This is a genomic window from Paraburkholderia sediminicola, assembly GCF_046026675.1.
GTDB lineage: Bacteria > Pseudomonadota > Gammaproteobacteria > Burkholderiales > Burkholderiaceae > Paraburkholderia > Paraburkholderia sediminicola_F.
This window is the reverse complement of sequence record NZ_JAQQEY010000002.1, coordinates 4,024,100-4,081,770: the sequence shown is the minus strand read 5'-3', so window position 1 is coordinate 4,081,770 and position 57,671 is coordinate 4,024,100. Positions and strand designations below refer to the sequence as shown.

The following is a 57,671-nucleotide window of genomic DNA, read 5'->3' as shown; positions in this document are numbered from 1 at the left end:
AAGTCGAAGAGCGCGGCGGCGCGCTTGCGGTCCCACACCACGGGATCGAACGGCGATAGCACCGTGGTGACGGTTGAAGCGAGCTTGCCGTTCGCTGCGTCGTCGATCATCGGCACGAATTCGTGATGGACGAAGGTGTCCTGCTTCCAGCCTTCCACTTGAACCGGGATCAACTCACCGCGATCGGCGAGCGCATGCAGTTCGTCGCGATAGGGGCGGCGCGGCAGCCGGTAGTAATCGGCAACCCAATCGGCGCGCACGACACCGAGCGCGCGGCAGGTGCGGCGCAACGCTTCCTCGGTGACGGTTTCCCGCGGCGGCAGGTCGCGCGCGTCGTCCCAGTCCGGTAACACGCGTTCGGTCAGATCGTAGACGCGATGAAAATTGCGCCGCTCGGCCACCATCAATTGCCCGATCGCGAACAGCACTTCAAGATGGCGTTTCTCCGGCTTCCAGTCCCACCAGCCGTTGCCCTTGCCCGCCTCGCGTGCGAAGTCCGCAGAACGCACGGGGCCTGTTGTGCGGATATGCGCGAGCAGCTTCTCGATCTCTTTGCGGTACTTCTTGTGCCATTCCGCCGCATATTTCCAGCCCATATCGCTCGGGTCGAGCATGCGATGGCGCAGCAGGCCGTAGTCTTCGGTCGGGACGAAACAGGCTTCATGCGACCAGTATTCGAACAGCTTGCCTTCGGCGAGATGCTCGTCGAGCCATTGCTGCGGATAGGCGCCGAGCCGGCTGAACAGCACGAGATACGGACTGCGCGCAACGACGTGGATCGTATCGATCTGCAGTTGCGCCATGCGGCGAATCGCGTCGAGCACGTCGGCTTTGACGGCCTTGCGGCGCGGCGGCGTCAACAAACCTTGCGCGGCTAGATGCAGGGTACGGGCGGCAGATAGCGGAAGAGTCTTCACGCGGGCGTCGGTCACGGGATTAGGAGCGGACGCGAGGTCCGGCCTGGATCAGCAGCCGCTACTTTAGCGCGAATACGGCAGACGAATCGGCGTGGAATGCAACGGGAGCATGGCAGTGCTGGCGGCGCGGTGGACCCAATGACAACGGCGCCGCAACTTCGCAACTCAGCCGAATGGCCGTTACCAGTCGCGCCTGTGGTGCTTATCCCAGCCGCGGTGGCGGCCATGGTCGTGGTGTCCGCGATACCCGCGGTAGTAATCGCCGCGATACCCATAGCCATACGCCGGTTGCACCGGCGCATAAACGACCGGAGGCGGCGCATAAACCACGGGTGGCTGGGCATAAATGGGGCCGGGGGTGTTGACGAACACGCCGACGTCCACCCGGGCCAAGGCAGAGGTCGATGCGCAGACGGCAGCTAGGCTGAAGGCGGCGAAAACGATCGCGCGTTGGATCATGCTTGTCTCCTGTTTCGACCAGAGTTCGCGCTTCAGCGTGTCGACCAGAGTGCGCGCTTTAGCGCGCTACTCCGGTCCCATGCAGAGCACTTACTCTGGTCCCATGCAAGATTGCGGTCGAAAGAGTCAGCCATTCGCTGTCGAATGGCTGACGACAATCTTACGAGACAGAAAGAAAAGCAGGTGCAACCAGTTGAAGGCGTGTGTAACAGCAGATTACCCCGGGAGGCCGCTCAGGCCCCCAAAGCGACCGCTTCCCCCGCTGAAACGGCCAGCAGCTGGTGGATCTGCGCGACCACCGCCGCACCTTCTCCAACCGCCGCCGCGACGCGTTTCGTCGACCCGGCGCGCGCGTCGCCGATCGCATACACGCCTTCGACAGTTGTAGCGAGATCGCAGACTGAGGCGCCGTCCACGCCGGCGCCGGTCAGCACGAAGCCCTTGTCGTCCAGTTCCACGCCGCAGGTGCGCAGCCAGTCGGTATTCGGATCAGCGCCGGTGAACAGGAACAGATGGCGCGTATCGAGGCTTGCAGTGCCGTCCGGTAGCGGCTTCTTCAACACGACCGATGCCAACCCGATGTCGTCTGCCTCGAGCCGGCCGACTTCCGAGTGCGGATGCACGAAGACATTCGGCAGCGAACGGATGCGGTCGATCAGATAGCGCGACATAGTGGCTTCAAAACCGCCCCGGCGGATCAGCACATGGACCTTGGCCGCGTGCGTCGCCAGATAGACGATCGCCTGGCCCGCCGAATTGCCGCCGCCCACCAGTACGATCTCCTGGCGTTTGCATAGCTTGGCCTCGACCGGCGACGCCCAGTAGTAGACGCCACGCCCATCGAAACGGTCGAGCCCTTCGAGCGCGGGGCGCCGATAGACCGCGCCGCTCGCGATCACGATGGTACGAGCCGTGATCTTGCCGCCGCACTTGAGTTCCAGCCGGTACGGCGATTCCGCGCAATGCAGCGCCTTGACGTGGACCGGAATCGCCACGTGCGCGCCGAATTTCTGCGCCTGGACGAACGCGCGGCCCGCCAGTGCCTGGCCGGAGATGCCGGTCGGAAAGCCGAGATAGTTTTCGATCCGCGAACTGGCGCCCGCCTGGCCGCCTGGCGCGCGGCTGTCTAGCACGATGACTGAGAGTCCTTCGGACGCCGCGTACACGGCCGTAGCGAGGCCGGCCGGGCCAGCACCGACGATCGCGACGTCGTACACATGCGAATCGTCGAGATCGGGCAGCAAGCCGAGGCAGGTGGCGAGTTCCGGCATGCTCGGATGACGCAGCACCGAGCCGTCCGGGCAGATCACCAGCGGCATGTCTTCCTTCTGCGCGGCGAATTGCTCGATCAGGCGCAGCGCGTCTTCGTCGCGCTCGTCGATAACCGAGTGAGGATGGCCGTTACGCGACAGGAAGCCTTGCAGCATGACGAGCCGTGCGTCGCTGCTGTTGCCAATCAGGATCGGGCCACCCGCGCCCTTTTCGATTAGCGACACGCGCCGCAGAATCAGCGCCCGCATGATGCGTTCGCCCAGTTCGGCCTCGGCGACGATCAACGCGCGCAGCTTGTCCGGCGGGATCAGCAAAGCGTCGACCGAGGTGACCGCCATGCCGTTGACCAGCGCGGGCCGCCCGGACAGCTGACCGACTTCCGCGAGGAAATGCTTTGCGCCATGCTCCGCAATCAGAACCTCGCGGCCGATGCCATCGCGCTGATACACCTTCACGCGCCCTTCCAGCAGCACGAACATGCCTGGGCCGGTATAGCCGGTCTCGAACAGCAGCTCACCAGCTTCCCAGTGGCCCACTTCGCCGAACCGGCGCAGACGATCGATTTCCGCGCACGTGAGTTCGGGGAACATCTGATGCATGCGCGTCGCAAGCGACGAAAACGGCGCGTCGGCGACGACGGCCTGTTGCCCTTCAACTTCTTGAGTCGACAGCATTGAACCGCTCCTTCTGTGTTCATCCTGAATGATCGACACGGGGGGCGAAGCGGCGCGGGCGCACAAGGGCGCCGATATGAACGCGCTGCTGCGCTACACGGCCTTTGGCGCGATTTCGTCGCCGACCGCCACATCGGGCGGCGGCATACCGGGCAGCGCGTCCACCGCTTTGCCCGAGTCGCGCCAGGCTTCCATACCGCCGCGTAACGGCAGCACGTCGGCGAAGCCGGCTTCGTTCATCTGTTTGGCCATCCATGCCGCGGATATTTCATTCGGGCACGAACAGTAAATCACTACCTTCTGATCGTGCGGGTAGGTTGCGACGATCTCCTCGAGCTGCCGCTCGTCGGCGAATTGCGAACCCGGAATCACGAACGGGTCGAGTGCGCGCTTTTCCTGCGAGCGGATATCGAACAGTACCGGCGTTTTGCCGGACGCGACCAGCGCCGCCAGCTCCTCGATTTCCATCCGCTGGGTCGCGAGCTTGGAAATCAGCTGGCGCCGGCGAATCCAGCGATAGGCCGCATACACCAGCAGCAACGCGACGGCCACCAGCGCGGCCGTGCGCCCCAAGCGACCGGCCATGGCGAACAGCATGTCGATCTGCCGGGCGAACAGCGCGCCGATGATCAAACCGGTACCCGACCACAAGGCGGCGCCGATGCTGTCGTAAGTGAGAAACGTGCGGTAGCGCGTGCCCATCGCGCCGGCCATCGGAATCGACACGATCGACAGGCCCGGCACGAACTTCGCCACCGCCAGCACACGCACACCCCAGCGGCCGAAAAAGCGTTCGGTCTTTTTTACGCAGGTGTCGCGCGACAGCGAAAGACGGCAGATCGTTTTCAGCGTGTTGCCGCCGTACATACGGCCGGCGAGATACCAGGCGCTGTCGCCGATCAGGGTGGCGAAGATCGACAACACCAGGACCGGCATCAGTTGCGTGCCCACGGAGCCGGGATGCATGGCCGCCATCGCCCCGAACAGCACGAGCGACGGCATCGCCGGCACCGGCAGCCCGAGCGAGGCGGCCAGCACGTTGACGAAGACGAGCGCCGGTCCATATTGCTCGACGAGATCATGTAGCATCGGCTTACATCCGCGGCCCTTTCGGGCGCGGCGCAGGTAGGGAAAGCAACGGGGTATGTAAGGATTATGGACGCATTTTCAAGACGTGCAAATGTCCGGAAATGCATGCGGTTATTAGCGTGTTAAAAGCGCGACCGTGGTTTGCCCGCGGGTTAAAGGCGCGGAATAGAAGCGCGAATGGAACAAAACGAACGGATTGAAGCTTTCGCGGCAAGCGAACGATGAATAACGGCCTACGGATGCCCGTAGGCCGTTATTCGGTACGCAAACCAAAGGCGGTGTTGCAGAAACTGCGCACGGCATTCGCGCGTAAGCGTAATACCGTAGGTGGCAGCTTTATTGACGATGGTTGTGCTGTTCGCCCGGCAATTCCGCGCCATGCGCGCGAATGGCCGCAATCAGCTCGGCGGGCGTGATTTCGTAGCGCACTTCGCGGTGAATGCCTGGCTTGCGCTCATCGATCTCGACCAGAAGAATGCCTTTGCCGTCTTCTGTCGATTCGAGGCGCAGCGAGCGGAGTTCGCGCGCCGTTGCGTCGTCGTATTCGGTGAGCAGGGCCATTGACCCGGAGGACCCGGTAGTGCGCATCGAGGTTGTCCTTGTTCCGTTGTTGATCGAACCATTGTACGGGCAGGTTGGCGCGCCGTCTGTCGCACGGCGCTCACACGTGGGAAATCCGCCCGCCACCTATCTGCTTGCCGGAACGCCGCGCTGCGCCGCATTGGCCAATGGCTGGCGAGGCCCGCCGGGCAATGCGAGCCATGACGCCCGACTGTGACAACCAAGTTTAACGCGACTCTCCGCGCCGACGGATGCATTTTTCGTGCCCCGTGACGGTGCAGTCCTTCTCCCCGGCTGTCACGGTGCTGACGCGCGCATCGGTTAGACACCGGCGCAACGAGAGAAACACGCCGCAAAAAAATAGCCCGTCCTTGAAGGGACGGGCTGCTAAACGCCGTTGTTACTCGGGTCAGCCTGCCCTTACAACTAATTGGGCGCTGACGTTTGCATCCTGATGCGTCAATTCTGGACTGTCGAGGTGGGAGTAACGCCGATCTATCAGATCAATGTCAATTCTTCCTGCTCAGGTTCGTGCGCCTCTTGCGCCTCGTGTGCGATTCCGAGCAGGTTTATCTGGCGCTGAGCCGTTAATGCAGGGCTGATTCATGCGTGCCGGGTAGCCCTTGAAAACCGGTGCCAGATGCGTCGCGCGTAGCTTGCAAAAGCGCTACACTGCGCCGTTATCAGGGCTGCAGACGCAATTCGCCCCTCGAAACAGCAGCGGTCTGCCTGCGCGAATCACGCTACTTCAGCGAGCTGATGCAGAAGATCCTCGACCGTACGCAGGAGTCATTGGCCCAAGCGTTCGCTTCGCTCGCGCAGAACGCGAAGCGTCAGCAGCGGGTGTATCTGGCGACCATCGCGTCACTGATGCTGATCGTGGTGATTTTCGCGCTGCTGTTGGCCGTGCTCGCCGCGGACAAACAACTCGACTACCGGCGCGTCCTGGCCACCCAGAACGCCACTGACGTCTCGCTGCTCCTGCATCGGGAAGAGTCGTTCTTGCGGCGCGCGGACTTCACGCTCGACTACTATCACGGCACTGACAACGTGTTGCGCGTGCCTGACGGCGTCGAGCAGTCGATCTTGCTGACGGGTGCCGCGCGCGGCACCGTCGACAGGATCGGCGCGCAATTCGACCTGCTGGTTGGCGAAGCAACGCGTACCGCGTGGGGACCGGAGTTCGGCGCGAAACTATGGCGCCTGTATGAAGCAGCGCAGTCCACGCTGGTGACCCAGCAGGCCTTCGAGGTCCAGCAGCGTGCGCTGCTGCTCGGGTTGAATGAAGACTACGCCGCCATTCTGCCTTCCCTCGCTCACCCGCCTGCCGGAAGCACCGCCAACATCGCGGATACTCCGTCACTGCAGCCGGCGGTCATCAAAACACTGCGCGAGAGCCTCGAACGCGAAATCAAGCGGCAAACTGGCAAGCGCGTGCCGGGCAAGGGCGAGCATATCTGGCTCGGTCCGTATCGCGACCCGCTGCAGGGCATTCCCGTGATCTCGGCTGTGAGTGCCTACTATGCGGGCGACACGCCGGTGACGCTGGTCACCATGAGCATTCCGCTGGACGCGCTTTCCGCGCTTCTCGCCCGGCCCGCTGCCGAGGGCGCGCTGCTGCTGATGACGGTGGACCACCGTGTGATTGTGTCGTCGCCGCCCATCGACGGGCAAACCGCAAAAATGCTGCAAGACGCCGTTGCGCTTACGCCGTCTGATGCGTATCGCTTTACGCGCGGCGGCGCGGTTCTGAGCGAGCCGCTCATACCCGGGTTCGGCACGGCGGTCGGTTATATCTCGTGGCGCTCGCTGGCCGGCGCGCTCAGCGAGCAACTGATCGTGCTTACCTGCCTCACGCTGCTGGTCCTGCTGGCGATCGCGCTGACGGCCCGCTTCTGGGGCTTGCGTCTGTTGCGCAGCAGCTTTGCGGAGACGTCTCGTGCGCTCGAGAGCGAAACCATCAACCACATTCTGGTCAACGCGACGCCGGTTGGTTTATGCATCGCCCGGCAAAGCGACTATTCGATCCTCACAGCCAATGCGCTTGCCGCCGACTTGCTGCAGATCGAATCCGGCAGCGATCGTCTGCCGCCGCACATTGTCAGCGAATTGCTTGCTCAGGCGCCGGACAGACCTTCTGTCACGACGTTTGCGAAGATCGCAGCGTTTGTCGTGGCGGCGCAACCGCCGCAGGGCTTACTGTCTCAACCGCAAAGCGAGGTTCCTGCGCAGGCGGACTCAAGCGCCGCCGCGGGCAATCGGTTTCTCCAGTTCACCTACGCGCCCGCGCGCTACGCAGGAGAGGACGTGCTGTTCTGCGCGATTCTCGACGTGACCGCGCAGCACGCGCTCGAACAGCAACTGCGGCTCGCCCGGCAGGCCGCGGAAACGACGATGCGCGCGCGCTCCAATTTCTTCGCGTCGATGAGCCACGAAATCCGTACGCCGTTGAACGCGTTGCTCGGCAACCTTGAACTGTTCGCGCGAACGCCGGGGCTTGAAGCACACACGCAACGGCTGACCGTGCTAGGCGTGGCGGCTGACGCGTTGCGCCACATCGTCAATGACATCCTCGACTTTTCGAAGATCGATGCCGGTGAGATGAAGCTGCAGATCGAGGCGTTCCGGCCCATCGATGATTTTGAAAATATCGCGCTCTCCTACGTGCCAATGACGACGGATCGCACGATCCGCTTTTATTCGCATCTGGCGCAGACGCTCGACCAGGTGGTGCGTGGCGATCGCACGCGGATCGCGCAGATCGTCAACAACCTGCTGAGCAACGCATTTAAATTCACGACGTGCGGCAAGATCGTGCTGAACGCAGAGGTGCACAACGATCTGCAGGGCCGCCCGGTTCTGATCTGCCGTGTCTACGATTCAGGGATCGGCATGGATCCGGCGCTGGTGGCGCGCATCTTCAATCCGTTCGAGCAGGGCGAGGCGAGTACGTCGAGCCGCTACGGCGGCACGGGCCTCGGTCTGTCGATTTGCGCGCGACTCTGCGAGTTGATGGGCGGCCATATCTCGGTCGAGAGCGTGCTGGGGGTGGGCAGCGCATTCACCGTGTCGATACCGCTTGCGCTGTCGCCCGAAGAGCAGCGCGAGCCGGTTGTCGAACCGGCCCGCCGGGGCACGGTACTGGTGCTGTGTCGGGAGCGCGAATCGGGGCAGTTGCTCGGCGAATGGCTGCGCCGGGCGGGCTGGGTTGACCATGCAGTGATGTCGTTGCGTAGTGGGCAGGCCTGGCTGCGCGTGAACCGGCCGGATGTGATGATGTTTACGGGTGAGTATGGGGTCGATGCTATTGCCGAAATGCGGGCGATACAGCCTGTCAGCTCCGTGTGGATCACGCGGCATGGCCCACATCGTCCGGCTGTGCGCAGCGACGGCGTGTTCGAGGCCAGTGAGTTCAGCCATGTGGCGATTCTGGACGCGGTTGAGCTTGCAGCCGAGGGCGCAGCGGCCGCTGACCGGGCCGCGTCGTCGCCCGCCGACCCCACGCTTCCAGGACCGCTCGCGTCCGATCCAGCGCTGCGGGGTCTGACAGTCCTGGTGGCCGAAGACAACCCGCTGATTCAGACCTTGGTTGCTGAGCAGCTCGGCGTGCTTGGCTGCCTGCCGACGATCGCCGGCGACGGACGGCAAGCGCTGGCGGCATTTGAACAGGGGCACTTTGAGGTTGTGCTCAGCGATATCCACATGCCGGTCATGGATGGATACGCGTTGCTAGCGGCATTGCGCAAAGCGCATGCGGATGTGCCGGTGCTGGCCTTTAGCGCCGTCACCGACAATCAGCAGCAGGCTGGCTGGCGGGAGCGCGGCTTTACCGGTTATATCGCGAAGCCGGCGTCGCTGGGCGAACTGGAGGCAGCCTTGCTCGCGGTGACATCGGCGAGGCCGCAGCCGGCGACGGCGGCAGGAACGACGGCAGCATCAGGTGTGCAGACAGAGCCGGCTCCGGCGACACCGGTTGCGGTCAGCGCAGCCGCGGACCCCGTTGATACGCTCAGCGCGGACGATAAGGCACGTTACACGGCGATGCTCAAGGAGCACTTGCAGAACGATCTGCCGAGGCTGCTGGCGATTGTCGAACAGGAAGACCGGGAGGCATTGGGCGCCTGGGCGCATAGCGCCGGCGGCGCGTTCCTCGTCGTGCAGGAGCGGCAGTTCTCGCAACAATGCCGTGAGCTGCAGCGGCTCTGTGAGAACAGCGCGAGCTGGACAACCGAGATGGACGAACGCGCGATCTCGCTGCACGAGGCGGTATGCGATCGATTCGGGCTGGATGAAGCGTCGATGCATTGACGTGTGCAGCGGCAATTGACGTCAATACAGCCGTCGCCGCGAGATTATTCAGGCCGCTTCGCGATGAAGTCGATTTCGACCAGCGCGTCGCGCGCGAGCGCGGTGACACCGATGCAGGTTCTGGTAGGCAGCGCATCGGCGGGGAAATAGGCGCGGTAAGTCTCGTTCATGGCCGCGTAGTCGCGTTTGAACTCCGTCAGGAAGATGCGTACGGCGACCACGTGTTTCAGCCCCAAGCCGACGCCTTCCAATACGAGCACGAGGTTGTCCATCACCCGTTTAGTCTGCGCAACGACGCCTTCCGGCAGCAGCGCGGCATCGTCGGTGGGCGAGGTCGGCATCTGGCCGGTGAGGAACACCCATCCGTCGGCTTCGGTGGCATGCGAGAACGGTCCGACTGGGGTCGGGGCGGACGGGATCATCCAGAAGGCGGGGGATGGGCTCATGGGGGTAGTCGGCGTGGAGGGTCGGTCGGGCTAGGTTAACCGATCAAAATTTTGACGTCGGCAGTTTGCCCGCACCGCTGCTTGTTTTACCCGCTTGCCGGTACTCAAGTACTCAAGTTTCAGCGGTGAGCCGCGGCCGTCTGTCGGGCCGCGGATGCCATGTGCCGCGCGCCGTTAAACCAGCCCGGTCATGTAATACACCGCGATCACAAAGAACACCGCCATCGTCTTGATGACTGTCACCGCGAAAATATCGCGATACGACTGACGATGCGTCAAACCAGTTACCGCCAGCAGCGTAATCACCGCGCCATTATGCGGCAGCGTGTCCATGCCGCCGCTCGCCATGGCGACGACACGGTGCAACACTTCCATCGGAATATGCGCGGCTTCCGCACCCTTGATGAACGTATCGGACATGGCCGCGAGCGCAATGCTCATACCGCCCGATGCCGAACCCGTGATACCCGCCAGCGAACTCACCGAGACGGCCGCATTCACGAGCGGATTCGGAATGCTTTTCAGCGCGTCGCTGACCACGAGGAAGCCGGGCAAGGCCGCGATCACGCCGCCAAAGCCATATTCCGACGCCGTATTCAACGAAGCCAGCAACGCGCCCGCCACCGCGGCCTTGGTGCCGACCGCAAAACGCTCGCGCACGCGGCCGAACGCCGTCACTACGACCATCACGATACCGAGCAGCAGCGCGCCTTCGACGGCCCAGATCGCGACCACGCTCTTGATCGTCGTCGTGACCGGTGCATGGATGCCCGGCAGGATATCCGGTGCGATGGTGTACGACGCGCCGTACCAGTTCGGGATCCAGCGCGTCAGCAGGAAGTTCGCTACGCCGACCAGAACCAGCGGCGCAACCGCGAGCAACGGATGCGGCAGTTGCTTCGATTCGACGCGCTCCGGCTCATTGACGAGATCCGTGCCATAGCCTTCGCCCGTCGCCATTGCCGCGCGGCGGCGCCATTCCAGATACGTGAGACCGACCACGATGATGAACAGCGAGCCGATCACGCCAAGCGTGGGAGCGGCCCAGGAGGTCGTCTTGAAGAAGGTGGTCGGGATGATGTTCTGGATCTGCGGCGTGCCCGGCAGCGAATCCATCGTGAACGAGAACGCGCCGAGCGCGATCGCACCAGGCATCAGGCGTTTCGGAATATTGCTCTGACGGTACAGCTCGGCCGCGAACGGATACACCGCGAACACCACCACGAACAGCGAGACACCACCATAAGTGAGCAGCGCGCACACCGCGACGATCACCGCATTCGCACGCGAGCGGCCGATATAACGGATGGCCGCGGCCACGATCGACTCCGAGAAACCGGAGAGTTCGATGACCTTACCGAACACCGCGCCCAGCAGAAAGACGGGGAAATAAAGCTTCACGAAGCCGACCATCTTCTCCATGAAGATGCCGGAGAACACCGGCGCGACGGCGCCCGGATCGGTCAGCAGCACCGCGCCGAGGGCGGCGATCGGCGCGAACAGAATGACGCTGTAGCCGCGATACGCGGCAAACATCAGAAACGCCAGCGCGGCGAGGACGATAACAAAGGACATTGAGTCTCCAAAGCTTGGTTGTTCTACGTGTACGCCGTCCCGATGAGTGCGACGGCCCGGCGCCCGCAAATGCAGATTCCATGCCACGCACGCCGCAACGGCCTGTCCGTTGATTTCACAGGCCGAAGTTCGAAACGTGATGCGGCCGATTGTACCCAAACGTCTCTAAAACGGGACGCAAATCCTCCGAACACAGGCTGAATTGAGGTTAAACCCTTATGTGGAAAGCTTCTTATCGATCTCATCGATGAGATATGCTTGTCTACGAAATGAGACAAGCATAAATAAAAACGATAGCCGGAGACAGCGACACCATGATGAACGACTGGGCGGGCCTTCCTGCCACCTACGGTGACGTACTCCGCCGGGCGATGGATTCGCTCTTCCGCACGTTCGAAAACTTCAGCGAAGGCACCTTCATTGTCGACGCCGAGGCGCGCGTCGTCTGGATCAACAAGCGCTACGCGGCGCGCTTCGGTTTTTCGGACCCGGAGCAGGCGATCGGCCGGGACTGCGAGGAGGTGATTCCCAACAGCCTGATGCGCGAGGTCGTGAAAACCGGCAAACCGATTCTGCTCGACATCCTCGAAACGGGCCGCGAGCCGCTTGTCGTGACGCGGCTGCCGTTGAAAGACGACGCGGGTGAAACGGTCGGCGCGGTAGGTTTCGCGTTGTTCGATGAACTGAAGGCGCTCACGCCGCTTTTTTCCCACTATTCGCGCGTGCAGGAAGAGTTGATCGCGACGCGCCAGTCGCTCGCACAGGCAAGACGGGCGAAGTACACGTTCGGCAGTTTTGTCGGCACGAGCGCGGCCAGTCTCGAAGTGAAGCGCCAGGCGCGTCGCGCCGCGCAACTCGAGTCGCCGGTGCTGTTGCTCGGCGAAACCGGCACGGGCAAGGAACTGTTGGCGCATGCCATTCACGGTGGATCGGCGCGGGCGAATTGGCCGCTCGTGACCGTCAACGTGGCGGCGATTCCGGACACCTTGCTCGAAGTCGAATTCTTCGGCGCCGCGCCCGGCGCCTATACCGGCGCCGACCGGAAAGGACGGGTCGGCAAATTCGAACTTGCGAACGGCGGCACACTGTTTCTCGACGAAATCGGCGACATGCCACTGCCTTTGCAGGGCAAACTGTTGCGTGTGCTGCAGGACAAGGAGTTCGAGCCGCTTGGCTCGAACCGGATCGTGCGCGCGGACGTGCGGATCATCGCCGCGACCTCGGCCGATTTGCCGGCGCTGGTCGCGGCGGGACGTTTTCGCGCGGACCTGTTCTATCGGCTGAATGTGTTGACGATCCAGGCGCCGGCACTGCGCGAGCGTTCGTCCGATATCGAAGCGCTTGCTTACGCGATGCTTGAGGACCTGTCGGCGCAAGCGCGCGGCGCCAGTCACTTCGAATTGCAAGACGATGCATTGCGGCTGCTGTGTTCGTACGGGTGGCCCGGCAATGTGCGCGAGCTGCGCAATACGCTGGAGCGGGCAGTGGTGCTCTCGGACAGTGAGCGCATCGATGCGCGTGCGCTGGCGCCGTTCATCGGTCCGGCGCAAAGCGGACATCGTCTGCTTGTATCCACTGGCTCTGAAGCGCACGCTTCAGACGCCACCGCGGAGGCGCCCGAAGCCATGTCGTGGAGCGACGCCATGGCCGCGTTCGAAAAGCGCTTCCTCGGCGACGCCTTGCGCGCCAACGGCGGTCGCGTAATCGAGACGGCCATGCAGATCGGCATGGGCCGCGCGACGCTCTACAAGAAGATCGCGGCATACGGCATCGAGGTGTGACGAAGTCGGCGACATCGCGTGACGCAGTGCAATTGCCGCGTGGCACAATCGCGTGATCGAAAAACAAGACGTGATCGGGGTTTCAAATGAAACGCAGTCTCTCCTCTTTCGCGCGCGGTGCCTGTGCCGCGCTGGCGCTTCCCGCAATCGCCATGCTGAGCAGTTGCAGCAGCAGCGCGCCGCTGTTTCTGTCGGACGGCCGCCCAACTACGCTGGTCCAATGTCCGGCCGGCTCGGACTCCTGCTCGCAGCAGGCAAACGCGGCGTGCGGCGGCGCTTTCGACGTCGTGCGCCAGTCCAGCGACAACGGTACGCTCAGTCTGATTTACGCCTGCCGGGCGAAATGACGCCACGCCGGCCGATGGCTGGCGTGATGCCCGCGATTGACGCTTTCCTTCCTTGATCCCGCCGCTCGGCCATGACGGCGGGCTGTCTTTGTCCCCCTCGCTTCGCATATCTCGTATAACCAGACCAAATCGGCCATGCGGCGAGCGGCGTCATGCAAAAAACATATGACCGTCATAAATATCTGGCTCTAATGTGCATTTGCTGAAACGGTCACGATGCGCAATGAATATTTATCGAACCGCTTCGAGATTATTATTTTTACCGCTTGCGCTGATAAAAAAGCGCTCAATTTCCGCCGTCAAGCCAAGTCGGTGCGGCATCTAACGGAACGCGAAGTTTCGCCGCAGTATCCTCATCTGGCCGGCTCACAATCAAAAACAATTTGCAGGTTTTGCCGGTTTTGCGGCGACCCGAATTATCAGCTTCAGAAAAATTTTCCGTTTCAACGGAGCTTCTGGAGTAATCGGGGCACGCTTTATGCTTTTAAACTGGTTCAATGAGTTATTCCGGGGAAAGCAATGAATCACCTCCAACTCGAAAAAGATATCGAACACCTTGAAAATGTAATCACGCATATTTCCGCTGAAGACCGCATCCCGCTGTCGTACTGGCGCGGCCGCATTAATTCGGTGTCCGGGGCGGCACTGGTGCCGGCGCAGGCTAGTCGCGTCAAACGGCTCAATGCGGCCCTCGCCGCACTGGAGAACCGGCAGAAAGCGTAACTGTTCATGGTGGAGGGTGACGTGTACCGTCTGATCGGGTAACGTTTCCGGCAGAAATTAGGGAACGTAACACCTAAGAATTCAGGAGGAGCATGCAACCAGCAGGACTTTCAGCCACCCGGCTGACGGCGCTCACGAACGCCATGCAAGGCTATGTGGAACGCGGCGAAGTGGCGGGGGTCGTTTCGCTGGTCTGGCGGCGCGGTGAAATCGGCTACTTCGAGCCACTCGGCCTGCGCGATGAAGCGGCGCAATTGCCCATGGAGCGCGACACGCTGTTTCGCATCGCGTCGATGACCAAACCGGTGACGAGTGCGGCGATCCTGATGCTGATCGAAGAGGATCGGCTTGCGCTCGACACGCCAATCTCATTGTGGCTGCCGGAGCTGGCTGCGCCATCCGTGTTGCGCGACCCCACTGGCCCACTCGACGAAACCCATCCGGTCAGAGCGCCACTTACCGTGCTCGATCTGCTTACGCATCGGGCCGGCTTTGCTTATCACTTCACCGCCACCGGACCGTTGGCCGAAGCGTACGCGGCGGCCTTCAACGGCATTGAAGCGCGCGGGGATGCCAGCGCGTGGCTGGGGCGTATAGCCAGCTTGCCGTTGATGTTTCAGCCCGGCTCGCGCTGGCATTACGGCATCGCGACCGACGTCCTCGGCGTGCTGATCGAGCGCGTCAGCGGCATGCGGCTCGGTGACTTCTTCCGGACGCGGATTTTCGAACCGCTCGGCATGCGCGATACGGCGTTCTGGGTGCCTGACGCGCAACTCACGCGTTTGGCGACGGCGTATGGCGTCGAGGCGGGCACGCGGCGGCGCGTGGTCGAAGATCATCCGTCGGCGAGCCGCTGGGCGAATCCCGACCGGTTCCAGAGCGGCGGCGGTGGCCTTGTCTCGACAGCGCAGGACTATCTGCAGTTCGCGCAACTGTTGCTAGGGCGTGGACGCGTCGGCTCGACACGTCTGCTGTCGCATCGCTCGGTCGATTTGATGCGCTCGAATTTTCTGACCCGCGACCAGCGGCGCGTGCCGGCGTTCGGTCATGTGCTGTGGGCCGGCCAGGGCTTCGGCCTCGGCTTGTCCATCGTCGACGACCCGGCGCAGCAGTTGCCGCTCGGCTATCGCTCGATGGGTTCGTTCGGTTGGCCGGGTGCGTATGGCACGAGCTGGTTCGCCGATCCGGTGGAGGACCTGATCGGTCTGATGCTGATTCAGCGGCGTGCTGTCGAACCCTTCCCAATGTCGGTCGATTTCGAGCGCCGCGTGTACGATGCAATTGACGATTGAGTGCGTGGCCTGCAGCAGTTGAGCGGGCGGCCTTGAACGGCGGTCAGTCAGGGTGCACTCTGAGCGGACCGTCGTGCGCGGGCCGCCCTGCGCGGGCCGCTCTATCCGGCACTTTATTCATCTGATAGTGTCCGCACTGCAGTTCGTCAAATCGATCGGAGTACCCGCCATGGCCTCATATAAACAGTTGACTGCTCAGCTCGAAAAGCTCCATAAGGAAGTCGCGGTGGCGCGCGAAAAGGAAATCGCGCAGGCGATTGCCGAGATCAAGCAGAAGGTCGTCGAGTACGATCTGACCGCGGAAGAGCTGGGTTTTACGGGCAAGCGCGCTGCGGTACGCAAAGCGCCTTCGGTAGCCAAGTACCGCAACCCAAAAACCGGCGAGACGTGGAGCGGCCGTGGCCGTTCGCCTGGCTGGCTCGCCGGCAAGAATCGCGAGCGCTTTCTGATCGAAGGCTAAAGTACGTTTCGTACCATGGCGCTTGCGCTCGCAACGTGCCGAATTTTTCTGAAGTGAAGTTGCGTCGGGTTTTTCTCGCACCGCTGAGAGGGTCCCGAAAACGCTCACCTTTCGCGTGAGCTTGCAGCGCGCGCCGTGGGTTTCGCGAGGCGCCTCGCACCAGGATGCGTTGTTTCGGTGACCCTGGTTTTTGTCGGATGACGCACCTTGCGGTGCGATCACCCCGGCTGTCCCTCGTGGTGTCACAACCTTCTCGAAACCCGCACCAGCCTTTGCTGGCGGGCGTTCCCTGGCTATGCGAAGAATCGCGTAGTCCATCGTTCGATTCTCATACGGTCTTTTCCGCGGACTTTGCAACGCTGCTGAACCTCGCGCCGTTGGTGCGTGTGTGGCCTTCTGTGCGTTCACCTTTCGTCTCGATTCGAGGCTCGCCATCGCGAGTCCCGAAAAGTCTCACCTTTGTGCTCGTCCGTGTGCGCGACTCTGCGCGCCATCCAATGTGCTGCCTGATGCGCCCGGGCAAACCCGGAGATGAGTTCGCCTCATACCCCGGATCAAAACTCATCGATACATGGTCGCGAAGACCGCGCAGCACAATCGGTCATCCACTCACCCTCGACGGAAAGACCATGAGCGTATCGACGGACAAACAACTCTTTATCGGCGAAGGATTCGAAGGCCCCGGCGTCAATCTCGCGCATATCAACGTATTGGTCGGCCCGCGCAACGGCCCCGCAGGGCAGGCCTTCGCTACGGCATTGGCGACGCCTTCAGCGGGGCACGCGCCGTTTGTCGTGATCGCGCGACCGGGTGTGCCGACCAAGCCGTTGACGCTCTATGTGAACAAGGCGCAGATCGGCAGCGACTTCCATGGCAACGCGACGTGGGGTGCTTCGCAGGCCGGCATCGCGAGAGCCGTGGCCGAATCGCTGGAGAACGGCACGTTGCCGCCCGAAGCGGAGAACGATTGGGTGGTGGTGTCCGCGAATTGGGTCAATCCGGCCACCGACGATCTCGACGCCGTCTTCGAGAACAACTACCGCGCGTGCAAGAACGCAATTCTCGCGGCTATGAAGGGTCTGCCGCATCGCGATGAAGTGTTCGCCGCCGCGCGCGACGTATCGAATCCGTTCTACACCCCCAAACAACGCTAATCACACGTAACGCAGTTCGCGCGCCGTGAGGGGCGCGCTGCTGCGTGCGCTACTGAACGTGATCAGGAAGGAGACAAGCACTATGGAATATATTCGCCTCGGCCACTCGGGTCTGAAGGTTTCGCGTTTGTGCCTCGGCACGATGAACATGGGCACGCCGCAATGGAAGCCGTGGATCTTCGACGAAGCGCAGAGCGAGCCGATCGTGCGCCACGCGCTGGAAGCCGGCGTCAATTTCATCGACCTCGCCGATTTCTATTCGACCGGCGTGGGTGAAGAAGTGGTGGGCCGCATTCTGAAGCGCATTGCGCGGCGTGAAGAGATTGTCGTGACGACCAAGGTCGGCTACGACATGGGCACGTATCAGAACGCCGGCGGCCATTCACGCAAGCACATCATGGACGGCATCGATGCATCGCTCACGCGCCTGGGTATGGATTACATCGATATCTACATGCTGCATTTTTTCGACGTGAACACGCCGGTCGAAGAAACCATGGGCGCGCTGAACGATATCGTGTGCGCGGGCAAGGCTCGTTATATCGGCGTATCGACGATGTACACGTGGCAGTTCGCGAAGATCATGCAGGTCTGCGAGCGCAACGGCTGGCACAAACCCATCAACATGCAACTGCAGTTGAACCTGGCCTACCGCGAGGAAGAGCGCGAGATGATTCCATATTGCCTGGATCAGGGCGTCGGCGTGTCGGTGTTCAGTCCGCTGGCGCGTGGTCTGCTCACCTGCGATCCGAACTCGACGCGTAACCAGACCGATTTCTTCACTGCGCAAATGTACGGCGATACGGCATCTCGTGAGATTGCTGCTTCGGTGGCGCGCGTGGCGGCGCGGCGTGGCGTGTCGGCTGCGCAGATCGCGCAGGCGTGGGTGCTGAACCATGGCGGCGTTGTCAGCATGCTGGTCGGTGCGGACACACCCGCGCAATTCGATAGCGCGCTTGCCGCGCTCGGCACGAAGCTCAGTGCCGACGAACTGTTCGAACTCGAACGCAACTACACGCCGTGCGATCTGATCAACGACTACACCGCGGGCAAACGCATCGCTCGTGAAGCGCGGCTTGCGCAAGGCACGTTCGTCGAGAACCTGGAGAAGGCAGCATGAACGAGTTTCTTCGAACCGGACATTACATTGGTGGTGAGTGGTACGACAGCGCCAGTACCTACCCCGTGCTGAATCCCGCGACCGGTGAAGTCATTGCACAGGTGGCGAAGGGCGGCGCGGCGGAAACGACGCAGGCCGTCGCCGCAGCCGGGCGGGCCTTTCCCGCGTGGCGCGCGATGACGGCGAAGGAGCGCGGCGCACGTGTAAGGCGCTGGGGCGAGTTGATGCTGGAACACCGGGATGCGCTGGCCGAGTTGCTGACCCTCGAACAAGGCAAGCCGTTGGCTGAAGCGCGTGGCGAGGTCGGCTATGCGGCGAGCTTTTTCGAATGGTTCGCGGAAGAGGCCAAGCGCGGCTATGGCGACGTGATTCCCAGCCCGAACCCGAACGCGAAGATCATTGTGACGCGTGAGCCGGTCGGCGTGGTCGCGGCGATCACACCATGGAATTTTCCGCTCGCGATGATCACGCGCAAGGCCGGGCCCGCTCTCGCGGCAGGCTGCACGATGGTGCTGAAACCCTCGGAGGAGACACCGCTTTCCGCGTTCGCACTCGCCGTGCTGGCGGAGAAGGCCGGCGTTCCGCCCGGCGTATTCAATATTGTCTCCGGCGACGCGGTGGCGATCGGCGGTGTGCTGACTGAGTCGGAAGTCGTGCGCAAGCTGTCGTTCACCGGATCGACGCGAGTGGGCAAGCTACTCGCGAAGCAGTCCGCGGACACGTTGAAGAAGCTGTCGTTGGAACTGGGCGGTAACGCACCGTTCATCGTTTTCGACGATGCCGATATCGACGCGGCTGTCCAAGGCGCCATGGCCTCGAAATTCCGCAACACCGGGCAGACCTGCGTGTGTGTGAATCGCTTCTACGTGCAGGACGGTGTCTACGATGCGTTCACGCAGGCGCTGACCAAAGCCGTGCGAAAAATGCGCGTGGGCAATGCGTTGCAAGGCGAGGTCGAGCAAGGCCCGCTGATCAATGCGGCGGCACTGAAGAAAGTGGAAACGCATGTCGCCGATGCGCTGAAAAGAGGCGCGAAGGTGCTGACCGGCGGCAAGCCGCATGCGCTTGGCTGCACGTTCTATGAACCGACGGTGCTGGTCGATGCATCGAAGTCGATGCTGATTGCCGAGGAGGAAACCTTTGGTCCGGTGGCAGCGTGCTTCCGCTTCAAGACGGAAGACGAAGCCATCGCTGCCGCCAACGACACGCCGTTTGGCCTCTCCGCCTATTTCTATACACGCGATCTCGCACGCGCCTGGCGCGTTGCCGAAGCGCTGGAAAGCGGCATGGTTGGCATCAACGAAGGGATTCTGTCCACCGAAGTCGCGCCGTTCGGTGGCGTCAAGCAATCCGGACTCGGCCGCGAAGGCTCGAAATACGGCCTCGATGAATACACCGAACTGAAATACATGATGATGGGCGGCCTCGGCCGCTAGCCCCCGCATCGAGCGTTTACGCGTCCGCCTCGCGCCGCACGTAGGCGAGGTGGACGATGCAGCCCTGCGCACAAAAAGCCGGTCACACGCCGGTCGCGCAAGGGTTGTCCACACAACGAAGGAGACAGCGTGAGCAATCAGGAACTCCGGGCCGCCCCTCTCGGCCTCGCCCCCACTTTGCCGTCCGCCGCCGCGGCACCGGCGCACGGCCCCATTTCTCTCGACGACGTTCCGCTGAACGCGTTCCACATCAAGATTGCCGGGCTGACGTTCGGCGCGCACTTCACTGAAGGCTTCGCACTCGGCACGATCGGCTATGCGCTGGCGTCGCTGAATCGCCAGATGCCGCTCGACGCGTTCTGGATGGGCATGATCGGCAGTTCCGCGCTGATGGGCATCTTTGTCGGTAGCCTCGTGTTCGGCTGGTTGTCGGATCGTCTGGGACGGCAGAAGATCTTTCTGTTGAGCTTCCTGATCATCACTGCAGCGGCGTTCGCGCAGTTCTACGCGAGTTCGCCGTTCGAGTTGTGTTTGCTGCGGGTGTTGATCGGCTTCGGCATGGGCGGCGATTTCGCGGTTGGACATGCGATCCTCGCCGAATTCTCGCCGCGCAAACATCGCGGCACCTTGCTCGGTTCGTTCAGCGTGGTGTGGACCATCGGCTATGTAGCGGCAAACGTGCTCGGTATGCACTATGCCGATGCGTCACCCGATGCGTGGCGGTGGCTGCTTGCGTCGGCGGGCATTCCGGCGCTGATTGTGCTGGTGTTGCGCATGGGCACGCCGGAGTCGCCGCGTTGGCTGCACGGCAAGGGGCGCGTTGCCGAAGCCAGGGCGATCGTGCTCAAGCATTTCGGCCCGAACGTGACGCTCGATGGCGGCGACGATGAGCATGCGCAAACGCATGGCGGTTTCATGCGCCTGTTCAAGAAGGATCTGATCCGCAGAACGGTTTTCAACTGCGCGTTCTTTGTGTGTCTCGTGATTCCGTACTTTGCGATCTACACATTCCTGCCGACCATTCTGAAGGCGATTCATTTGAATGACGGCTCGGGCGCGGACTTACTGCTGAACAGCTTCCTCGTGCTTGGCGCGCTGATCGGCATCTGGCTCACGATCAAGTTGTCGCGTCGCATGTTTCTGATCGGCTCGTTCGCGGTGACGTGTGCGTCGCTGGTTGCGTTGAGCTTGCTGCCGGAGTCGGCGACGCTCGCGATGATCGTCGCATTCGCGATCTTCACTCTGACGATGTCGGCGTTCTCGAATCTGGTCGGCGTGTTTCCGCCCGAGTGTTTTCCCACGGAAGTGCGCGCGTGCGGTGTTGGGCTTGCGATCGCGTGCAGCCGTCTCGGTTCTGCCGTCGGTACGTTTCTGCTGCCGCTCGGCATCCTCCACCTGGGTTTCCACGCGACGATGATGGTGCTTGCCGTCGTACTGCTGATCGGTATGGTGGTGTCGATCGCCTGGGCGCCCGAGACAAAGCACTTGACGTTGAACGAAGCTAGCGGCGCGTAACGCGTTCCCGCATCTCCATAAAACCCGCCGCACTGGCAACGGTGCGGCGGGTTCTTCTATTTGGGCCCCCCAACCTGAATTCGGTCCCTCTCCAAGATTTTTTCAGAATAGTCCTATTCATTACCTCTGTCCAAAACCCATCCGTCAGAAACATCTCATGTGCTGTAGGGGAAGTCCTACTCAAATCAGAATTGTCCTAGGTACTCGCGCCATCCCGAATCTTAATATTGGTTTGCGCCTGAACGATAGGCCAATGATTCGAAGCAAAGACCGCCATTTTCCCGGCGTAGAACATTGGAGCGCCCAGGGGCAAATGGCGAGTCTTACCGAATATCGATTCGCCGTTGATTCAATCAATTTCTTAACTCACTGGAGCAGCAAACATGAAATCAATCCTCCCCGCAATCGCGATCGCAACCGGCGGACTGTTGGGCCTCGCATCGTTCGGCGCCGAAGCGGCGGACGGCACGATTACCTTCACCGGGACCGTCTCAGACACCACGTGCTCGATCAACGGCACGGCATCGGGTTCGCCCGCTGACCTCGCAGTTGTTCTGCCGACGGTTTCTGCAGGCACGCTGGCCGCGCAAGGCGCAGTTGCCGGTACTTCGAGCCCGACCGACATCACGCTCGCATTGAGCGGCTGCTCGGGTGCGGCTACCAAGGCGATCGCCGCCTTCGAAAACGGCTCGACCGTCGACCAGACCACGGGCTATCTGACGAACCAGGCTGTGTCCGGCCCGGCGTCGAATGTGGAAGTTCGCCTGCTTAACGCTTCGCTGCAACCGATCAACGTCACGACCGGCTTGAACAACGATATGTCGGCCAATAGCGCGACGATCAACGGGGGCAGCGCGAATCTGAAGTACTTCGCGCAGTACTACGCCACGGGCAAGGCAACGCCGGGCGCAGTGAACACGTCTGTGCAATACACGATGCAGTATCAGTAAGCAATAAGCCTGGGCGTTCGCTTCGGCGAACGCCTTTTTGACGGCCATTTTTCGAGATTATTTTCAAAGGTGATTGTGATGAAGTTGCTGAAAAAAATGACGATGGGGATCGGTTTTGCATGTGCGCTACTCGCTGGCAGCGCACATGCAAGCGTGACGATCGGTGGCACGCGAGTGGTGTATCCGCTCGAGCAGCGCGAAGTCACAGTCAAGCTGGATAACGATAGCCACAATCCCTCGCTCGTACAGGTATGGATGGACGACGGCAACGCGGATGCGAAACCCGGCGAGATCAAGGTGCCGTTCGTGATTACGCCGCCGATTTTCCGCATGGACCCGAAGAAAGCGCAGACGCTGCGCGTGATGTACAGCGGCGAAGCATTGCCGCAGGATCGCGAATCGGTTTACTGGCTCAACGTGCTCGACATTCCGCCGAAGGCAAACGGCACGGCCGACGCCAACTCGCTTCAATTGGCCTATCGCACGCGCATCAAGGTGTTTGTGCGTCCGGCCAAATTGCCTGGCAAACCTGAAGATGCACCGGCGCAATTGAGCTGGAAAGTAGTTGCATCGCCGGATGGCAAGGGCGAAGCCGTGAGCGTGTCGAATCCAACGCCGTACTACGTGTCGTTTAGCGAAGTCGATGTCGAAAGCGGTGGCCATACCTTTAAGAACGAACAGGGCGGCATGGTTGCGCCACGCGCATCGGTTGTATTGCCTGTCGCAAAGATGAATGGCGTACCGGCAGGCGCAAAGGTTCACTACACCGCAATCAGTGATTACGGCGGCGCCCTCAACGGCGACGCGACGCTCGGCCAATAGACCGCACCCGCTTGTCGGTCGGGCGACAGCCTCCGCCCATAGCTCAACCCCTTCTCGACCACGGCGTGTGTTGCACAGGCAACGCACGGGGACGACGCACGCCTGTCGCAGACATTGGAAGTCAGTTAGATCATGAAACTCTCACCTCGTCATCAGTCACATGCTCGCACCAGTGAATCCTCTGGTCCGTTCGGCTTGAGCCCCGTCGCCGCGGTTGTACTGTCGGTGTTCGCGGCGCTGGGTGGTGCCCAGTCGGCGAGCGTGGATGCAGCTGAAACCGATAAAACCAATACCGCTGTCCAGTTCGACACGACGTTCTTGCGCACCGACCCGAAGCAAACCGTGGACGTCTCGCGTTTCACTCGCGGCAACATGGTGTCGCCGGGCGTGTATTCCGTCGACCTCTGGGTGAACGATGTTCGTGTGGCACGTCAGGATGTTCGTTTCGTGGCCAGTGGCGAAGACAAAGGCGCGCGTCCGTGCTTCAGTCGACAGATGCTGGAAACACTCGGCGTCGATTTTGCCAAGGTTGGTGCTGTTGCCGGCGCGACAGCGCAGGAACATGCGGCAGCCGCACCGGGCGTCGCAAATGACACACATGATGCCGCGGGCGCAACTACTGATGCGATTGCCACCAAACCGTCCGACCAAGGCGTCGGTGCCAATGCAGACGAATGCGTCGATCTGGCCGCCATGGTGCCGGACTCCAGCGTCGACTTCGACTTTTCCGAACAGAAGCTCACGCTGAGCGTGCCGCAGAAATTCATGCGCAACGCCGCGCGTGGCTATGTGCCGCCCGAGATGTGGCAAGACGGCGTGAACGCGGGTTTCGTGAGCTACAACGCGAATACTTATCGCACCGATGGCTCGGGCATGCACTCGACGCAGAGCTATCTGGGCTTGAACGCTGGCGTGAACATTGGCGCGTGGCATTTCCGGCATCAATCGTCGGTCTCGCAGGCGACGGGCCAAGGCACGCGTTTCGACAATATCGCGACCTATCTGCAACACGACGTTGCCGCGCTGAAATCGCAGGTGACAGTGGGCGACGGCTACACGACGGGCGATGTGTTCGACAGCGTGCAGTTCCGCGGCGCACAGATTGCCACCGACGACCGCATGCTACCCGAATCGCTGCGCGGCTATGCACCGGTGGTGCGTGGCACGGCGGAATCGAATGCGCGTGTGACGGTTCGTCAGAACGGCCAGGTGATCTATGAAACCAGCGTGTCGCCGGGTCCGTTCGAAATCACCGACCTGTATGCGACTGGCTACGGCGGCAACCTCGATGTGACCGTCACTGAAGCCGACGGCCGCACTAGGACCTTTACCGTGCCTTATGCCGCAGTTGCGCAGTCGCTGCGTCCGGGCACCACGCGGTTTTCGGTCACGGCCGGTGAATTGCGTAACTCGACGCTCGACACGAAGCCGAATTTTGCGCAGTTCACGTTGCAGCGCGGTCTCACGAACATGGTGACGGCCTACGGCGGCGGCGTGGCCGCGAACGGCTATGTGGCAGCAGATCTCGGCGCCGCGCTTAACACGAAGGTCGGCGCGTTTTCCGCCGACGTGACGGGCGCGCAGACCCAGGTGCCGAACCAGAGCACGATGCGTGGCACCAGCTTGCGCATCGGCTATAGCAAGTTCATCGATCCGACTGATACGAACATTTCGGTCGCTGCCTACCGTTATTCGACTGCAGGCTTCATGAATCTTGCGGATGCGGCATCCGTGCGCGATCTCGCGATGCACGGCGGCGACACGAATTCGGTCTATCGCCAGCGCAACCGTTTCCAGGTCACGGTCAACCAGAATTTCAAGGAGCACGGCACGGTGTTCCTGAGTGCTTCCGCGCAGCAGTACTGGAATCAGGGCGGCAGCGATACGTTCTATCAAGCCGGTTACACCAACAGTTTCAAGTATGGGACCTACAGCATTACCGCTGGACGCACGCGCAACGCGGACGGATCGATGTCGAACCAGTACATGGTCAGCACGACGCTTCCGCTTGGCCATAGCCAGCATGCACCGCTGCTGTCGACGAACCTCTCGAACTCGAGCGGCAACACGAATCTGCAGGCGAACCTGAGTGGTTCGTTGGGCGAGAACAACCAGTACTCGTACAACGCGTACGGCACTTACGGCGCCGGCAACGGCAACAGTTCTGCAAACACGGGCGTGAGCGGCAGCTACCGCGCGCCGTATGCGCAGATGACGGCATCGGCCAGCGCCGGCTCGAATTCGAGCCAGGCGTCAGCCGGCATTAGCGGGACGGTCGTCGCGCATCCGGGCGGGGTGACGTTCTCGCAGACCGTGGGCGACACGTTCGGCATCGTCGACGCGCCGGGTGCTGTCGGCGCAAACGTGACCAGCGCGCCGGGCGTCAAGGTCAACAGCCGCGGCTATGCGGTTGTGCCTTACCTCACGCCGTATGGCATGAACACTGTCGATATCGATCCGAAGGGCACGTCGACCGACGTCGAATTCGAATCGACTTCGGAGCAGGCGGTGCCGCGTCTCGGCTCGGTGGTGATGCTCAAGTACAAGACGGTGAGCGGGCGCGCCGCGCTGATTCGTGCGCCGCAATTGGGCGACAAGGCGCTGCCGTTTGGTGTGGATGTGTTGGATAGCAGCGGTAAAACTGTTGGCGTTGTTGCGCAGGACAGCCGGATTTTTGCGCGCGGCCTGGAAGACAAGGGCGCGTTGTTCGTGAAGTGGGGTTCGGCTGCTTCGGAGCAGTGTCGGATTGATTATGTGTTGCCGAAATCGACGGGTAAGGCGGGGGCGGCATACATGGCGGTGGAAGGGCATTGCGTAGGTGGTGCGCCAGACCAGTCGATGGACGAGTTAAAGCGAGTAGCAACGGGGATCCATCATGCAAGTTACGAGTAAAGAGGTAATCATGAATTCCACTAAAGCAATGACTACGGGCCGCGAAGATGGCATAAAGCTAATTGGCAAGCGTAGTGTCAAGCATGTTGGCGCGTGGATGCTGCAGACACTATGTGCCGGCTTGCTGATGTTGTGCTCAATCCATGCACAGGCTGACTACGTTCACCTGCCTTACAACAAAGGTTGGACCGCCAACTTCGATAACCTGTCGTTCTCCGCTTCGTTTTCTGCGTCGCGGGATGTGCCCGTAGGCACCGTGTTGCAGAGTGTCAACGCCGACGGCAAGATTAGCTACTCTAACACCTGTCCGGTCACCAAGACGGTGACTGTCTCCGGTACGCCGGTTCCTGGTATGGCAGATACCTACCAGACGAACGTGCCGGGAATTGGCGTGCATTTGTACGTGACAGCAGGGTGGTCCGGCGGTAACTACACCTCTGTACCGTCAACCGAGGTCTTGGGTTTATCCTCGAGCGGACCGACCAATTTTTATACTAGAGCCGACCTGGTGGTGACCGGCCCTATCGGTAACGGTACGCTAACGACGCTGCCAAGTATGACCATAAGCTATAGCGGAACCTGCATCGACGATCCCAACTACATTTCGCCCCATATGCAGGCACTTAATCCCGGCACGACGATCATCGGCCGCACCTGCAGCGTGACCACGCCTTCTGTCGATGTCACCCTGCCGACAGTTTTCCCGAGCAATCTCGCCACGGGGTCTGCTGGTGCGACTCCGTTTAGCCTCGGTGTGAACTGTACGCAAGGAGTTACGGTCAAGGTAACACTGACCGATGCATCAAATGCTGCGAACACGTCGACAACGCTGAGTCTCGCGCCCAACTCTTCGGCAGCGGGCGTGGGTCTGCAGATACTCTCAGGATCGACGCCGATTGCGTACGGGCCTGACTCCGCCGTCGCAGGGAATGTGAACCAGTGGACCGCAGGCACCACGACAGGCGACCCGATGAACATTCCCTTTACGGTCCGGTACATCCGGACGACGGGAGCCATCACGCCCGGCACGGTGAAAGGCGCGGCCACTTTCACGATGTCGTACCAGTGATGTTAGCGGGGGGCGGTGATCTGCCGCTCTCCCACCCAGCTTCCGCAGCGAACCCTCTCGCCGCCTCTGTCCCCCAACTCCGTTTCTCCTACGCCCGTCCCCATGACGTGTATCATTCGCACCTTGCGCTGTTCTGCGCTGGCGATTCCCGTATTGTCGAACGCTCGTTCGTGACCTGTTTCCGGCGCGGTCGAGTTGCCTTGTGATGCGGGTCACCGACCCAGCTCCCGCAGATCGACGCCGCCGCGCCAGACGTGGCAGACCAGAGGCCACAAGCTTCCGAAGACCGCCCGAACCCCTATCCGTGACCGCCAGACCCGATGTCAGTCTCTGAACTCAAACGCCGCCGCACGTTCGCGGTCATTTCCCACCCGGACGCGGGCAAGACTACGCTCACTGAAAAGCTGCTGCTGTTCTCGGGCGCGATCCAGATCGCCGGCACCGTGAAGGGCCGCAAGAGCAATCGCTACGCGACCTCCGACTGGATGGAGATCGAAAAGCAGCGGGGCATTTCGGTGGCCAGCTCGGTGATGCAGTTCGAGTACGGCGACGCCGTGATCAATCTGCTCGACACCCCAGGCCACGAAGACTTCTCCGAAGATACCTACCGTGTGCTAACTGCGGTCGATGCCGCTGTGATGGTGATCGACGGCGCCAACGGTGTCGAAGCACAGACGCTTAAGCTGCTCGAAGTCTGCCGCAGCCGCAAGACGCCGATCGTCACCTTCATCAACAAGCTCGACCGCGAAGTGCGCGAGCCGCTCGAACTGCTCGACGAAATCGAACAGCATCTGGGGGTGGCTGCCGTGCCATTCACGTGGCCGATCGGTATGGGTAAGGACTTCCAGGGCGTCTACGACATACAGCGCGACCAGGTGCGCTTGTTCCGCGCCGGACAGGATAAGGCGGGCGGCGACGTCGAAACGCTGCATGCGCCGAGCGACGAAGAAGGCGAACGCCGCTTCGGTCATGCCTGGGTCAAGGCGAAGGAAGAGATCGACCTGATTACCGGCGCGTCGCCTGATTTCGATCGCGAGCAGTTCCTGGCGGGGCAGCAATCGCCGGTGCTGTTCGGCTCGGCGATCAACAACTTCGGCGTGAAGGAAATTCTCGACGCACTGGTTGACCTGGCGCCGCCGCCGTCGATGCGGATGACGGTTCAACGTCCGGTGCTGCCCGACGAGCCGAAGTTCACCGGCGTCGTGTTCAAAGTGCAGGCGAACATGGACCTGGCGCACCGCGACCGCGTGGCGTTTATTCGCGTGTGTTCGGGGCATTTCGAACGCGGCATGGCCGTGAAGGTGACGCGCACGAACAAGACGTTCCGCGCGAATAACGTGGTGACGTTCCTGTCACAGCGCCGTGAGACGGTCAGCGAGGCGTATCCTGGCGACATCATCGGTATCCCGAATCACGGCACGCTGAGCCTCGGCGATACGTTGACTGAAGGCGAGCTGCTGCAGTTCGTCGGCTTGCCGTTCTTCGCGCCGGAAATTTTCCAGACGGTCGAAGTGGTTGATCCGATGCGCGCAAAGCAGCTCGGCGAAGCGCTGAAGCAACTCGGCGAGGAAGGCGCGATTCAGGTGTTCCGTCCGGAAGTCGGCGGCTTGATGATTCTTGGCGCGGTGGGTCAACTGCAGTTCGAAGTGGTGTCGCACCGCTTGTCGACGGAATACAAGGTCGACGTGCGGATGGCGCCCGCGCGCTATCGCATGTCGCGTTGGGTGACCTGCGACGATGCAGCCGAACTTCGCCGCTTCACCGATTCATACGCCGCGCGGATTGCGCTCGATGCATCGGATGCGCCGACGTATCTGGCGTCGCATGTCTCCGAGATTGAAGTCGCGCAGAAGGCGTGGCCGAAGATTGTCTTTAATGAATTGCGCGAGCACTCGGGTGCGCCGTTCAAGAAGGCGATGTAGGCGCGTATACGTCGCATGGGTGTGGTTGCCCGCCGCGCCGGATAGGATTGCATCAACTTCAAAGCAAAAGGCCGCGTCACGTGACGCGGCCTTTTGCTTTTCGGGCATGCTTGGTCAATCTGTCAGATCCGGCCGACGATGTATCTCTGGCCCCCTTATTTGAAGCGTTTTTGAGCCCTACTGATATGACATCGTGAAAGTGGCCAAACCTTTCACGGTGCCGGGCGCCACGGTGCCCGGCGTACGTACGTATTGGGCAGTCAGCGGAATCGTCATCGGGCCGCCGGCGGCCGTACCAGCCAGCCATTGATTCTGATTTCCCGCGGCCGCGGAGTCAGGGCCATACGCGATCGGTGTCGAGCCGTTGAGAACCTGCAGACCGATACCTGTTGCTGTTGAGCCTGGTGCGAGGCTTAGCGTGGTTGACGTGTTCGAAGCATTGGACGCGTCGGTCAGCGTTACGTTGACCTTGGTACCCTGCGAGCAGTCGAGGGCAAGGTTGAACGGCGTGGCTCCGGTGGTTGCGCCGGTGGTAGACAGCCGACCTGTGTAAGCCTGTGGCAGCATGACGGAAACCGAAGACGTGGTCACGCTGCAAGTCCGTCCAGCAATGGTTGTTCCGGCGTTGAGTGACTGGCTATGCGGCGAATTGTAGGCGGAATCGGTGATGCAGGTCCCGGTGTAGTTCAGCGTCATGCTCGGGAGAGTCGTGAGTGTGCCGTTGCCGACTGGGCCGGTCACCACCAGGTCTGCTCTCGTATAGAAATCGGTCGGTCCGTTCGAGGACGCTGCCAAGGCTTCAGTCGAAGGTACAGAAATATAATTTGCGCCCGACCATCCAGCCGTTACGTAGAAATGGACGCCGACCCCCGGCACGTTGGTCTGATAGGTATCCGTCATGCCAGGAACCGGCGTACCGGTGACCGTTACCGTCCTGGTGACTGGGCACGTGACGTTGTAGCTAATCTTGCCGTTGGCGCTGGCGCTCTGCAACACGGTGCCCACGGGAATATCCCGCGACGGAGAAAACGAAGCGGAAAACGACAGGTTATTGAAGTTGTCTGTCCAACCTTTGTTGTACGGCAGGTGCACATAGTCGGCTTGGACGTGTATGGAGCCGAGCATCAACACGCCAGCGCCCAGCGCACGGGCGAGCCATACTGCGCGACACCTCACAGGTTTCATTAGCCGCGCGTTGTTCGACGTCCGATTCCGTTCTCTACTCATGGTTTTTGCTTCAGTCGTATTCATGTCCATATCTCTCTGTTCTCAGCTTTCGCCATGACTGGCTGGCGACGATCGCAGAATAGGCGGTGAAAATCCGCTTCATCGAAGGACGAATATTGATTTCATCCCATGGGTCGCAGAAGACCGCAATAAATCAAGGCGATTGCATGCCGAATTGGCACATCTCGATATTGATCGGCGGAGATCCGAATGAATATCGGAAAAGTCTTAATTGAGTGGGAAATGTCTTACAGAAGTGCGGAAAACGCTGGCTCAGGTCGAGGCAGCAGGGTACCGTGTATGCATCGATATACCTGCACCGCGCTGCCCGTCATGAAGCTGCAGATTCTTCAAGGCAGCGGTGCCTCACCCCATCTTCAAAACCTCTTCCCGCATCCAACTGGCAAACGCCTGCACGTGCTCAAGGGCTGCTTGGCGTTGCGCCACGTCGAGCCAGTAGCCATACGGCCCGGTTACTTCGATATCGGAAAACCGCGCGAGACTGCCGTCCGCCAGTTCTTCGACGATCATGTTCCGATCGACCACCGCGAGTCCCGCGCCTTTGCGTGCCGCATGAATCGCCTGCTCCAGCGTGGAAAACTCGGTGCCGTTCTCCGCGTAACGCGCCGGCAAGCCGGCCTTGGCCAGCCAATTCGGCCACAGGTCCAGGCGCGTGTCGTTATGCAGCACATGCAGCGCGGGCATATGCTCGAGCAGCATGTCGAGAGACTCACTAAGCAGACGGGGTGCGCCGACCAGTACGTGGCGCTCGGTCATCAGCAACTCGGAATGTGCGCCCGCCAGCGCGTCTCGGCCGAAGCGGATGACGCAGTGACAGTCTTCCGTGGGCGTCGTGCGAACGGACAGTTCGACATCGGGCAATTCGTCTCCCAGCGAACCGAGCCGCGGCGAGAACCACTGTGTCGCAAAGGTGGGCGGCACGGCGACGACGAGACGCCGCCGACCTTTGGCTGCAGTGATCTGACGGAAGCCGCGCTCGATGGTGTCGAAGGCCTCGGAGAGGCAAGGCAGGAATTGGAGTCCGGCCGGTGTCAACCGGATACCCTTGTGATCGCGCTCAAACAACTTCGCGCCGAGCGATTCCTCGAGCAGTTTGATCTGCCGGCTCACCGCGCCTTGGGTGACGCATAGCGCGGTGGCCGCGCGGTTAAAGCTCATGTGCCGGGCTGTCTCTTCAAAGAAGCGCAACGCGATCAGCGATGGCAAGCGCCGCATAAATCACCTTCTGTCTCTTTGTTCGTTCGGAGCAGGCGTGACTGTTGTCGCGTGCCGGCTCGCGGAATCCATGTTCGTGCCGCGCGTTGTCTCCGACGCGCCATGCCGCCATCAATCAGCCCGCACGTTTCAAAGGCAAACGGGCTATAGGGCATCCACAAGATTGTCGCATTCAGGCGTGATATTTTGCCTGATCGCGCTAAAAAAATTCTGGCGTGCGTTGGCGCGGATCAAGCGGCATTTCGTCCACGTCGCGCGGCGTTTTCAGAACCGCCGCCGCGCAAGCCCTCGACTTCGCCTATCCTGACGAAGACGCGCGCCATCTGGCCGCCGTGCCTACTTCACACTCCGTTGGAGCGCCCGTGACCGTTCGCAACCTAGACGCCCTGTTCCGCCCTAAATCCGTCGCCGTGATCGGCGCTTCCGAGCGGCCGGGCAGCACCGGCGCAATGGTGTGGGCGCGCGTGCTGGAAGGCGGTTTCGAGGGCCCCATCTGGCCGGTCAATCCGAAATACGAGACGCTCGGTCGACGCAAGGTCATCTGCGATGTCGGCGATCTGCCGCAAGCGCCTACCGTCGCGCTGATCTGCACGCCACCCGACACGTGGCCCGGCATCATCCACAAGCTCGGCGGCCTGGGTACGCGCGCGGCGATCATCGTCGGCGAGGTGCGGTGCGATGAGGACCGTGTGCAACTCCGGCATGCACTCTCGGCGGCGCGGCCGCATTTGCTGCGCATCGTCGGGCCGGGCAGTCTCGGGGTGGTGTCGCCGGCGTTTCATGCGCATTTCGGTGCGCCTTCGTGCACGGTGAAGGCGGGTGGCGTGGCATGGGTGTCGCAGTCGAATGCCCTGACGAATGCCGTGCTCGGTTGGGCGCATGCGCGCGGCCTTGGTTTTTCGCATGCGGTGGCGCTGGGTGGCGAAGCCGACGTGGATGCCGGTGACGTGCTCGACTATCTGGCGAGCGATCCCGGCACGCGCGCGATTCTTCTGGAGTTGGACACGGTGCGCGCCGCGCGTAAATTCATGTCCGCGGCTCGCGCTGCGGCACGCAACAAACCGGTGCTGGCGTTACGCTCGGGCCGTGCCGATCCGGCCGACGCGTTGTACACCGCTGCATTCCGTCGCGCGGGCATGGTGCGCGTCGATTCGCTCGACGATCTGCTCGATGAAATCGAAACACTCGGCGTGGGTCGGGTGGCGGCGGGAGCGACGGCGACACTGATCACCAGTGACAGTGGCCTCGCCACGCTAGCCTGCGACGCCTTTGCCGCTGCCGGCGACACGCTCGCGCCGTGGCCTGCCGAAGCGGATACGGCGCTAAGCGAAGCGCTGCCTCACGCGGTGGCCGGCAACCCGCTAAGACTCGGCGACGATGCCCGTCCCGAGCATTTCGGCACCGCGCTCAAGCTGCTCGCCGAGCATCGCAGCACCGGCACGGCCTTCGTGGTCCACGCGTCGACGCATGGCGCGCCGGTCGGTGAGGTCGCGCAGGCATTGATCGCGAATCAGCGCTTTGCATATCGCGGGCTGCTTGCGTGCTTTTTCGGCGGCGTGGATGCGGCCACGCGTGATGCCCTACATGCGCAGGGCATTCCTGTTCATACGACGCCGCAGCGGCTTGCGCGCGCCTTTGCGCGTCTGGTCGACTACCGGATGGGCCGCGAATTGCTGATGCAGACGCCCGAAGGTTTGCCAGCACAGATACCCGAAGCAATCGACGCCGCTCAGACGCAAGCACGTGCCGCACTCGCCGCAGGTGAGCACCAACTAACTGGGTCAGCGGCGGCACAGTTTCTTGAGCGATTTGGGCTGAGCGTTGAAACGCAAGGGGGCGACCTGACGAAAGGATCATCGGCGCAAGGCGCTACGGAAGGATCGACGCAAGCGCTAACCCAACAAACCGCGCAGCAATTAGCCACAGCGTCGGCACAAGCAGATTGCGCGGAACTGGTCGCCGCGCAGTCGCTAAAGCCGGTTGTCGAGATCGCCGTAGAACTTCACGACGACGACAATTTCGGCCCTGTTTTCCGCTTCACCGCGCCTTCGGCGGATGGCGTGTCCGAGCCGCTGCGCGTCTACGGCTTACCGCCACTTAATCCGATGCTCGCGCGCGACATGGTCACGCACTCGCGCTACGCGCGCCTGATCGATCCCGAGCCGGCATTAACCGCATTGACGGCACTTTCGCAGGCGGTCTGCGACGTCAAGGAGATCGTCGGGCTCGCGCTGACGCTGCGGGTATTCAAGGACCGCGTGGTAGTGGTCGAGCCAAGCCTCAGCCTCGCATCGAAACGCAGCCGTCTCGCAATCGTTCCATACCCGCGCCGCTTCGAAGAGACGATCGACTGGCAGGGCCTACGTGTGACGGTCCGTCCGATCCGGCCGGAAGACGAAGCCGCGCACCACGATTTCGTCGAGGCGATGACGCCGGAAGATTTGCGTTTGCGCTTTTTCGGCGCGGTCGGCAGCTTCGATCACTCGCAGCTCGCGCGCATGACGCAGATCGACTACGACCGCGAAATGGCACTCATCGCGACGGTCACCAGCGAAGACGGTTTTACGCGCACGCTCGGCGTGGTGCGCGCCGTAGCCGATCCCGACAACGAGACAGCCGAGTTCGCCGCCGCGGTGCGCTCCGACCAGAAAGGCCGTCGCCTTGGACAACTGCTGATGGATCGGATCATCAAGTACGCGCGGGCGCGTGGCACCCATTGGCTGATCGGCGAGGCGTTGCGGGAGAACGCGCCGATGATAGCGCTAGCCAGGTCCTGCGGCTTCACCATTACGCCGACGGAAGATCCCGGCGTGGTCGGCTTCAGGATGGCGCTGGATGAACCGGCGGGGGGCAGTGCGAACGTGGCGAGCGCCAGGAATTGAACCGGGAAGAGGGTAATCAGGAGCGCAATCACTGCCCGCGCCGATGAGGCGGCTGAGGCAGTGATCGGAAAGCAGGAAGCGCTGTCGGCCGCCAGCTTGATTAAGCCGGCAGCTTCGCCGCAGCTTCGTCGACCTGCGTGCGGGTCACGGACAACTCGTCCAGCAACGCTTCAGCGTATACGGCGCCGGTTTCGCGTTCCAGACGCGCGATGGTCGCCGCGCAGCGGTTCGCGTCCTTCAGCGTCGCGATGAACGACTTCACCGATTCGCCCGCCTTGAAGGCATCGAACAGCGGCACGCGAATCTCGTCCGGCAGCGGACGCGCTGTCCATTGATACGGCTTGCCGTTGAACGTGAACTGCGGCGGCAGCACACGCTCTTTCTTCGCCGCCGGAATCAGACCGAAGGTGCGTGCGGCGTCGCCGATCTGCTCGGCCGAAAACAGCTCGTCCGGGCTGATGTCGAATTGCTGAATGAAGGTCTCGATGCTTTGCATCGCTGCTGCGCGGTCGTCACGGCGCTTTTGCGCATGAGCGACGATGTCGCGCAGTTCGTCGGCTTCTTCAGGCGTGATCGTGAAGCTCGACTGCTTCTGCTGGAGTTCGGAAAAACGCTGGAATTCGGAATCGGTCAGAAGTTTCGCCATTGCTTGTCGATGAGCGCGCATGAGGAGACCCCTGCGGCGTGATTTTTGAAAGGGTCGCCATTCTAAACCATGTGCGTTAAACGGCCTCTTCCCGAAACATCGACAGCGCCTGCACCGTCTCGCGCAGCAGTGCTGTTGCCGCCTCCAACGTCGGCGCAACGTATTCATCGATACGTTTCAAGTAAGGGCAAGTAAGCACCGCGATCGCCTGGCCTGACGGCCCCTGGATTGGGAACGTGACGTCGGTCACGCCGAACGTCTGCTGACTGTCCTTCTGTGAAAAACCCGCCGCGCGAATCCGCTCGCACGCCTGTTCCAGCGCATCATGATCGATCGTGACTTCGCCTTTTACCTTGGTGTGTTCGGCCAGCATCTGGTCGCGCTGCTCGACGCTTTGAAACGCGAGCATCACGCGCCCCGAACCCGTATCGATCAGGCCGACCCGGGAGCCGAGCCGCACCGACATGCCCCACGTGCCCGGTCCGTCCACCTGCGCGATCACCAGCAGATTGCCGCGGTCGTACACCACGAGGTGACACGATTGCTCGGCGGCATCGGCGAAACGCTGCATCAGCGGCAGCGCTTCGGAGATCAGGCGGTTCATCGGCGGATGACGATGCGCGAGCGCGTACAGCTTCAGGCTCAGCGAATAACGGTCGCCTGCCGCCGAGCGCACTACGTACTGCCGTGCGACCAGTCGCTCCAGCATCCGGTACATCTCGCTCGCGTTGCGTCCCAGCAGCTTGGTGATTTCGGCGCGCGTCAGCCCTTCTTTCTGCTCGGCGAGCAGTTCAAGGATGTCGAGGCCCTTGTCCAACGCGGGGGCGCGGTAACGGTCGGCGTCGTCTTTGTCGTCTGCGTCCATGGTGAGCAAGGCTCCGTGTGTTGTTCTCATTATCTGGCGCGTGAGTGTAAGTGCGTGGGGAATCTCGTGCGAGGCGGCACGCGCCAGGGGAAACACCGAGGCATGGTGCAGTGCACATCGCTTGACTTCGAAAAGTCCGTATATGAATAATACGTTCATTGGTGAACGAAAACACGCCAATACTTCATAAGAAAGCGCAGGACCAAGTGCCCACCACTCGCATGGCGGGTTCACGCAGTTCCCACAACGCATTGCATGGGGCCGGAGCAGGAGCTTTGCATGGGACCGGAATAAGCGCTGAAGCGCTAACTCCGGTCGACAGCTGAAGCGCTAACTCCGGACCGACATAGGAGACAACCATGTCGTTCGCGAAAGGGCCGCACCCGGCTCGCCGTTTATTCCAGAGTTCGTTGTTCGCCGTTGCGGCGGCAGCTTGCGTCGCCAGCCTCGCTGTCAGTGGTGCGGCACACGCCACTGACGCCGGCAAGGTCGGCCTCGGTCTGCCGCTGCTTACATCGCCGTTCTGGCAGTCGTACAACAACTATCTGCCGAAGTACGCGAAGGACATGGGCATCGATATCTTGGCGCCGGTCAATTCGAACGGCGATCCGGTCCAACAGATCACCGACATGAACAACCTGCTGAATCTCGGTGCGAAAGGCATCGTGGTCGGCCCGCTGGATTCGGCGGCGATCAGTCGCGCGCTCGATGCGGCATCGGCGAAGAACGTGCCGGTGGTCGCCGTAGACGTTGCGCCGACGCAAGGCAAGGTCGCGATGGTGGTGCGCGCCGACAACCACGCCTACGGCGAGAAGGCGTGCAAGTACATCGGCGAGCATGTGAAGTCGGGCAAGGTCGTGCAGATCATGGGCGACCTGGCGTCGGTGAATGGGCGCGACCGGTCTGAAGCGTTCCGCTCGTGTCTGAAGGGCTTCCCGGGTTTGTCGCTGCTGGAAATTCCGGCAAGTTGGAAGGGTGACGTCGCGGCTACCGCGCTCGACAGTCTGCTCACCGCGAATCCTGACGTGAAGGCAATCTATATGCAGGCAGGCGGCGTCTATCTGTCGCCCACGCTGCAAACGTTGCGCCGCAAGCAGATGTTGTTTCCGGCCGGCGATGCGAAGCACGTCGTGATTGTCAGTAACGACGGCATTCCGCAGGAGTTCGAGGCCATCCGTCGCGGTGATATCGACGCGACCATTTCGCAGCCTGCCGATTCCTACGCGAAATACGGTCTCTTCTATATCAAGGCGGCGTTGGCCGGACAGACCTTCAAGCCCGGCCCGACGGATCACGGCAGCAACATCGTCCAGTTGGCGCCGGGCATTCTCGAAGATCAATTGCCCGCACCGCTCGTCACGAAGGCGAATGTCGACGACAAAGCGTTGTGGGGCAATACCGTTAAATGAGCGAGCCGACGCCCTCTGTGCCGGTCGTCGAAGCGTTTGAGGTTACCAAACGCTTCGGTTCCACGGCCGCGCTGAAAGACGTGAGCATCCGCGTGATGCCCGGCGAGTCACATGCGCTCGTCGGGCGCAACGGTGCGGGCAAATCGACGCTGGTGTCGATCCTCACCGGCCTGCGCAAGCCCGATACCGGCGAGGTGCGTTTTGGCGGCGTGGCCGCGCCGTCGATTGCGGATCGCGATGCGTGGCGCGAGCGCGTCGCCTGCGTTTATCAGCATTCGACGATCATTCGCGATCTGAGCGTCGCGGAGAATTTGTTTATCAACCGGCAGCCGTCACGCGGGGGCGTGATCGATTGGCGCGCCATGCGCCGCGATGCGCGTGAGTTGCTCGATCACTGGAAGATCGACGTACGCGAAGATGCGCGTGCCGGCGATCTGAGCGTGGAAGCACGGCAACTCGTGGAGATTGCGCGGGCGCTGTCGTACGGCGCGCGCTTCATCATTCTCGATGAACCGACCGCGCAGCTCGACGGCGACGAAATCAAGCGTCTGTTCCGCCGCATCAGCGAGTTGCAGCGCGAAGGCGTGACGTTCCTCTTTATTTCTCATCACCTGCAGGAGGTCTATGAGATCTGCCAGGCCGTGACGGTGCTGCGCGACGCGCGACATATCGTCAGCGCGCCGGTTTCTTCGCTGCCACGCGAGCAGTTGATCGAAGCGATGACCGGCGAGCGTGGTGGTCTGGCCGTTGCGGATGCGGCGGCGCGCGCCGCGTTGCCGGCGGACACCGCCATTGCGTTGGAAGTCAAAGATCTGGTGGGTTCCGATTACGAAGGCGTGTCGTTCACGGTGAAGCGTGGCGAAGTCGTAGGGCTGACCGGCGCAACGAGCAGCGGCCGCACGAGCGTGGCCGAAGCGATTGCCGGTTTGCGTGCGGCCAAGCGTGGCTCGATCAGCGTGGATGGTGCGACGCTGCCATCTGGCGATGTCCCTGCTGCGCTGGCACACGGCATCGGCTGCGTGCCGAAAGATCGCCATCACGAAGGGCTGGTCCTGACGCAATCGGTTGCCGAAAACGCCTCGATGACGATCACGCGCCTGCTCGGCAAATTCGGCATCGCACCGCCGGCGAAAAAGAACGCCTTCGGTCAGAAGATGATCGACGCGCTCGGCATCGTCGCGCAAGGCCCCGAGCATGTCGTGTCAGGGCTGTCGGGCGGCAATCAGCAGAAGGTCGTGATGGCGCGTGCACTAGCCACCGATCCGAACGTACTTGTATTAATCGACCCTACGGCAGGCGTCGATGTGAAATCGAAAGAAGCGTTGCTGTCAGTCGTGGATCGCGTGCGAGAGGAGGGCAAGGCCGTGCTGGTCGTGTCCGGCGAACTCGACGATCTGCGTACCTGTGACCGTGTGCTGGTCATGTTCCGTGGCCGTGTCGCGGCCGAATTTCCCGCGGGTTGGCAAGACCACGACCTGATCGCATCCGTTGAAGGAGTCAGTCTCCATGAAGAATAGTGTGCCCAGCCCCGCATTCGGCACCCCCCAAGGTCAAGCGCAGCCACAGCCCGTCGCACAGGCGACGCGCGGCAAACGTGCTCGTAGCGAACTCGCCCGGCTGCGCGAACTGGCCTTGCTGCCGGCGCTTGCGTTGTTGCTTGTAATCGGCGCGTTTGTCAGCCCGAGCTTTCTGACGAAGGCGAATCTGATCAGTGTACTGGGGGCGTCCGCGGCATTGGCGTTGGTCGTGCTCGCCGAATCGCTGATCGTGTTGACCGGCAAGTTCGATCTGTCGCTCGAATCGACGGTGGGCATTGCGCCGGCTATCGGCGCGATGCTGGTGATGCCGGCTGCGTCCGCGGGCTTCGGGTTGCAATGGCCGGCGGCGGTGGGTTTGCTGGCGATCCTCGTGGTCGGCGCGGTGATCGGCTTCGTCAACGGTTTCCTGGTGGTGCGTTTGCGGCTGAACGCCTTCATCGTCACACTGGCGATGCTGATCGTGTTGCGCGGCATGCTGGTCGGCGCGACCAAAGGCGGCACGCTGTTCGATATGCCGCCGTCGTTCTTCTCGCTCGCCACCACGATCGTGCTCGGTTTGCCGTTGTCGGTGTGGCTCGCGGCGGCAGCGTTTGCCATTGCTGCGTTCGTGCTGCGCTATCACCGCCTGGGTCGCGCGTTATATGCGATCGGCGGCAATCCGGAAGCGGCGCGCGCGGCGGGGATTCGCGTCGAGCGCATTACGTGGGGCGTATTCGTGCTCGGCAGTATGCTGGCCTCGGTGGGCGGTCTGATCGTGACCGGCTATGTCGGCGCGATCAACGCGAACCAGGGTAACGGCATGATTTTTACGGTGTTCGCGGCGGCGGTGATCGGCGGCATTTCGCTCGACGGCGGCAAGGGCTCGATGCTCGGTGCGCTCACCGGCGTGTTGCTGCTCGGCGTCGTGCAGAACCTGCTGACGCTGGCTCAGGTACCGTCGTTCTGGATTCAGGCGATCTACGGCGCGATCATCCTCGGCTCGCTGATGGTGGCGCGGCTCGCCAGCGGCGAAGGTCAGAACTAATGCACACGCATCACGGAGAACGCACTTGACCAGCCGCAAAACGCAAACCCCACAAACGCCGCAAATGCCCCAAACATTGCAAACCGACCCACGCCTGATCCTGCTCAGCCCCGCGGACAACTGCCTGATCGCGGCGGCGCGTCTCGATGCGGGCACGCAAGTCGAGATCGAAGGCGAGCGCGTGACGCTCACCAAAACCATCGACCTCGGCCACAAGGTAGCGCGCCATGAACTCGCGAAAGACGACAAGGTGCTGCGTTACGGCGCGGTGATCGGTCACGTGACCGAGGCGGTGGCGCGCGGTGCGCATCTGCACACGCACAACCTCGAAAGCGATTACCTGCCCACGTATACGCATGACGCGGGCCACGAGTTCGTCCATCACTGAATTGAGCACATTGACGTGGCCTTGCGCCGCGCTGGAATGATCATGACTGACACTTCCGTAGCATCCGCCGCCGCGCAGCATCAGCCCTTGTTGCAGGGCTATCCGCGCAAGGATGGCCGCAAGGGCATCCGCAATGTGGTTGCGGTGGCGTATCTGGTCGAGTGCGCGCATCACGTCGCGCGTGAGATCGTCACACAGTTTCGCGAACCGCTCGACGCGTTCGACGATCCTTCAGCCGAGCGCGAGCCGCCGGTGCATCTGATCGGCTTTCCCGGGTGCTATCCGAACGGGTACGCCGAAAAGATGCTCGAGCGCCTCACCACGCATCCCAACGTGGGCGCGGTGCTGTTCGTGTCGCTCGGGTGCGAGAGCATGAACAAGCATTATCTCGTCGACGTCGTGCGCGCGAGCGGCCGTCCCGTCGAAGTCCTGACGATTCAGGAAAAAGGCGGCACACGCAGCACGATTCAATACGGCGTCGACTGGATTCGCGACGCACGCAAGCAACTTGCCGCGCAGCAGAAAGTGCCGATGGCGCTGAGCGAACTGGTGATCGGCACGATCTGCGGCGGCTCGGACGGAACCAGCGGCATCACCGCGAACCCGGCCGTGGGCCGTGCGTTCGATCATCTGATCGACGCGGGCGCGACCTGCATTTTCGAAGAAACCGGCGAGTTGGTGGGCTGCGAGTTTCATATGAAAACGCGTGCCGCGAGGCCGGAACTCGGGGATGAAATTGTCGCGTGCGTTGCGAAGGCGGCACGCTACTACTCGATCCTTGGGCATGGCAGTTTTGCCGTCGGCAATGCGGATGGCGGCCTCACCACGCAGGAAGAGAAGTCGTTGGGCGCGTATGCGAAAAGCGGCGCGTCGCCGATTGTCGGCATTATAAAACCCGGCGACGTTCCGCCGACCGGCGGCCTCTATCTCCTCGACGTCGTGCCTGACGGCGAACCGCGCTTCGGCTTTCCGAACATCAGCGACAACGCGGAAATCGGCGAACTGATCGCATGCGGTGCGCATGTGATCCTGTTCACGACCGGACGCGGCTCGGTGGTCGGCTCGGCGATCTCACCCGTCATCAAGGTGTGCGCGAATCCCGCGACGTACCGCAATCTCGCCGGCGATATGGACGTCGATGCAGGACGCATTCTCGAAGGCCGCGGCACGCTCGACGAAGTCGGCCGCGAGGTATTCGAGCAAACGGTGGCGGTGTCGCTCGGTGCGGCATCGAAATCGGAAACGCTCGGTCATCAGGAATTCATCCTGACGTACAAGACTTTCGAACCAGTGGGCCCGGCCTGTTTGCCGTCGAACGCTGCACCGCCGCATCGGGTTGTTGCGATCGAGCCGCACTGAGCGGTCTATTTGCGACGAGTCCGAGGCCACGCAGCGGGCAAACATCGTCGGCACGTGCTAAAACATAAACGGGACCAGAGTAAGCGCTCAAGCGCCAACTCTGGTCGACAGCTTTGCATGGGACCAGAGTAAGCGCTAAAGCGCCAACTCTGGTCGACACAGGAGACGTGGTCCATGGCGGCAAAGATCGGTTCGAAGATCGAACAGCGGCGCAACGTCGGCCGTCGTGCATTGCAGGTGTCCGGATTGGGGCTCGGTACGGCGCCACTGGGCGGCCTCTATCGCGATCTGTCCGAAGAAGAGGCGCACGCGACTATCGCCGCTGCGTGGGACGTCGGCGTGCGTTTTTTCGACACCGCGCCGCATTACGGTCACACGAAAGCCGAGCACCGTCTGGGCGACGCGTTGCGCGGCTACCCGCGCAGTGAATACGTGCTGTCCACCAAAGTCGGGCGCCGCTTCGTACCGCGCACCACGCCCTACGACGGCAGCGAAGGATGGCAAGACCCGCTGCCGTTCCAGGCGATCTTCGACTACACGCACGACGGCATTCTGCGTTCGTTCGAAGACAGCCAGCAGCGTCTCGGCATGGTCGATATCGACATTCTGCTGGTGCACGATATCGGCGTTGTCACGCATGGCGACAAGAACCCCCATTACTGGCGGCAACTCACTGAAGGCGGCGGCTTTCGTGCGCTCGATGATCTGCGCTCCTCGGGCGCGGTCAAAGCGGTTGGACTCGGCGTCAACGAAGGCGCGGCGATACTCGACGTGATGGCCGAATTCGATATCGATTGCGCGTTGCTCGCGGGCCGTTATACGCTGCTCGAACAGACCACGCTCGACGACCTGCTCCCAGCATGTGAACAACGCGGCGTCAGCATTCTGTTAGGCGGCGCGTTCAACTCGGGCATTCTGGCGCGCGGCGTAGCAGGCGATCTGAAATTCAATTACGGCGACGCGCCGAGCGAAATCATCGAACGCGTCGCGCGGCTGGAAGCGGTGTGCCGGGTACATGGCGTGCCGCTTCCAGCCGCAGCTTTGCAGTTTCCGTATGCGCATCCGGCGGTCGCAACCGTGTTGACCGGCGCGCGCAGTGCCGACGAATTGCGCGAGAACGCCGCGTCGTTCGAGCAGTCAATCCCCGCGGAACTGTGGTCCGCGTTGCGTGACAAAGGCTTGCTCGACAGCCGCGCGCCCGCGCCGGAGGATTGATTTGACGATACGTATCGACGCTCACCAGCACTACTGGGACCCCGCTCGCGGCGACTATGAGTGGCTCACGCCGGAACTGAAAATCCTGTATCGGACGTTCGGTCCCGCCGATCTCAAGCCACTGCGAGAAACAGCGGGCGTCGAGCGGACGGTGGTGGTGCAAGCGGCGCCGACTATCGATGAAACGCGCTACCTGCTGGACATCGCGCGGCATGAGCCATCGATTGCCGGTGTAGTCGGTTGGGTGCCGTTGTTGCTGCCCACGGCTCCGGCTGTGATTGGAGCGCTGGCGCGTGAGCCGAAGTTCAAAGGCGTGCGGCCGATGCTGCAGGATCTACCTGACGATACGTGGATTGCGAATCCCGATCTCGCGCCCGCAATCGAAGCACTGATTGTGCACGACCTCGCGTTCGATGCCTTGATTTACGCGCGGCACGTCGAGCCTTTCGAAATGTTCGCGGCGCGTTTCCCCGCGCTGCGCATCGTCGTGGATCACGGTGCGAAGCCGCCGATCCGTTACGGTCGCGCGGGTTGGCAAACATGGGCCGACGCAATCACGCGGCTCGCACAGTTACCGCAAGTGCATTGCAAGCTGTCGGGACTCGTCACCGAAGCGTCGCCTGGCTGGAGCGAAGAAACGCTTCATCCGTATGTCGAGCATCTGCTGAAGTCATTTGGTCCCTCGCGTTTGATGTGGGGCAGCGACTGGCCCGTGCTTGATCTGAACGGCGACTATCTGGTCTGGCACTCGGTGGCGAACACCTTGCTCGCGTCCTTGAGTGACGCCGAGCGTGAGGCGGTTTTCGGCGGCAACGCCGCTGCGTTTTATCGACTTTGATGTGACGAACACGCGTGACGAAGACGAGTTACGAAGACGAGTTACGAAGACGAGTTACGAAGACAAGAGCAAGCCCATTCAACTGGAGTCGTAGATGACACAAAGACTGGCCGGCAAGACGGCCCTGATCACCGCCGCAGGACAAGGTATCGGTCTCGCCACCGCGGAAATGTTCGCGCGCGAAGGCGCGCGCGTGATCGCCACCGATATCCGCGTCGACGGACTCGCCGGCAAGCCGGTCGACGCGCGCAAGCTCGACGTGCGCGACGCTGCAGCGATCAAGGCGCTGGCCGCCGAGCTCGGCGCGATCGACGTGTTGTTCAACTGCGCGGGCTTCGTGCATGCCGGCTCGATTCTCGAATGCAGCGAAGAAGATTGGGACTTCGCCTTCGACCTGAACGCGAAAGCGATGTACCGCATGATCCGCGCGTTTTTGCCGGCGATGCTGGAGAAGGGCGGCGGCTCGATCATCAATATGTCGTCGGCGGCCTCGAGCGTGAAAGGCGTGCCGAACCGCTTTGCCTACAGCGCGTCGAAAGCCGCGGTGATCGGGTTGACCAAGTCCGTCGCTGCAGACTTCATCACACGTGGTGTACGCTGTAACGCGATCTGCCCGGGCACGGTCGCTTCGCCGTCGCTCGAACAGCGGATCGTCGAGCAGGCCAAAGCGCAGGGCGCGACGCTCGACGCCGTGCAGGCGGCCTTTGTCGCGCGTCAGCCGATGGGCCGCATCGGCAAGCCGGAAGAGATCGCCGCGTTGGCGCTGTATCTCGCGTCCGACGAATCGTCGTTCACCACCGGTCACGCGCATGTCATCGACGGCGGCTGGTCGAACTGACGCACACTGATTAACGCTGAAACACGAATCGAATATCACTGAACGGAAAGGGAAGTGCAACGATGAAACTGCTTCGTTATGGGCCGAAAGGCCAGGAAAAGCCGGGCCTGATCGACGCGCAAGGCAAGATTCGCGATCTGTCGAAGATGGTTGGCGATATCGACGGCGCCGCGCTGACCGACGAAGGCCTCGCCAAACTGCGCGCGCTCGATCCGGCTTCGCTGCCGTTGGTCGAAGGCAATCCGCGCATGGGACCGTGCGTCGGCAAGATCGGCAAGTTCATCTGTATCGGGCTGAACTACGCGGACCACGCTGCCGAATCGAATCTGCCGGTGCCGGCGGAACCGGTGATTTTCAACAAGTGGACGAGCGCGATCAGCGGCCCGAACGACGACGTCGAAATTCCGCGCGGCTCGAAGAAGACCGACTGGGAAGTCGAACTCGGCGTGGTGATCGGCAAACCCGCGAAATATATCGACGAAGCCAACGCGCTCGACTACGTCGCCGGCTACTGCGTGATCAACGACGTGTCGGAACGCGAATGGCAGATCGAACGCGGCGGCACGTGGGACAAGGGCAAGGGCTTCGATACCTTTGGCCCGATCGGCCCGTGGGTCGTGACGCGCGACGAAGTCGCCGATCCGCAGAACCTGAGCCTGTGGCTCGAGGTGGACGGCCACCGCTATCAGAATGGCAGCACGAAGACGATGGTGTTCGGCGTCGCGAAGCTGGTGTCGTATGTGTCGCAGTGCATGAGCCTGCAACCGGGCGACGTGATTTCGACCGGCACGCCGCCGGGCGTCGGCATGGGCGTGAAACCGAACCCGGTGTATCTGAAGCCGGGCCAGACGATACGTCTCGGTATTGAAGGCCTCGGCGAACAGACGCAGAAGACTTACGCGGCGGAATAAACGGTGCAACAGACGGTGCAGTAAGCCGCGCAATCGGCACCGCTCAGAATGAAAAACCGCGCCTGCTTCCCAGCAGGCGCGGTTTTTTTATGTACCCCGGTGCGAGCCGTATGACTCGCCCATCCCATCTCTAGTGCACGGTTCCGATCAACCCGCCGGCTCGTGCTCGCCGTTCTCGCTGATGCGATTGATCGTGCCTTGCGCAACGGCGACGAGTTTCTCGCGCTGCCCGTCCATCACATACACGTTGCACTGGCAGGTCGCCTGGTGCCGCCCTGCGTAGACGACCTTTGCCCGCGCGATCAGCGTGCCGTTCATCACCGGCCGCAGATAGTTGATCTTGTACTCGCCGGTCACGACCTTCGGCCCCAGCGACAGCGCGCCGGCGAACGTCAACGCATTGTCGGCGAGATAACTGATGACACCGCCATGCACGAAGCCATGTTGTTGCCGCAACTCGTCGCGGATCGGCAGACACAGCGTCAGTTCGTTGGTGCCGGTGTGCATCAGTTCGGTGCCTAGCAGCATGCTGAACGGCTGGGCATGCAGTGCGCCGCGCGCCCGGTCGAGGATGTCGGTCATCGTGATTCCTTCGGGCGTGGCCCGCAGTGGCATCTGCACCGGCGTGCATTGTGCAGTCCCTACCCACTCTAGGAAGCGCTGACGCATCGCGTCAAGGTGAATCCAAAATATCTGCGGTGCATTGTTGCGAAAAATGAGGGGAATAGCGAAGTTGGCCGATGAAACGGGGGCGTAAGACGATTTTTGACGACATTGATCTCAAGCAAAGTTTGGCCTTGCCGTTAACCCTGACGTAGGTTCCGTCATTCTTTGCTTTAGGTATTCACGATGTTCAGCAAGATCAAGGTCGCATCCGGCCTGTTGTGTGTTCTGGCCGCGTTCTGCGTTTTCCAGCTTGTCACGGTGGGTTTGGGGTTCTGGTCGCTCACGCGCACGCATGACGACGTGGGTGATCTGTCGAATGTCGCCTTGAAGCAGGTGGATGCGGTCAATGAAACGACCCAGCACCTGATGGATGCGCGCATCAACCTGTCGCGCGCCGGTACGCGCATGGTGCGCGGCGGCGCCGAGCCGGCCGACATCGTGCAGCATGCCCGCGAACAGCTGACGGCGGCTGACCAGTCGTTCGGCGCGTTTATGGGCGCGCAGAAGACCAGCGACGAAAACAGCACCCGCGCCGCCGCGCTCGCCGAGCGCTACAAAAAGCTCCACGACGCGCTCGCGGAACTGGTGCAGTTTCTCGACGCGAACAACATCCAGGCCTTCCTCGATCAGCCGACCCAAGGCTTCCAGGATGCCTATCTCGCCGAGTCGCACAACTTCGTGCAATTCGGCGCTGCTGCTAGCCGTGCGTCGCTCGATTCGGTCGATGCCCGCTTGGCGACGTTCCGCACCGTCAGCATCGCGATCCTGCTGGTGCTGGTAGCGGGCACATTCGGCGTGTACGCGGCGCTACGTAAGGGCGTGGTGGCGCCGCTGGAAGAAGCCGGCCGTCACTTCGACCGCATCGCGCAAGGGCGTCTCGACCAGCCGATCGCTTCGCGCGGTACCAATGAGATTGGCCGCCTGTTCTCGGGTCTCGCGAAAATGCAGGCGAGTGTGGCGCGCACAGTGCAAACCGTGCGCGAATCCGCCGACTCGATCCATCTCGGCGCCGACGAAATTGCCACCGGCAACGCTGATCTGTCGGCACGCACGGAAAACCAGGCGGCATCGCTCGAAGAAACCGCGTCGAGCATGGAGGAATTGACCGCCACGGTGCGTCAGAACGCCGATCACGCTCGTGAAGCCAATGCGCTTGCCGAAACCGCGCTCGAGGCGACTTCGCGCGGCAGCGAAGTGGTCAACGAGGTGGTCGACAAGATGCGCGGCATCGCCCAAAGCTCGGACAAGATCGCCGAGATCATTTCGGTGATCGACGGCATCGCGTTCCAGACCAATATCCTTGCGCTGAATGCTGCCGTCGAAGCGGCGCGCGCGGGCGAACAGGGCCGTGGCTTCGCCGTGGTGGCGGGCGAGGTGCGTGGGCTCGCCCAGCGCAGCGCGCAGTCGGCGAAGGAAATCAAGACGCTGATCAGCGAATCGGTCGCCGAGATTCAGGGCGGCTCGGCGCTGGTCGAGCATGCAGGTGAGGCGATGAGCAACGTTTCCGCGTCGATCTCGCGCGTCACGCAGATGATGGCGGAAATCAGCGCGTCGTCGCTCGAGCAGAGCACGGGCATCGAGCAGGTCAATCAGGCGGTGGTGCAGATGGACGAGATGACGCAGCAGAACGCGGCGCTTGTCGAGGAGGCCGCCGCAGCGGCCGCCTCGCTGCATCAGCAGACGCAGCAGTTGAAGGACGCCGTTTCTGTGTTCGAAATTTCTGAGACTGTGTTGCGAATGCAACAAATGGACGACCTGTGCGGGCAAACGGCGGCGTTTGCGCTGTCAGGAATGCGGGCGATCTAGGCCGCGCGCGTGCCCAAAAAGAGGGCATCTGCAATAGAAAATGGCCCGCCAAAGCGGGCCATTTTGCATTAGACGCAAGCGCCTAAGGGTGCCTCAACGTACCTGACGGTACTTAGGCCGGCTGGATGTTCGCAGCTTGCTTGCCCTTCGGGCCTTGCTTGACTTCGAACGTCACTTTCTGGTTTTCCTGCAGGGACTTGAAGCCGCTGCCTTGAACTTCCGAAAAGTGTGCAAACAGGTCTTCGCCGCCGTCGTCCGGGGTGATGAAGCCAAAGCCCTTTGCATCGTTAAACCACTTCACAGTACCTGTTGCCATTTTTAATCCAGTAAATGTTGTGTGTTGCATTCGCGACCGCTATTTCTCAACACGAGATCGAGCGCGAAGTACGAGTTGTATCACGTCTTTATGATGGACGCCAATCAACAAGTATTCGGGTATTCCCCTGATTGGACCCTTTTGAGTCCGAAAACCATTTTCCAGGGGGGGCCAGCCGGTAGGGTAAACTGCTTGTATTACTCTTCCAGGAAAAACATTGACACATTATTTGCAAGATGAACTTACCTCATTCTGGAGTCGTTTGACCCCCTATCTCGCGATATTGGAGTCGAAATCACCTCAAGAAGGCGCCCCGGACCCGGTCGGCCGTATCACGGTCGATACCGAAGAGCACCAGGCTTTCGCCCTTCACATCACCGATAAAAAGCTGCACGGCGACACATCGGATACCCCCACCGGACACAGCGCGACGTACACGCGATTCAAAACTGCCGACGCCGATTGGGGACCTTGGCAACGCGAAGAATATTGATTGACCGGTCAGTCGGCTTTTGACGCCGATGCACGGGAAGACGGCAGCCGGCGCTTAGCCCGGCAAGGCGTCATAGGCGGTCGCGAGGTGATAGGGGGTGGTCGACGGCATGTCGGCACGCACCACGTCACCGGCGGCCGTTTTGCATTCAAACCAGCCTTGCGGGCGCAGGAAGCGTTGCCGGAAGAGCTCGATTTGACGCGGCAGCGCGGCGTGCGCAGCGGGGTCGTCATGGCTCGCCAGTGCGCGCAGATACTCGGTCTGCGCCCAGATCCGCTGGGTGGCGTCCTTGATTCGTCCGGTTTCGTCGAGCGAGGCGTACACACCGCCCGTTTGCGGGTCCACGCCATATTGCTGCGCGAAGTTGAACGCGCGTGTCAGCGATTCGTCGAGACCCGAGGCGTCGAACAACGCACCCGCCTGCTTGACCAGCCAGAACCATTCGAACTGGTGCCCCGGTTCCAGGCGGTTGTCCTCCGCGCCAATCGGCAATTCGGCGACGCAGCCGGTCGGCGCATGCACGAAGTGATGCGCGATGGCGCCGGCAAGACGGCCCAATGCGGCGTCGAAGGCGTTGTCGCGCGTGACGTCGCGGGCGGCCAGCCAGGCTTCGGTCAGATGCATTAGGGGATTCTGGATCGGCGTGCCGGTTACGCTGGCGAAGTCCGCGGTGAGTGCGGCGTTGAACAGATCGCCATCGGCCGCGAAGTGCGACTGGATCAGTGCCGACGTACGATGCACGACTTCCAACGCGTCGCGGTTGCCTGAACGGCCGGCATATTCCGCGCAGGCGAACACGACGAACGCATGCGTGTACAAGTCTTTGGTCGTATCGAGCGGCGCGCCCTGCGTATCCACGCTATAGAACCATCCGCCGTGGCGCGTGTCCTGAAAGGTGTGCATCAGCGAATCGAACAGCACCTTGGCATGGGCCGCATCACCTGCTTGCGAGAACACGAACAATTGTCGCGCGCACGCCATCGCCCGGTAACGTTCCTCGGGCAACGGTTCGGGACTTTCGGCGCTGACCGCTTCGTAGGGCAGCTTCAGCTCGGGGTTGAAACCGGGCCCGCGCCACAGCGGCAGCACCACGTGAGCGAAGTGGTCACGCAGTGTGTTGGCAAGCGGGATCGTCGAAGGGGGGGAAGGGATCATGCTCTGCATAGTTCGGTTGGTCAAACGCGGTCATTCAAAGCGCCTGCGGACTTTGGCTCTCGCCGCAGCGCGGCCGTCGGCAACGTGCGGCTAAGCATAAAGCAAACGGCTGCCGCTGGCACTCCGTCACAGATGCGAAATACGCTTCAAATAATTTCAGATAAGGAGGAAAAACAATGTTGGGGAACCTTGAACTCATTTCCCGTCTGATGCTGGCCGCTGCGCTCGGCAGCGTCATCGGCTTCGAGCGCGAACGGCTGTCATGGGCCGCGGGGTTGCGCACGCATATGCTGGTCTGCGTCGGTTCGACGCTCATCATGATCGTGTCGGCCTATGGTTTTGCCGAAGTGCTGTCGGGCGATCACGTCGTGCTCGATCCGTCGCGGATGGCCGCGCAGGTGGTCTCCGGCATCGGCTTTCTCGGCGCGGGTTCGATCCTGCTGCGCGGCGAAATCGTGCGGGGGCTGACGACGGCGGCCAGTCTCTGGTCGGTCGCGGCGATCGGGCTGGCGGTCGGCGGTGGGCTGTACACGGCGTCGATCGCCGCAACCATCATCATTCTGATCATCCTCGCCGGGATCAAACCGCTCGAGCGCCGTTTCATCACGGTGAAGCAACGGCGCCAGCTGACCATGATCGTCGAGCGCGGCGCCATGACATTCCATTCGCTGCACGACGAGCTCGGCGCCGCGAGCCCGCGCGTCAAGCAGTTCGTGATGCAGCAAAGCGACGACGCGCCGGAGTGCGACGAAGTGATAATCACGTTGCACCGCGTGTCGAATACCGAATATGAAGCGATCTGCGCACGCTTGCGTCAGTTGCACGGCGTCAAGCAGTTCCGGCAGGACGAGACGTCGTCTTAAAAACGGAAAAACCTCGGTGAATGGCTTCGGCAGGGGCGGGCGGCCATGCGACAATGCGGTCTCGAAAAATTCCAATGGCATTGACGAGCGGTGCTCGGCGCCCGCTTTCCGGCGACGACCGCTTTTTTCTCTATGGCAGATTCCGCAGCATCCACGCAGTCCCGGCCTCAGCGCGCCGCTTCGAAGAAGCGGCGGCAGGCCACTGTCTCGATCGAAACTGAAAACAAGCTGGCGCGCGCCGCGCGCTCGGCACAACGTCTCGCGCAACTGAGCGATGCCTCACGCGACGACAGCACGCTCGACCTTTTCCCTGACGATCCCACTCGCGCCACGTTGGAAGCGATGAATATCGACGTCCGGCAAGGCACGTTGCATGGCTTTGAATTACCCGATGTCGTGCTGGCCGCGGTTGGCGCGATCGATGCCGACGGCATGTCGCCGGAGGCAAGGGCGGCGCGCCGCGCGCCTCGCGCTGCGAAATCCGATGAACCGGTGCCGGTGAATGCGCAATTGAGTGGGCTGGAGACGCAGGCCGTGGAGGCCACGGCATCGCTTGTCGGCGAGCTGGCTTTCGGGGATGTGAAGGCGACATCAGAGGCGTCGGCCGAAGAGAAGCCGGTGGCATCGGCACGTGACGCGGTTGCGCCGCTCACGTCTGCGATGGCGGCGGCGACTGTGGCGCGCAGTGTGACTGCGCTGCGCCAGGCTGCTGAGCCGGGCGCAGCGACGGCAGATGTAGCGGCTGCATCGAGCTCGGACGGTGCCAAGCCGCCTGTGCCGCCGCAGCGCTTCGCGGCGACTTTTGCCAAGGCGACGACGGCTTCACGGGAAGCGGTTGGGGCCGAAGCCGCGGATGCGGGAGCGGAGCGTGCTTCGTCTTCGTCTTCTTCCGAGTCTGGGGCTGATTCCGGCGAGGTAGTTGCTGAGCCGAAGCTGGCTGCGAAGCCGTCGGGCAATGTGCCTGAATCCGCGCCCTCATCGGCGTCAGCGCCCGCGCCCGCATCTGCGCCCGTATCAGCATCGGCATCCTCCGCGCACACAAACGCGTCTTTCTCAGCGCCGTCCTTCCGCGAAGCCCAGCGTGCCGAAGCTGCCGCGGCAGCGCTGCGCGCCGCGCCTGAACTCGACCGCGCGCGTGCGACAGCCTTCGCCGATACCGTCGACGCCCTGTACGGTGTGATCGCCGATCAACGCCTCGCCGCGACCGACCATTCGCGCCGCATGAAGTGGATGCTGTCGATCGTGGTGGGCGCGTTGCTGATGACGGTCGCGATCGGCATCACGCAGACCGTGCTCCTGATGCGCCTGACGCGTGAAACTACCGCCCAGCAACACCGCATCGAACAGATGATGCAGAACCAGCAGGCCGCCATGGCCAGCTTGCTCGACACGCACATCGCGATGGTCAACGCAGCGGCGGCCAATGCGGCTTCTGACGCAGCCGCAACTGCGGCGCCTCAGCCAGCCGTGGTCACGCCAGCGCACGGCAAACCCGGCGCGCGCACACCGCACGCGCACAAGCCGAAAGCTGCCAACTCGCACTGATCTTCAGTGACTGCCGCGCTGGCGTTAGCCGGCTGCGGCAGCTTGTTTTGCCAACGCAACAGAACAGCCTGGCGCTTACTTCCACCCCGAGCCCCAGGTCTTCGTTCCACTCTCGCTCCCTGCCTCCCAGGATAGGCGTCGTAAGGCACCACCCCGCCGCCAACGCCTCGCAAGCCAAACTTCACGTTTTAAACTCTCGTTGCTGTTGCGAAGCCGGACCGGATACGCCAGCGCATCTTCTGACGGGAGCCACCATGCCGACCAGCACGCACAAATATTCGATCGAGGAACTGCTAGCCGCGCTTCTGCGCGATCAGGGCATCCACGAAGGACACTGGGCGTTAAACGTCGAGTTTTCGGCGACGGGCGCTTCCGTCAAGCCGCAAGAGAGCCCCGCGCGGACCTTGCCGGGGCTGATCGTCTCCGTCAACAGCGCGACCTGATGCGTGCGGAGAGCACGGCGGAAGGCGCCGTCGATGCCGCCGTAGTGAACCCTCTCAAAACCGTGACGAGCGCGAAACCCACGCGCAGCAGGAAGCCGCAGTCGACCACGCTTCAGTAGAGGGACGCTTTTGGCCCTGAAATATAAAAAACGGGGACGTTGTAATGGTGCAACGCACCATGGATAAAAACCCTGTGACAACACACCACACCCAATAAATTGCTGCATTGCACTAGCTTTTGCCTAGGGAAAACCCTATAATTCTTCTCAAGGGAAAACCCTAGCTAATGCAGTAACCAACCGGGAGTCGCCATGAGCTTCATTTTTGCATTGTTCCAAAAGGTCAGCGACCTCTTTGCGTCGCCCCATCTGCCGCTGGATTCGGACTACTCGTACGCAGCACGTAGCCGCGAAGCAGAGCGCATGCGCAAAGCGCAATCCACATTGTTCGGCATCAAGCTGAGCGACTAAAAAGCAAAGTTGTACGGCCTGAGCGCGGACCACCGCGCATGGGCGCGCACGTCGAGTGCGCCTCGCATCATTGAAGCCACTGCCCGCGAAACGCGTGCCGTGGCTTTTGTTTTGTGCGGTTACCGCGCAACTCCAATTTTTCCGAATATTTCCTTGCCGAAATGAATGTAACCGCGCCTCACACGGCGCCGTCGTGTCATTCAGTTGATTCACCGCGCATGCGCTGTAGATGGGCGGCGACGGTCGAAAAGACGCTCATTCATCGGTCCCTTTCATTGAAATGTGCGCTTACAAGTGCTCACGTCTTCATGCGGTTTGCACCGCTAAAGTTGGTCTCAAGCGTACGGCGTCTGGTCCGAACCCAAAATCGCGGTTCGATGTTGGCCGAACACGAGCGCTGGCTTGATACAAAACTTTGCATGGGAGGTCACTATGAAAACCTTTAACAAGACGTCGCGTTCGATCGTTGCAACCTTGCTGGCGGGCGGCGCGTTGCTCGCAGCCGGCAGTGCTTTCGCCCAGGAACGGGTGATCATCGAAAATGGTCCGGGACCGGCGGTTTACGGTCAGCCGCACATGATGCCGGTAGGCGTGTCGATCAACATCGGCTGGCACGGCGATCGTTACTACGACGGCCACCGCTACTGGGCTCATGACGACTGGATGCGTCATCATCCGCACGACTACGATCCGCATCACCACGACGATCGTCGCCCGCCGCCCCCGCGCTACTAATGCGCGCATGACGTGCCGCGTGACGCGGCCTGAAGTCCGCAAAGCCGGTCCTTCCTCACGGAAGACCGGCTTTGTCGCATTCGGTCTTGGAAAACCGCGCGCTGCGCTATGCTTGAACGCTTTCATCGATGGCAGCAGGAGAGCGGCGTGGACAAGGCAGTCATAGGCGTAGTGGGCACGGGATTGATGGGCGTCGGCATTGCGACGCAAAGCGCGTTGCATGGGCATCGGACGATCGTTCACGACGTCGACCCTGCACGCCTCGCGAGCGTTGCGCCGAAGGCGGAAGCGGTGCTCGACGAACTGATCGACGCCGGACGCATCGACCACGCTGCCAAACAGGCAGCGCTCGCGCGCATCGAGACGCATGCGCAACTCGACGTCATGGCGTCGGCGCAATTCGTGATCGAGGCGATTCCCGAGGTACTCGAACTGAAGCATCGCCTGTATGCCTCGCTGGCTGAGTTGATGGCAGACGACGCGATTCTCGCGAGCAACACCAGCGGTTTTCCGCCCGATCAACTGGTTGCTCCGCTGCGCGCGAAGGAGCGTTTTCTGATCGCGCATTTCTGGAATCCGCCGCACATGATCCCGCTCGTCGAAGTCGTGCCCGGTACCGCGACCGCGCCGGAAGTCACTGAACGTACCGCTGCGTTGATGAGCGCGATCGGCATGGAACCGGTGGTGCTGGCGAAGGCGATTCCGGGATTTGTCGGCAACCGGTTGCAGTTCGCGGTGTTGCGCGAGGCGTTGAACATCGTGCGTTCGGGAGCGGCGACGCCTGATGTGGTCGATCGGGTTATGAAGGCGTCGCTCGGGCGCCGGTGGGGGATCGTCGGACCGCTCGAAGGCGCGGACATGGGCGGCCTCGACACCTTCCTCGACATCGCCACGCATCTGATGCCGGAACTCGCTAAAGACGAAGACGTGCTCGATCTGCTGCGCGCGCAGGTGGACGCGGGGCGTGTCGGCGTGCGTAGCGGTGCTGGTTTCTATGAGTGGGACGACGCTCATTTGGCGCGCGTCAAAGCAGGCCGCAAGCAGGTGATTAGTCGCGGTTAATGACGTTGCACGTACGTAGCGTGAATCGGATTATGCAATCGGAATAATCAGGCATTTGAAATCAACAATATCAGACTCGAATAATTTCAAATTCCTTTCTTAAATAATTAAAATGTAATGTTTGAGCGATAAAAAACTCCTGAATAACCCTAAAGAACTCTCGATCGTCGCCGTTATTGATCATACGAAAGACGCGGTTCCCTAAAGCCGCGCGAGAAAGACCAAACTGATCGAGAGAGCCCGCAACGAAAAGTTGCGTGAAAACAAGAATGTTTCGGAGCGCACGGGGTAGGAGTGCGGGCCGTGGGAAGCCGCGTCCGCATCAGCAACGAGTCAAGCTGATCGTTGTATTGCTGGCCGCCGCGCCTATAGGCGCGAGTGCGGCGGGTATTGCTATTGACGGCGGAACTGCAACAACAGTTTCAACCGCAGCGAATGGTCATCAGACAGTCAATATCGCGCCGACAGTAGCCGGGGTTTCAAATAACACCTATAGCAGTTTCAATGTAAACACAGCCGGCGCTTCACTTAATAACGTCGGTATCAATGCTCGAACGATTGTCAATCAGGTAACAAGCACCAATCCCAGCGTTATTAGCGGGCGAATCGATGTGCTCGGCTCGCGTGCGAACGTGGTATTGGCCAATCCGAACGGCATTACGGTTAATGGCGGTTCATTCGTCAATACAGGCCGTGTCGCACTGACCACCGGGCACGTCAGTTTCAAGGACACCATTCCGGTAGCGGGAATTCCCGAACGCGACATCGTGCTCGACACCAGCACCGGGACGATCGTCGTCGGCCCGCAGGGATTGGCGAGCGCGCTAATCGGGCTCGATCTGATCGCAAAGAATGTGCAGATCAACGGGCCGCTCACCAACGGCTTCACGTCGCAGACCGCCTACGTGCGCGCCGTGGCCGGCAACAGCAATATCACGCTGAACACAGCGGTTTCGCCGAACGACAACAGCAACGACTGGCTCACGCTGAGTCCATCCACCAGCGCGGCCACGGCCAACTCATTCGCCATCGACATCACCGCCGCCGGCAGTCTGACGAGCGGCCGTGTGCAACTGATCGTCACCGACAAAGGCCCGGGCGTACGCAGCGCTGGGCCGATGAACGCGTCGCTCGGCGATTTCACGCTGTCGTCGAACGGGTCGGTGCAGTTCTCCAATACCACGCTGACGGCGCAGAACAACCTCGATCTGCAAGTGCAGGACAGCGTGACGTTGTCGGACACGAAGCTGAAAGCCAACGGTGGTTCGGCGACCTTGAGCGCGAGTGGCGCCGTCAGCCTGACGGGCAGCAGCGTGCTCGCCAATGCCGGCATCGACGTGAGCGGTGCGGGCATCGCGCTGGCGCAGGACGCCACGGCGCAATCGGTGATCGCTTCGGCCACCAGCGGCGTGGTGTTGACCAGCGCCGGCGATATCACCAACGTCGGTTCGCTGATACAAGGCCTGCAGAAGAACACCATCGATATCGCGTCGCTCGGCGCGGTCACGCTGAACGCCAGCGGCAATGTATTGAATCAGTCGACACCCACGGGCCTGCTCAGTGTTGTGTACGGCGCGAACGGCGATGTGTCCGTGACGGCCGGCGGCTCCGTGACGAATCAGAACGCGCGCATTCTGTCGAATCAGAACCTGACGATCACTGCGGGCGGCGACGTCGACAATATCGTCGATCATTCGAGCGGTGTGAATGGCGGCGCGCCGGTCAGCTATTCGGACCGTAGCTGGCGCCTGATTTTCGTCGAACATCGTGACGACGGTTTCAATGTCGACTACGGCGCACTCGCCGATCCGGACAAACTCTCCTACCTGAGCGCCAACGTCGGCAACGTGACGATTGCCGCGCAGAACGTTCACAACATCGGCGGTACGATTCTCGCGCAAATCGACCCGAAAAATCCGGCTGTCGGCGGTTCGATCTCGATCACCGCGCGCGACCAGTTGCTGACGCAGGCGATCTTCACCGGGCAGGCGTCGTTTCATCAAACGTGTTTCATCTTCTGCAGTTCGAGTTCGTCGAGCAACGTGCAGGGTTACGGCGGCGTGATCCAGGCGAACAATGACATCACGCTGAAGGCCGGCACGCAGATCACCAACACGGGCGGCCTCGTATCGGCGGAAGGCACGCTCAAACTCGACGCGCCCAAGACCCTCGCACAAGCCGTACTTGGCTACACCGCGCTCAACCGTACGCACGACCTCAAAGCATGGTTCGGCAACGCGTGGTCGGCGATTTTCGCGGCCGACACGGGCGGCCTGTTCATTGGCGGCAGCGGCCAGGTTGAACTGACCGGCGAGGCGGATATTGAAGGTGGCGCGTTCAACGCGCCTGGCGGCATCAAAGCCGCGGGCGGTGTGAACACGATTAGCGCGCCGTATCGCGCACCGGTCACGATCGGCAATCACAACCACCTCGGCCTCGTGTCGTGGTTCGGGCTATGAAGCAGGCTATGAAGCGCGCCATGACCCGAACCACGAAGCGCCGCGCGCCCCGGCTCGCGCGTTGCACGCTGGCGATACTCGCCGGCGCGGCAGCAGTGCGTGGGTTCGCGCAGACACCGCCGGGCTTGCCGAATGCGGCGGCATTGGGCGGCGTGCCCTTCGGTGCGCCCGTGCGCGCCGAACAGGATCCGGCGCAACGACTCCTGCAGGAGCAACGCGACCGTCAGCGGCGCGACGAAATCCAGCAGCCGCCCCCGCAGATCGAAGTGCAGCAGCCGACGGTGGTCAACCTGCCCGAAGGCGCGGATGTCGAAACGCTGCCCGACGTCGAACCGCTGTTCAAGATTGACCACATCGATTTCATAGGCGACACCGCGCTCGGCGCGAGCGAACTCGACAGGATCGCCGCACCGTTCATCGGCAAGCAGCTCGGCCGCAACCGGATCAACCTGCTGCTGCGCCGCGTGACCGAAGCGTTCATCGCACGCGGCTACATCA

Annotated in this window: 50 protein-coding genes (2 of these 50 running past the window's edge); 36 read left to right on the top strand and 14 right to left on the bottom strand. The window is 61.8% G+C overall.

The window, feature by feature from the left end; genetic code table 11:
• The 5 genes from PQQ86_RS37890 to PQQ86_RS37870 all read right to left on the bottom strand — a co-directional run.
• A protein-coding gene (locus PQQ86_RS37890) for a winged helix-turn-helix domain-containing protein (RefSeq protein WP_408279138.1) crosses the window boundary here: on the bottom strand, positions 1-917 show its 5' portion. Its footprint begins 307 nt before the window's first position; the window shows 917 of its 1,224 coding nt (coding positions 1-917); it begins with the start codon at positions 915-917; the stop codon falls past the left edge of the window.
• 180 nt (positions 918-1,097) lie between these two features.
• The gene (locus PQQ86_RS37885) at positions 1,098-1,376 is read right to left on the bottom strand and encodes a hypothetical protein (protein ID WP_408279135.1); all 279 of its coding nucleotides are present in this window, start codon (positions 1,374-1,376) and stop codon (positions 1,098-1,100) included.
• Between the two features lie 233 nt (positions 1,377-1,609).
• A complete protein-coding gene (locus tag PQQ86_RS37880) occupies positions 1,610-3,322 on the bottom strand; it encodes an FAD-dependent oxidoreductase (RefSeq protein WP_408279132.1) in 1,713 nt (570 codons plus the stop codon).
• A gap of 93 nt (positions 3,323-3,415) precedes the next feature.
• Positions 3,416-4,411, bottom strand: a complete 996-nt coding sequence (locus PQQ86_RS37875; protein ID WP_408279129.1) for a DedA family protein/thiosulfate sulfurtransferase GlpE — start codon at positions 4,409-4,411, stop codon at positions 3,416-3,418.
• Positions 4,412-4,747: 336 nt separating this feature from the next.
• Positions 4,748-4,999, bottom strand: a complete 252-nt coding sequence (locus PQQ86_RS37870; RefSeq protein WP_408279126.1) for a hypothetical protein — start codon at positions 4,997-4,999, stop codon at positions 4,748-4,750.
• A gap of 732 nt (positions 5,000-5,731) precedes the next feature.
• Here PQQ86_RS37870 and PQQ86_RS37865 point away from each other — a divergent pair.
• Complete coding sequence (locus PQQ86_RS37865) at positions 5,732-9,280, top strand: ATP-binding protein (protein ID WP_408279123.1); 3,549 nt, start codon at positions 5,732-5,734, stop codon at positions 9,278-9,280.
• A gap of 44 nt (positions 9,281-9,324) precedes the next feature.
• On the opposite strand, the gene PQQ86_RS37860 is transcribed toward PQQ86_RS37865, so the two are convergent.
• Both PQQ86_RS37860 and PQQ86_RS37855 read right to left on the bottom strand, forming a co-directional pair.
• Positions 9,325-9,726, bottom strand: a complete 402-nt coding sequence (locus tag PQQ86_RS37860) for a RidA family protein (RefSeq protein WP_408279120.1) — start codon at positions 9,724-9,726, stop codon at positions 9,325-9,327.
• 174 nt (positions 9,727-9,900) lie between these two features.
• Positions 9,901-11,301, bottom strand: coding sequence for a GntP family permease (locus tag PQQ86_RS37855; RefSeq protein ID WP_169488037.1), 1,401 nt, complete (start codon positions 11,299-11,301; stop codon positions 9,901-9,903).
• A 314-nt stretch (positions 11,302-11,615) separates the two neighbouring features.
• Between PQQ86_RS37855 and PQQ86_RS37850 the strand changes: the two genes are divergently transcribed.
• The 15 genes from PQQ86_RS37850 (at position 11,616) to PQQ86_RS37780 (ending at position 28,784) form a co-directional block, all read left to right on the top strand.
• The gene (locus tag PQQ86_RS37850) at positions 11,616-13,082 is read left to right on the top strand and encodes a sigma-54 interaction domain-containing protein (RefSeq protein WP_408279114.1); all 1,467 of its coding nucleotides are present in this window, start codon (positions 11,616-11,618) and stop codon (positions 13,080-13,082) included.
• Positions 13,083-13,168: 86 nt separating this feature from the next.
• Complete coding sequence (locus PQQ86_RS37845) at positions 13,169-13,429, top strand: hypothetical protein (RefSeq protein ID WP_408279110.1); 261 nt, start codon at positions 13,169-13,171, stop codon at positions 13,427-13,429.
• A gap of 216 nt (positions 13,430-13,645) precedes the next feature.
• Complete coding sequence (locus tag PQQ86_RS37840; RefSeq protein WP_408279108.1) at positions 13,646-13,930, top strand: hypothetical protein; 285 nt, start codon at positions 13,646-13,648, stop codon at positions 13,928-13,930.
• An 18-nt stretch (positions 13,931-13,948) separates the two neighbouring features.
• Positions 13,949-14,152 (top strand): hypothetical protein, encoded by a 204-nt coding sequence (locus PQQ86_RS37835; protein ID WP_408279105.1) that lies wholly within the window; start codon positions 13,949-13,951, stop codon positions 14,150-14,152.
• A 92-nt stretch (positions 14,153-14,244) separates the two neighbouring features.
• Positions 14,245-15,444 (top strand): serine hydrolase domain-containing protein, encoded by a 1,200-nt coding sequence (locus tag PQQ86_RS37830; protein WP_408279102.1) that lies wholly within the window; start codon positions 14,245-14,247, stop codon positions 15,442-15,444.
• A 169-nt stretch (positions 15,445-15,613) separates the two neighbouring features.
• On the top strand, positions 15,614-15,904 hold the full coding sequence (locus PQQ86_RS37825; protein WP_408279099.1) for an H-NS histone family protein: 291 nt from the start codon (positions 15,614-15,616) through the stop codon (positions 15,902-15,904).
• Between the two features lie 629 nt (positions 15,905-16,533).
• Positions 16,534-17,058 carry a formaldehyde-activating enzyme gene (gene fae, locus PQQ86_RS37820; RefSeq protein WP_175049670.1) on the top strand — a complete coding sequence of 175 codons (525 nt, stop codon included), beginning with the start codon at positions 16,534-16,536 and terminating at the stop codon, positions 17,056-17,058.
• A gap of 82 nt (positions 17,059-17,140) precedes the next feature.
• On the top strand, positions 17,141-18,178 hold the full coding sequence (locus tag PQQ86_RS37815; RefSeq protein WP_408279096.1) for an aldo/keto reductase: 1,038 nt from the start codon (positions 17,141-17,143) through the stop codon (positions 18,176-18,178).
• A complete protein-coding gene (locus tag PQQ86_RS37810; RefSeq protein ID WP_408279093.1) occupies positions 18,175-19,614 on the top strand; it encodes an NAD-dependent succinate-semialdehyde dehydrogenase in 1,440 nt (479 codons plus the stop codon). Before PQQ86_RS37815 ends, PQQ86_RS37810 begins: the two co-directional genes overlap by 4 nt.
• A gap of 129 nt (positions 19,615-19,743) precedes the next feature.
• Positions 19,744-21,129: an MFS transporter gene (locus tag PQQ86_RS37805; protein WP_408279090.1), complete on the top strand. Its 1,386-nt coding sequence runs from the start codon at positions 19,744-19,746 to the stop codon at positions 21,127-21,129.
• Positions 21,130-21,512: 383 nt separating this feature from the next.
• Positions 21,513-22,079: a fimbrial protein gene (locus tag PQQ86_RS37800; protein ID WP_408279087.1), complete on the top strand. Its 567-nt coding sequence runs from the start codon at positions 21,513-21,515 to the stop codon at positions 22,077-22,079.
• A gap of 78 nt (positions 22,080-22,157) precedes the next feature.
• Positions 22,158-22,901, top strand: a complete 744-nt coding sequence (locus tag PQQ86_RS37795) for a fimbria/pilus periplasmic chaperone (protein WP_408279084.1) — start codon at positions 22,158-22,160, stop codon at positions 22,899-22,901.
• Between the two features lie 132 nt (positions 22,902-23,033).
• On the top strand, positions 23,034-25,793 hold the full coding sequence (locus PQQ86_RS37790; RefSeq protein ID WP_408279081.1) for a fimbria/pilus outer membrane usher protein: 2,760 nt from the start codon (positions 23,034-23,036) through the stop codon (positions 25,791-25,793).
• Positions 25,794-25,803: 10 nt separating this feature from the next.
• Positions 25,804-26,862 (top strand): fimbrial protein, encoded by a 1,059-nt coding sequence (locus PQQ86_RS37785; protein WP_408279078.1) that lies wholly within the window; start codon positions 25,804-25,806, stop codon positions 26,860-26,862.
• A 320-nt stretch (positions 26,863-27,182) separates the two neighbouring features.
• Positions 27,183-28,784: a peptide chain release factor 3 gene (locus PQQ86_RS37780; protein WP_408279075.1), complete on the top strand. Its 1,602-nt coding sequence runs from the start codon at positions 27,183-27,185 to the stop codon at positions 28,782-28,784.
• Positions 28,785-28,961: 177 nt separating this feature from the next.
• Here PQQ86_RS37780 and PQQ86_RS37775 read toward each other — a convergent pair whose 3' ends face one another.
• Positions 28,962-30,035: a fimbrial protein gene (locus PQQ86_RS37775; protein ID WP_408279072.1), complete on the bottom strand. Its 1,074-nt coding sequence runs from the start codon at positions 30,033-30,035 to the stop codon at positions 28,962-28,964.
• A 342-nt stretch (positions 30,036-30,377) separates the two neighbouring features.
• Entirely contained in the window at positions 30,378-31,247 is an 870-nt protein-coding gene (locus PQQ86_RS37770) for a LysR substrate-binding domain-containing protein (protein ID WP_408279069.1), read from the bottom strand.
• 362 nt (positions 31,248-31,609) lie between these two features.
• Between PQQ86_RS37770 and PQQ86_RS37765 the strand changes: the two genes are divergently transcribed.
• Positions 31,610-34,129: a bifunctional acetate--CoA ligase family protein/GNAT family N-acetyltransferase gene (locus PQQ86_RS37765; RefSeq protein WP_408279066.1), complete on the top strand. Its 2,520-nt coding sequence runs from the start codon at positions 31,610-31,612 to the stop codon at positions 34,127-34,129.
• Positions 34,130-34,229: 100 nt separating this feature from the next.
• On the opposite strand, the gene PQQ86_RS37760 is transcribed toward PQQ86_RS37765, so the two are convergent.
• Entirely contained in the window at positions 34,230-34,775 is a 546-nt protein-coding gene (locus PQQ86_RS37760; protein WP_408279063.1) for a hypothetical protein, read from the bottom strand.
• Between the two features lie 76 nt (positions 34,776-34,851).
• The gene (locus PQQ86_RS37755) at positions 34,852-35,640 is read right to left on the bottom strand and encodes an IclR family transcriptional regulator (protein ID WP_408279061.1); all 789 of its coding nucleotides are present in this window, start codon (positions 35,638-35,640) and stop codon (positions 34,852-34,854) included.
• A 359-nt stretch (positions 35,641-35,999) separates the two neighbouring features.
• Between PQQ86_RS37755 and PQQ86_RS37750 the strand changes: the two genes are divergently transcribed.
• From PQQ86_RS37750 to PQQ86_RS37710, 9 genes are all read left to right on the top strand, one after another.
• Entirely contained in the window at positions 36,000-37,049 is a 1,050-nt protein-coding gene (locus PQQ86_RS37750) for a sugar ABC transporter substrate-binding protein (RefSeq protein ID WP_408279058.1), read from the top strand.
• Positions 37,046-38,566, top strand: a complete 1,521-nt coding sequence (locus PQQ86_RS37745) for a sugar ABC transporter ATP-binding protein (RefSeq protein WP_408279055.1) — start codon at positions 37,046-37,048, stop codon at positions 38,564-38,566. Before PQQ86_RS37750 ends, PQQ86_RS37745 begins: the two co-directional genes overlap by 4 nt.
• Positions 38,556-39,611 (top strand): ABC transporter permease, encoded by a 1,056-nt coding sequence (locus PQQ86_RS37740; protein ID WP_408279052.1) that lies wholly within the window; start codon positions 38,556-38,558, stop codon positions 39,609-39,611. The genes PQQ86_RS37745 and PQQ86_RS37740 overlap by 11 nt, the downstream gene beginning before the upstream one ends.
• Positions 39,612-39,675: 64 nt before the next feature.
• Complete coding sequence (locus PQQ86_RS37735; protein WP_408279453.1) at positions 39,676-39,999, top strand: UxaA family hydrolase; 324 nt, start codon at positions 39,676-39,678, stop codon at positions 39,997-39,999.
• A 42-nt stretch (positions 40,000-40,041) separates the two neighbouring features.
• Positions 40,042-41,358, top strand: coding sequence for a UxaA family hydrolase (locus PQQ86_RS37730; protein ID WP_408279050.1), 1,317 nt, complete (start codon positions 40,042-40,044; stop codon positions 41,356-41,358).
• A gap of 174 nt (positions 41,359-41,532) precedes the next feature.
• Positions 41,533-42,573 (top strand): aldo/keto reductase, encoded by a 1,041-nt coding sequence (locus PQQ86_RS37725; protein WP_408279048.1) that lies wholly within the window; start codon positions 41,533-41,535, stop codon positions 42,571-42,573.
• Positions 42,574-42,580: 7 nt separating this feature from the next.
• Positions 42,581-43,411: an amidohydrolase family protein gene (locus PQQ86_RS37720; protein WP_408279452.1), complete on the top strand. Its 831-nt coding sequence runs from the start codon at positions 42,581-42,583 to the stop codon at positions 43,409-43,411.
• 94 nt (positions 43,412-43,505) lie between these two features.
• Positions 43,506-44,249 carry an SDR family oxidoreductase gene (locus tag PQQ86_RS37715; protein ID WP_408279045.1) on the top strand — a complete coding sequence of 248 codons (744 nt, stop codon included), beginning with the start codon at positions 43,506-43,508 and terminating at the stop codon, positions 44,247-44,249.
• A 62-nt stretch (positions 44,250-44,311) separates the two neighbouring features.
• Complete coding sequence (locus PQQ86_RS37710; protein ID WP_408279042.1) at positions 44,312-45,160, top strand: ureidoglycolate lyase; 849 nt, start codon at positions 44,312-44,314, stop codon at positions 45,158-45,160.
• A gap of 147 nt (positions 45,161-45,307) precedes the next feature.
• On the opposite strand, the gene PQQ86_RS37705 is transcribed toward PQQ86_RS37710, so the two are convergent.
• Positions 45,308-45,742, bottom strand: a complete 435-nt coding sequence (locus PQQ86_RS37705; RefSeq protein ID WP_054034920.1) for a PaaI family thioesterase — start codon at positions 45,740-45,742, stop codon at positions 45,308-45,310.
• A gap of 267 nt (positions 45,743-46,009) precedes the next feature.
• Between PQQ86_RS37705 and PQQ86_RS37700 the strand changes: the two genes are divergently transcribed.
• Positions 46,010-47,632 carry a methyl-accepting chemotaxis protein gene (locus PQQ86_RS37700; protein ID WP_408279039.1) on the top strand — a complete coding sequence of 541 codons (1,623 nt, stop codon included), beginning with the start codon at positions 46,010-46,012 and terminating at the stop codon, positions 47,630-47,632.
• 112 nt (positions 47,633-47,744) lie between these two features.
• Here the strand turns inward: PQQ86_RS37700 and PQQ86_RS37695 are convergent, their stop codons facing one another.
• Positions 47,745-47,948: a cold-shock protein gene (locus tag PQQ86_RS37695; RefSeq protein ID WP_007178724.1), complete on the bottom strand. Its 204-nt coding sequence runs from the start codon at positions 47,946-47,948 to the stop codon at positions 47,745-47,747.
• A gap of 217 nt (positions 47,949-48,165) precedes the next feature.
• Between PQQ86_RS37695 and PQQ86_RS37690 the strand changes: the two genes are divergently transcribed.
• Entirely contained in the window at positions 48,166-48,441 is a 276-nt protein-coding gene (locus tag PQQ86_RS37690; protein WP_408279036.1) for a hypothetical protein, read from the top strand.
• A gap of 54 nt (positions 48,442-48,495) precedes the next feature.
• On the opposite strand, the gene PQQ86_RS37685 is transcribed toward PQQ86_RS37690, so the two are convergent.
• Entirely contained in the window at positions 48,496-49,605 is a 1,110-nt protein-coding gene (locus PQQ86_RS37685) for an AGE family epimerase/isomerase (RefSeq protein ID WP_408279031.1), read from the bottom strand.
• A 167-nt stretch (positions 49,606-49,772) separates the two neighbouring features.
• Between PQQ86_RS37685 and PQQ86_RS37680 the strand changes: the two genes are divergently transcribed.
• The 8 genes from PQQ86_RS37680 to PQQ86_RS37645 all read left to right on the top strand — a co-directional run.
• A complete protein-coding gene (locus PQQ86_RS37680) occupies positions 49,773-50,459 on the top strand; it encodes an MgtC/SapB family protein (RefSeq protein ID WP_408279028.1) in 687 nt (228 codons plus the stop codon).
• A 132-nt stretch (positions 50,460-50,591) separates the two neighbouring features.
• Positions 50,592-52,004: a hypothetical protein gene (locus tag PQQ86_RS37675; RefSeq protein ID WP_408279025.1), complete on the top strand. Its 1,413-nt coding sequence runs from the start codon at positions 50,592-50,594 to the stop codon at positions 52,002-52,004.
• A gap of 254 nt (positions 52,005-52,258) precedes the next feature.
• The gene (locus PQQ86_RS37670; protein ID WP_408279022.1) at positions 52,259-52,447 is read left to right on the top strand and encodes a hypothetical protein; all 189 of its coding nucleotides are present in this window, start codon (positions 52,259-52,261) and stop codon (positions 52,445-52,447) included.
• 311 nt (positions 52,448-52,758) lie between these two features.
• Positions 52,759-52,917, top strand: a complete 159-nt coding sequence (locus PQQ86_RS37665; RefSeq protein WP_166618131.1) for a hypothetical protein — start codon at positions 52,759-52,761, stop codon at positions 52,915-52,917.
• Positions 52,918-53,349: 432 nt separating this feature from the next.
• Positions 53,350-53,652, top strand: coding sequence for a hypothetical protein (locus tag PQQ86_RS37660; protein WP_408279019.1), 303 nt, complete (start codon positions 53,350-53,352; stop codon positions 53,650-53,652).
• Positions 53,653-53,838: 186 nt separating this feature from the next.
• Positions 53,839-54,714 (top strand): 3-hydroxyacyl-CoA dehydrogenase family protein, encoded by an 876-nt coding sequence (locus PQQ86_RS37655; RefSeq protein ID WP_408279451.1) that lies wholly within the window; start codon positions 53,839-53,841, stop codon positions 54,712-54,714.
• Positions 54,715-54,983: 269 nt separating this feature from the next.
• Positions 54,984-57,173, top strand: coding sequence for a two-partner secretion domain-containing protein (locus tag PQQ86_RS37650; protein WP_408279016.1), 2,190 nt, complete (start codon positions 54,984-54,986; stop codon positions 57,171-57,173).
• Between the two features lie 20 nt (positions 57,174-57,193).
• Positions 57,194-57,671, top strand: the start of a protein-coding gene (locus tag PQQ86_RS37645) for a ShlB/FhaC/HecB family hemolysin secretion/activation protein (protein WP_408279013.1). Its footprint extends 1,352 nt past the window's final position; 478 of the gene's 1,830 nt are visible here — the first part of the coding sequence; it begins with the start codon at positions 57,194-57,196; its stop codon lies beyond the right edge, outside the window.

What these genes read in the sequence shown, in the direction of transcription:
- PQQ86_RS37710 (WP_408279042.1), top strand. Translation starts at nt 44,312, where the DNA reads ATGAAACTGCTTCGTTATGGGCCGAAAGGCCAGGAAAAGCCGGGCCTG.
- PQQ86_RS37745 (WP_408279055.1), top strand. Translation starts at nt 37,046, where the DNA reads ATGAGCGAGCCGACGCCCTCTGTGCCGGTCGTCGAAGCGTTTGAGGTT.
- PQQ86_RS37870 (WP_408279126.1), bottom strand. Translation starts at nt 4,999, where the DNA reads ATGCGCACTACCGGGTCCTCCGGGTCAATGGCCCTGCTCACCGAATAC.
- PQQ86_RS37705 (WP_054034920.1), bottom strand. Translation starts at nt 45,742, where the DNA reads ATGACCGACATCCTCGACCGGGCGCGCGGCGCACTGCATGCCCAGCCG.
- PQQ86_RS37735 (WP_408279453.1), top strand. Translation starts at nt 39,676, where the DNA reads ATGCCCCAAACATTGCAAACCGACCCACGCCTGATCCTGCTCAGCCCC.
- PQQ86_RS37850 (WP_408279114.1), top strand. Translation starts at nt 11,616, where the DNA reads ATGATGAACGACTGGGCGGGCCTTCCTGCCACCTACGGTGACGTACTC.
- PQQ86_RS37885 (WP_408279135.1), bottom strand. Translation starts at nt 1,376, where the DNA reads ATGATCCAACGCGCGATCGTTTTCGCCGCCTTCAGCCTAGCTGCCGTC.
- PQQ86_RS37855 (WP_169488037.1), bottom strand. Translation starts at nt 11,301, where the DNA reads ATGTCCTTTGTTATCGTCCTCGCCGCGCTGGCGTTTCTGATGTTTGCC.
- PQQ86_RS37665 (WP_166618131.1), top strand. Translation starts at nt 52,759, where the DNA reads ATGAGCTTCATTTTTGCATTGTTCCAAAAGGTCAGCGACCTCTTTGCG.
- PQQ86_RS37785 (WP_408279078.1), top strand. Translation starts at nt 25,804, where the DNA reads ATGAATTCCACTAAAGCAATGACTACGGGCCGCGAAGATGGCATAAAG.
- PQQ86_RS37750 (WP_408279058.1), top strand. Translation starts at nt 36,000, where the DNA reads ATGTCGTTCGCGAAAGGGCCGCACCCGGCTCGCCGTTTATTCCAGAGT.
- PQQ86_RS37655 (WP_408279451.1), top strand. Translation starts at nt 53,839, where the DNA reads ATGGGCGTCGGCATTGCGACGCAAAGCGCGTTGCATGGGCATCGGACG.
- PQQ86_RS37650 (WP_408279016.1), top strand. Translation starts at nt 54,984, where the DNA reads ATGTTTCGGAGCGCACGGGGTAGGAGTGCGGGCCGTGGGAAGCCGCGT.
- PQQ86_RS37685 (WP_408279031.1), bottom strand. Translation starts at nt 49,605, where the DNA reads ATGCAGAGCATGATCCCTTCCCCCCCTTCGACGATCCCGCTTGCCAAC.
- PQQ86_RS37865 (WP_408279123.1), top strand. Translation starts at nt 5,732, where the DNA reads ATGCAGAAGATCCTCGACCGTACGCAGGAGTCATTGGCCCAAGCGTTC.
- PQQ86_RS37715 (WP_408279045.1), top strand. Translation starts at nt 43,506, where the DNA reads ATGACACAAAGACTGGCCGGCAAGACGGCCCTGATCACCGCCGCAGGA.
- PQQ86_RS37740 (WP_408279052.1), top strand. Translation starts at nt 38,556, where the DNA reads ATGAAGAATAGTGTGCCCAGCCCCGCATTCGGCACCCCCCAAGGTCAA.
- PQQ86_RS37680 (WP_408279028.1), top strand. Translation starts at nt 49,773, where the DNA reads ATGTTGGGGAACCTTGAACTCATTTCCCGTCTGATGCTGGCCGCTGCG.
- PQQ86_RS37835 (WP_408279105.1), top strand. Translation starts at nt 13,949, where the DNA reads ATGAATCACCTCCAACTCGAAAAAGATATCGAACACCTTGAAAATGTA.
- PQQ86_RS37770 (WP_408279069.1), bottom strand. Translation starts at nt 31,247, where the DNA reads ATGCGGCGCTTGCCATCGCTGATCGCGTTGCGCTTCTTTGAAGAGACA.
- PQQ86_RS37695 (WP_007178724.1), bottom strand. Translation starts at nt 47,948, where the DNA reads ATGGCAACAGGTACTGTGAAGTGGTTTAACGATGCAAAGGGCTTTGGC.
- PQQ86_RS37760 (WP_408279063.1), bottom strand. Translation starts at nt 34,775, where the DNA reads ATGGCGAAACTTCTGACCGATTCCGAATTCCAGCGTTTTTCCGAACTC.
- PQQ86_RS37755 (WP_408279061.1), bottom strand. Translation starts at nt 35,640, where the DNA reads ATGGACGCAGACGACAAAGACGACGCCGACCGTTACCGCGCCCCCGCG.
- PQQ86_RS37880 (WP_408279132.1), bottom strand. Translation starts at nt 3,322, where the DNA reads ATGCTGTCGACTCAAGAAGTTGAAGGGCAACAGGCCGTCGTCGCCGAC.
- PQQ86_RS37830 (WP_408279102.1), top strand. Translation starts at nt 14,245, where the DNA reads ATGCAACCAGCAGGACTTTCAGCCACCCGGCTGACGGCGCTCACGAAC.
- PQQ86_RS37800 (WP_408279087.1), top strand. Translation starts at nt 21,513, where the DNA reads ATGAAATCAATCCTCCCCGCAATCGCGATCGCAACCGGCGGACTGTTG.
- PQQ86_RS37860 (WP_408279120.1), bottom strand. Translation starts at nt 9,726, where the DNA reads ATGAGCCCATCCCCCGCCTTCTGGATGATCCCGTCCGCCCCGACCCCA.
- PQQ86_RS37790 (WP_408279081.1), top strand. Translation starts at nt 23,034, where the DNA reads ATGAAACTCTCACCTCGTCATCAGTCACATGCTCGCACCAGTGAATCC.
- PQQ86_RS37675 (WP_408279025.1), top strand. Translation starts at nt 50,592, where the DNA reads ATGGCAGATTCCGCAGCATCCACGCAGTCCCGGCCTCAGCGCGCCGCT.
- PQQ86_RS37810 (WP_408279093.1), top strand. Translation starts at nt 18,175, where the DNA reads ATGAACGAGTTTCTTCGAACCGGACATTACATTGGTGGTGAGTGGTAC.
- PQQ86_RS37825 (WP_408279099.1), top strand. Translation starts at nt 15,614, where the DNA reads ATGGCCTCATATAAACAGTTGACTGCTCAGCTCGAAAAGCTCCATAAG.
- PQQ86_RS37780 (WP_408279075.1), top strand. Translation starts at nt 27,183, where the DNA reads ATGTCAGTCTCTGAACTCAAACGCCGCCGCACGTTCGCGGTCATTTCC.
- PQQ86_RS37670 (WP_408279022.1), top strand. Translation starts at nt 52,259, where the DNA reads ATGCCGACCAGCACGCACAAATATTCGATCGAGGAACTGCTAGCCGCG.
- PQQ86_RS37725 (WP_408279048.1), top strand. Translation starts at nt 41,533, where the DNA reads ATGGCGGCAAAGATCGGTTCGAAGATCGAACAGCGGCGCAACGTCGGC.
- PQQ86_RS37840 (WP_408279108.1), top strand. Translation starts at nt 13,646, where the DNA reads ATGCGCAATGAATATTTATCGAACCGCTTCGAGATTATTATTTTTACC.
- PQQ86_RS37775 (WP_408279072.1), bottom strand. Translation starts at nt 30,035, where the DNA reads ATGAATACGACTGAAGCAAAAACCATGAGTAGAGAACGGAATCGGACG.
- PQQ86_RS37795 (WP_408279084.1), top strand. Translation starts at nt 22,158, where the DNA reads ATGAAGTTGCTGAAAAAAATGACGATGGGGATCGGTTTTGCATGTGCG.
- PQQ86_RS37700 (WP_408279039.1), top strand. Translation starts at nt 46,010, where the DNA reads ATGTTCAGCAAGATCAAGGTCGCATCCGGCCTGTTGTGTGTTCTGGCC.
- PQQ86_RS37660 (WP_408279019.1), top strand. Translation starts at nt 53,350, where the DNA reads ATGAAAACCTTTAACAAGACGTCGCGTTCGATCGTTGCAACCTTGCTG.
- PQQ86_RS37730 (WP_408279050.1), top strand. Translation starts at nt 40,042, where the DNA reads ATGACTGACACTTCCGTAGCATCCGCCGCCGCGCAGCATCAGCCCTTG.
- PQQ86_RS37845 (WP_408279110.1), top strand. Translation starts at nt 13,169, where the DNA reads ATGAAACGCAGTCTCTCCTCTTTCGCGCGCGGTGCCTGTGCCGCGCTG.
- PQQ86_RS37815 (WP_408279096.1), top strand. Translation starts at nt 17,141, where the DNA reads ATGGAATATATTCGCCTCGGCCACTCGGGTCTGAAGGTTTCGCGTTTG.
- fae (WP_175049670.1), top strand. Translation starts at nt 16,534, where the DNA reads ATGAGCGTATCGACGGACAAACAACTCTTTATCGGCGAAGGATTCGAA.
- PQQ86_RS37875 (WP_408279129.1), bottom strand. Translation starts at nt 4,411, where the DNA reads ATGCTACATGATCTCGTCGAGCAATATGGACCGGCGCTCGTCTTCGTC.